The sequence below is a fragment of the Pseudomonas sp. GW821-FHT05D12 genome, from assembly GCF_059419825.1.
This window is the reverse complement of record NZ_JBWKSN010000015.1, coordinates 112,478-170,148: the sequence shown is the minus strand read 5'-3', so window position 1 is coordinate 170,148 and position 57,671 is coordinate 112,478. Positions and strand designations below refer to the sequence as shown.

The 57,671-nt window shown below is 61.6% G+C and carries 36 protein-coding genes, 1 tRNA gene and 1 pseudogene (2 of these 38 running past the window's edge); 22 read left to right on the top strand and 16 right to left on the bottom strand.

What is annotated here, in order from left to right:
* A protein-coding gene (locus tag AC07SI_RS25675; protein WP_065904285.1) for an LTA synthase family protein crosses the window boundary here: on the top strand, positions 1-1,783 show its 3' portion. The gene continues 305 nt to the left of window position 1, outside the view; 1,783 of the gene's 2,088 nt are visible here — the last part of the coding sequence; the start codon falls outside the window, past its left edge; it ends in the stop codon at positions 1,781-1,783.
* Between the two features lie 71 nt (positions 1,784-1,854).
* Here AC07SI_RS25675 and AC07SI_RS25670 read toward each other — a convergent pair whose 3' ends face one another.
* Positions 1,855-2,007, bottom strand: coding sequence for a DUF3309 family protein (locus AC07SI_RS25670; RefSeq protein WP_015885095.1), 153 nt, complete (start codon positions 2,005-2,007; stop codon positions 1,855-1,857).
* 328 nt (positions 2,008-2,335) lie between these two features.
* Between AC07SI_RS25670 and AC07SI_RS25665 the strand changes: the two genes are divergently transcribed.
* A complete protein-coding gene (locus tag AC07SI_RS25665) occupies positions 2,336-3,157 on the top strand; it encodes an SDR family oxidoreductase (protein ID WP_065904286.1) in 822 nt (273 codons plus the stop codon).
* A 164-nt stretch (positions 3,158-3,321) separates the two neighbouring features.
* Positions 3,322-3,525: a carbon storage regulator CsrA gene (gene csrA / locus AC07SI_RS25660; RefSeq protein ID WP_120449285.1), complete on the top strand. Its 204-nt coding sequence runs from the start codon at positions 3,322-3,324 to the stop codon at positions 3,523-3,525.
* A 10-nt stretch (positions 3,526-3,535) separates the two neighbouring features.
* Here csrA and AC07SI_RS25655 read toward each other — a convergent pair whose 3' ends face one another.
* From AC07SI_RS25655 to AC07SI_RS25640, 4 genes are all read right to left on the bottom strand, one after another.
* Positions 3,536-3,763 carry a YheU family protein gene (locus tag AC07SI_RS25655; RefSeq protein ID WP_003192759.1) on the bottom strand — a complete coding sequence of 76 codons (228 nt, stop codon included), beginning with the start codon at positions 3,761-3,763 and terminating at the stop codon, positions 3,536-3,538.
* A 60-nt stretch (positions 3,764-3,823) separates the two neighbouring features.
* Positions 3,824-5,008 (bottom strand): osmoprotectant NAGGN system M42 family peptidase, encoded by a 1,185-nt coding sequence (locus AC07SI_RS25650; protein WP_065904290.1) that lies wholly within the window; start codon positions 5,006-5,008, stop codon positions 3,824-3,826.
* Positions 5,009-5,407: 399 nt separating this feature from the next.
* Entirely contained in the window at positions 5,408-7,156 is a 1,749-nt protein-coding gene (gene ngg / locus AC07SI_RS25645; protein WP_065904291.1) for an N-acetylglutaminylglutamine synthetase, read from the bottom strand.
* A 3-nt stretch (positions 7,157-7,159) separates the two neighbouring features.
* Complete coding sequence (locus AC07SI_RS25640; protein WP_065904293.1) at positions 7,160-8,932, bottom strand: N-acetylglutaminylglutamine amidotransferase; 1,773 nt, start codon at positions 8,930-8,932, stop codon at positions 7,160-7,162.
* 311 nt (positions 8,933-9,243) lie between these two features.
* Here AC07SI_RS25640 and AC07SI_RS25635 point away from each other — a divergent pair, with 311 nt between their 5' ends.
* Positions 9,244-14,079, top strand: coding sequence for an NEL-type E3 ubiquitin ligase domain-containing protein (locus AC07SI_RS25635; RefSeq protein ID WP_495006752.1), 4,836 nt, complete (start codon positions 9,244-9,246; stop codon positions 14,077-14,079).
* An 8-nt stretch (positions 14,080-14,087) separates the two neighbouring features.
* Here the strand turns inward: AC07SI_RS25635 and mnmC are convergent, their stop codons facing one another.
* Entirely contained in the window at positions 14,088-16,085 is a 1,998-nt protein-coding gene (gene mnmC / locus AC07SI_RS25630; RefSeq protein ID WP_495006751.1) for a bifunctional tRNA (5-methylaminomethyl-2-thiouridine)(34)-methyltransferase MnmC2/FAD-dependent 5-carboxymethylaminomethyl-2-thiouridine(34) oxidoreductase MnmC1, read from the bottom strand.
* Positions 16,086-16,241: 156 nt separating this feature from the next.
* Here mnmC and pap point away from each other — a divergent pair, with 156 nt between their 5' ends.
* The 3 genes from pap to AC07SI_RS25615 all read left to right on the top strand — a co-directional run bounded on the left by pap (position 16,242) and on the right by AC07SI_RS25615 (position 21,199).
* Positions 16,242-17,756, top strand: a complete 1,515-nt coding sequence (gene pap / locus AC07SI_RS25625; protein WP_065904299.1) for a polyphosphate:AMP phosphotransferase — start codon at positions 16,242-16,244, stop codon at positions 17,754-17,756.
* 1,183 nt (positions 17,757-18,939) lie between these two features.
* Positions 18,940-20,124, top strand: a complete 1,185-nt coding sequence (locus tag AC07SI_RS25620) for a thiolase family protein (protein WP_106803077.1) — start codon at positions 18,940-18,942, stop codon at positions 20,122-20,124.
* 118 nt (positions 20,125-20,242) lie between these two features.
* A complete protein-coding gene (locus AC07SI_RS25615; RefSeq protein WP_495006750.1) occupies positions 20,243-21,199 on the top strand; it encodes a DMT family transporter in 957 nt (318 codons plus the stop codon).
* Here the strand turns inward: AC07SI_RS25615 and AC07SI_RS25610 are convergent.
* Positions 21,196-22,578, bottom strand: coding sequence for a class II fumarate hydratase (locus AC07SI_RS25610; protein ID WP_065904309.1), 1,383 nt, complete (start codon positions 22,576-22,578; stop codon positions 21,196-21,198). The genes AC07SI_RS25615 and AC07SI_RS25610 overlap by 4 nt on opposite strands.
* Positions 22,579-22,771: 193 nt before the next feature.
* Here AC07SI_RS25610 and AC07SI_RS25605 point away from each other — a divergent pair, with 193 nt between their 5' ends.
* The 3 genes from AC07SI_RS25605 to AC07SI_RS25595 all read left to right on the top strand — a co-directional run bounded on the left by AC07SI_RS25605 (position 22,772) and on the right by AC07SI_RS25595 (position 26,457).
* Positions 22,772-23,290, top strand: a complete 519-nt coding sequence (locus AC07SI_RS25605; RefSeq protein WP_025855033.1) for a DUF2059 domain-containing protein — start codon at positions 22,772-22,774, stop codon at positions 23,288-23,290.
* Between the two features lie 6 nt (positions 23,291-23,296).
* Positions 23,297-23,590, top strand: a complete 294-nt coding sequence (locus tag AC07SI_RS25600) for a BolA family protein (protein WP_065904311.1) — start codon at positions 23,297-23,299, stop codon at positions 23,588-23,590.
* Between the two features lie 158 nt (positions 23,591-23,748).
* The gene (locus AC07SI_RS25595; RefSeq protein ID WP_495006749.1) at positions 23,749-26,457 is read left to right on the top strand and encodes an RHS repeat-associated core domain-containing protein; all 2,709 of its coding nucleotides are present in this window, start codon (positions 23,749-23,751) and stop codon (positions 26,455-26,457) included.
* Between the two features lie 57 nt (positions 26,458-26,514).
* Here the strand turns inward: AC07SI_RS25595 and AC07SI_RS25590 are convergent, their stop codons facing one another.
* Genes AC07SI_RS25590 through AC07SI_RS25575 form a run of 4 tightly spaced genes read right to left on the bottom strand, consistent with a single transcriptional unit; the run spans position 26,515 to position 38,445 of the window.
* A complete protein-coding gene (locus AC07SI_RS25590) occupies positions 26,515-31,044 on the bottom strand; it encodes a SpvB/TcaC N-terminal domain-containing protein (protein WP_495006748.1) in 4,530 nt (1,509 codons plus the stop codon).
* On the bottom strand, positions 31,041-35,918 hold the full coding sequence (locus AC07SI_RS25585; protein ID WP_495006747.1) for a Tc toxin subunit A-related protein: 4,878 nt from the start codon (positions 35,916-35,918) through the stop codon (positions 31,041-31,043). Before AC07SI_RS25585 ends, AC07SI_RS25590 begins: the two co-directional genes overlap by 4 nt.
* Before the next feature lie 35 nt (positions 35,919-35,953).
* A complete protein-coding gene (locus tag AC07SI_RS25580) occupies positions 35,954-37,954 on the bottom strand; it encodes a Tc toxin subunit A (protein ID WP_495006754.1) in 2,001 nt (666 codons plus the stop codon).
* Between the two features lie 29 nt (positions 37,955-37,983).
* Positions 37,984-38,445: a Tc toxin subunit A gene (locus AC07SI_RS25575; protein WP_495006746.1), complete on the bottom strand. Its 462-nt coding sequence runs from the start codon at positions 38,443-38,445 to the stop codon at positions 37,984-37,986.
* Between the two features lie 285 nt (positions 38,446-38,730).
* On the opposite strand from AC07SI_RS25575, the gene trhO reads away from it, so the two are divergent.
* The 5 genes from trhO (at position 38,731) to AC07SI_RS25550 (ending at position 45,497) form a co-directional block, all read left to right on the top strand.
* Positions 38,731-39,672, top strand: a complete 942-nt coding sequence (gene trhO / locus AC07SI_RS25570) for an oxygen-dependent tRNA uridine(34) hydroxylase TrhO (RefSeq protein ID WP_033900937.1) — start codon at positions 38,731-38,733, stop codon at positions 39,670-39,672.
* 36 nt (positions 39,673-39,708) lie between these two features.
* The gene (locus tag AC07SI_RS25565; protein WP_177343946.1) at positions 39,709-40,311 is read left to right on the top strand and encodes a DsbA family protein; all 603 of its coding nucleotides are present in this window, start codon (positions 39,709-39,711) and stop codon (positions 40,309-40,311) included.
* Positions 40,304-42,118, top strand: coding sequence for an ABC transporter ATP-binding protein (locus AC07SI_RS25560; RefSeq protein WP_495006745.1), 1,815 nt, complete (start codon positions 40,304-40,306; stop codon positions 42,116-42,118). Before AC07SI_RS25565 ends, AC07SI_RS25560 begins: the two co-directional genes overlap by 8 nt.
* 71 nt (positions 42,119-42,189) lie before the next feature.
* Complete coding sequence (locus AC07SI_RS25555) at positions 42,190-44,652, top strand: EAL domain-containing protein (RefSeq protein ID WP_106803084.1); 2,463 nt, start codon at positions 42,190-42,192, stop codon at positions 44,650-44,652.
* 77 nt (positions 44,653-44,729) lie between these two features.
* Positions 44,730-45,497: an iron-containing redox enzyme family protein gene (locus tag AC07SI_RS25550; RefSeq protein ID WP_207200669.1), complete on the top strand. Its 768-nt coding sequence runs from the start codon at positions 44,730-44,732 to the stop codon at positions 45,495-45,497.
* Positions 45,498-45,517: 20 nt separating this feature from the next.
* On the opposite strand, the gene AC07SI_RS25545 is transcribed toward AC07SI_RS25550, so the two are convergent.
* From AC07SI_RS25545 to AC07SI_RS25530, 4 genes are all read right to left on the bottom strand, one after another.
* A complete protein-coding gene (locus AC07SI_RS25545) occupies positions 45,518-46,444 on the bottom strand; it encodes a GGDEF domain-containing protein (RefSeq protein WP_065904326.1) in 927 nt (308 codons plus the stop codon).
* A gap of 326 nt (positions 46,445-46,770) precedes the next feature.
* Positions 46,771-48,045, bottom strand: a complete 1,275-nt coding sequence (locus AC07SI_RS25540) for an MFS transporter (protein WP_495006744.1) — start codon at positions 48,043-48,045, stop codon at positions 46,771-46,773.
* Between the two features lie 55 nt (positions 48,046-48,100).
* The gene (locus tag AC07SI_RS25535; protein WP_495006743.1) at positions 48,101-49,255 is read right to left on the bottom strand and encodes an acyl-CoA dehydrogenase family protein; all 1,155 of its coding nucleotides are present in this window, start codon (positions 49,253-49,255) and stop codon (positions 48,101-48,103) included.
* Between the two features lie 69 nt (positions 49,256-49,324).
* Positions 49,325-50,194: an IclR family transcriptional regulator gene (locus tag AC07SI_RS25530; RefSeq protein ID WP_065904331.1), complete on the bottom strand. Its 870-nt coding sequence runs from the start codon at positions 50,192-50,194 to the stop codon at positions 49,325-49,327.
* Positions 50,195-50,444: 250 nt separating this feature from the next.
* Between AC07SI_RS25530 and AC07SI_RS25525 the strand changes: the two genes are divergently transcribed.
* Genes AC07SI_RS25525 through AC07SI_RS25515 form a run of 3 tightly spaced genes read left to right on the top strand, consistent with a single transcriptional unit; the run spans position 50,445 to position 54,021 of the window.
* Positions 50,445-51,230 (top strand): enoyl-CoA hydratase, encoded by a 786-nt coding sequence (locus AC07SI_RS25525; RefSeq protein WP_106803087.1) that lies wholly within the window; start codon positions 50,445-50,447, stop codon positions 51,228-51,230.
* A 2-nt stretch (positions 51,231-51,232) separates the two neighbouring features.
* The gene (locus tag AC07SI_RS25520) at positions 51,233-52,762 is read left to right on the top strand and encodes a 3-hydroxyacyl-CoA dehydrogenase (RefSeq protein ID WP_495006742.1); all 1,530 of its coding nucleotides are present in this window, start codon (positions 51,233-51,235) and stop codon (positions 52,760-52,762) included.
* Positions 52,763-52,788: 26 nt separating this feature from the next.
* Positions 52,789-54,021, top strand: coding sequence for a CaiB/BaiF CoA transferase family protein (locus AC07SI_RS25515; RefSeq protein WP_495006741.1), 1,233 nt, complete (start codon positions 52,789-52,791; stop codon positions 54,019-54,021).
* Here AC07SI_RS25515 and lldD read toward each other — a convergent pair.
* Entirely contained in the window at positions 54,018-55,148 is a 1,131-nt protein-coding gene (lldD, locus tag AC07SI_RS25510; RefSeq protein ID WP_120449275.1) for an FMN-dependent L-lactate dehydrogenase LldD, read from the bottom strand. The genes AC07SI_RS25515 and lldD overlap by 4 nt on opposite strands.
* A 101-nt stretch (positions 55,149-55,249) precedes the next feature.
* Here lldD and AC07SI_RS25505 point away from each other — a divergent pair, with 101 nt between their 5' ends.
* From AC07SI_RS25505 to AC07SI_RS25490, 4 genes and pseudogenes are all read left to right on the top strand, one after another.
* The gene (locus AC07SI_RS25505; RefSeq protein ID WP_201145600.1) at positions 55,250-56,146 is read left to right on the top strand and encodes a LysR family transcriptional regulator; all 897 of its coding nucleotides are present in this window, start codon (positions 55,250-55,252) and stop codon (positions 56,144-56,146) included.
* 60 nt (positions 56,147-56,206) lie between these two features.
* Positions 56,207-56,282, top strand: a tRNA-Asn gene (locus AC07SI_RS25500).
* 121 nt (positions 56,283-56,403) lie between these two features.
* Positions 56,404-56,619, top strand: a pseudogene (locus AC07SI_RS25495) (ParA family protein); the annotation flags it as partial.
* A 459-nt stretch (positions 56,620-57,078) separates the two neighbouring features.
* On the top strand, positions 57,079-57,671 hold the 5' portion of the coding sequence (locus AC07SI_RS25490) for a hypothetical protein (protein WP_495006740.1). Its footprint extends 1,039 nt past the window's final position; 593 of the gene's 1,632 nt are visible here — the first part of the coding sequence; the start codon lies at positions 57,079-57,081; the stop codon falls past the right edge of the window.

The following is a 57,671-nucleotide window of genomic DNA, read 5'->3' as shown; positions in this document are numbered from 1 at the left end:
CTGGCTGACCGTAGCGTCCAGCATCGCGCTGTTCCTGGGCCTGATGGAAATGGACTTCTACCGCGAGTTCCACCAGCGCCTCAACGGCCTGGTCTTCCAGTATGTGAAGGAAGACCCGAAAACCGTGATGAGCATGCTCTGGTACGGTTTCCCGGTGGTGCGCTACCTGCTGGCATGGGCCGTGGGCACGTTGATCCTGAGCATCGCGTTCAAGGGCGCCGACCGCGCCACTCGCCCGCGCGGCCCGTTCAGCGGTGGCAGCATCGGCACCCGCCAGGTCGCACCGTGGTACAGCCGCATCGCGGTGTTCGTGGTCTGCCTGCTGATCGCCGTGGTCGCCGCACGTGGCACCCTGCGCCAGGGCCCGCCGCTGCGTTGGGGTGATGTCTACACTACCGAATCGAACTTCGCCAACCAACTGGGCCTCAACGGCACCTTGTCGCTGATCGCGGCCGCGAAGTCGCGCTTCTCTGAAGACCGCTCGAACATCTGGAAGGCGACCCTGGATCAGCCACTGGCGACCCAGACCGTGCGTGACATGCTGGTGCTGCCGCAGGAAAAGCTGGTGGATGCCGACATCGCCGCCGTGCGCCGTGACTACACGCCACCGGCCGAGAAGACCCTGCCGATCAAGAACGTGGTCGTGATCCTGATGGAAAGCTTCGCCGGTCACTCGGTCGGCGCGCTGGGGCGTCCGGGCAACATCACGCCGTACTTCGACAAACTGTCCAAGGAAGGCCTGCTGTTCGACCGCTTCTTCTCCAACGGCACCCACACCCACCAGGGCATGTTCGCCACCATGGCGTGCTTCCCGAACCTGCCGGGCTTCGAATACCTGATGCAGACCCCGGAAGGCAGCCACAAGCTGTCGGGCCTGCCGCAGTTGCTCAGTGCGCGCAAGTTTGACGACGTGTATGTCTACAACGGCGACTTCGCCTGGGACAACCAGTCGGGTTTCTTCAGCAACCAGGGCATGACCAACTTCATCGGCCGCAATGACTTCGTCAACCCGGTGTTCTCCGACCCGACCTGGGGCGTGTCCGACCAGGACATGTTCAACCGTGGCCTGGAAGAGTTGAAAGCCCGCGAAGGTGGCAAGCCGTTCTACGCGCTGCTGCAAACCCTGTCCAACCACACCCCGTACGCATTGCCGACGCCGTTGCCGGTCGAGAAAGTCACCGACCGTGGCAGCCTCAACGAGCATTTGACGGCCATGCGTTACTCCGACTGGGCCCTGGGCCAGTTCTTTGAAAAGGCCCGCAAGGAGCCGTACTTCAAGGAAACCCTGTTCGTGATCGTCGGCGACCACGGTTTCGGCAACGAACAGCAAATCACCGAGATGGACCTGGGCCGCTTCAACGTGCCGATGCTGATGATTGCACCCGGCATGCAAGAGAAGTTCGGCGAGCGTGACCACACCGTGGGCACCCAGATCGACATCGTGCCGACCATCATGGGCCGTCTCGGTGGTGACACCCTGCACCAGTGCTGGGGTCGTGACCTGCTCAACCTGCCGGAAGGCGACAAGGGCTTCGGCGTGATCAAGCCGTCCGGCAGCGACCAGACGGTAGCCTTGGTCACCGCCGACCGGATCCTGGTATTGCCCAAGGAAATGCCGCCGAAACTGTGGGAATACGAACTCGGCGCCAACCCTACCGGCAAAGTGATTCCTGAATCGCCGGACGAGGCTGCACTCAAGCAGCGACTCGAGTCGTTCCTGCAAACCGCCACCAAGAGCCTGCTGGATAACACCGCCGGCGTGGTGAATGGTAAGCCGGACTAACTAACCGGCAATAAAAAAGAGGCCTTTTTCAAGGCCTCTTTTTTTTGCATCTTTTTAATACCGGGTGGCGGTTATATCCGACCCAGCAGCAACAGCACCAACAGCACCACCAGCACTACACCGAGGATACCCGACGGGCCATAACCCCAGTTACGCGAGTGAGGGAACACTGGCAGACCGCCGACCAGCAACAGGATCAGGATAATGATCAGAATGAGGCTCATAGTTTTTTTCCTTATAGGCCTTCTGCAAAGACCGGTTATTTAACGAGGGGCCCGTCATTTAAATTCGGACGCCTTAACAACTCCGACTGCACCACGACAGAGAAAATTCCGTGTTTTTTTAAAGCATTTCGCACACAGGCTTATTTCTTTTAATGCGTTCGCAACTGCAGCTCATTAGTTGAAAAAGATTGAACTTAGGCTATACGCCGGCATCCGACCCGGCCTGCGGTTTGCCTGGGGCATTCATCAATCTGATGGTGCGTGGGTGCAGGAAAAACCTTCGCTACACTGCCGGTCACTTCTTCTGTGAACCACAAGGCTACTTCCTATGCAAAATCGCATGATGATCACTGGCGCCGGGTCCGGCCTGGGTCGTGAAATCGCTCTGCGCTGGGCCCGTGAGGGTTGGCAGTTGGCCTTGTCGGACGTCAGTGAGCCGGGCTTGCAGGAAACCCTCAGGCTGGTGCGAGAGGCCGGTGGCGAGGGTTTTATCCAGCGCTGCGACGTGCGCGACTACAGCCAGCTCACCGCGTTTGCCCAGGCCTGCGAGGTGAAGCTGGGCGGCATTGATGTGATCGTCAACAATGCGGGCGTGGCCTCGGGTGGGTTCTTCGCCGAGCTGTCGCTGGAGGATTGGGATTGGCAGATCGCGATCAACCTGATGGGTGTGGTCAAGGGCTGCAAGGCGTTTCTGCCGCTGCTGGAAAAGAGCAAGGGCCGCATTATCAACATCGCGTCGATGGCGGCGTTGATGCAGGGCCCGGCCATGAGCAACTACAACGTGGCCAAGGCCGGTGTGGTGGCCTTGTCGGAGAGCCTGCTGGTGGAGCTCAAGCAGCAAGAGGTCGGGGTGCACGTGGTCTGCCCGTCGTTCTTCCAAACCAACCTGTTGGATTCGTTTCGCGGACCGACCCCGGCAATGAAGGCGCAGGTGGGCAAGTTGCTCGAGAGTTCGCCGATCTCGGCGGCGGACATTGCCGACTACATCTACCAGCGGGTGGCGGCGGGCGAGTTCATGATCCTGCCCCATGAGCAGGGGCGGATGGCGTGGGCGTTGAAGCAGAAGAATCCACAGTTGCTGTACGACGAGATGACAGTGATGGCCGACAAGATGCGCGCCAAGGCCCAGGGTCAAAGCGCCAAGGCTTGAACCCAGGCTGGCCGGTGAGGGCGCTACCGAAGGCAATATTTCATCAGGTCTGTCAGGCAAATTACCAACGTTTGTAGGTGCTGGCTGATTTGTTTGCAAGCCATTGATGGCGCCCATCCATGCGCGCATGGTCAAGGTCCTGAGACTCAAAAAGGACAACGACCATGCTGGTATTAAGCCGTACTGTCGACGAAATCATCTCCATCGGCGACACCATCGCCGTGCACATCCTCGAGGTGAACGGTAACCAGGTGAAATTCGGGGTAGAGGCACCGACCGGGGTGCATGTTCATCGTGCCGAGGTCTATCAGAAAATCCTCGAGCGCCAAGGCGCTGCCACCCATCCGGTGCTGGTGCCCAACCCCTGAATAACCTCGGTCAGTCGAACAGATGCTTGGGCACATCGTGCTTGAGCATCAACTGGCACTGCTCGCTTTCCGGGTCGAACACGATCAATGCCTGGCCCTTGGTCAGCGCCTGGCGCACACGCAATACACGGGTTTCCAGGGGCGTGTCGTCGCCATTGTCGGTGCCGTCACGGGTGACGAAATCTTCGATGAGGCGGGTCAGGGTGTCGACTTCAAGCGCGTCGTAGGGAATCAGCATACAAGCCTCACATAGAGAATCCCGGCGATGCTACTGCGCCGGGACTCCAGTTGCCAGTATTCAGGACTTGTTGCCCACCAGGCTGTCCACCGACGGCACGCGGGTATCGCTTTCCATCTGTGTTTCATGCTCGATCTGGTGACTGAACCGATCCAGTGAACCCTGGGCCGGCTGGGCGTCGCTGGCGAACACGGGCGGGCTGAGGATGTAGGCGCTCAACAGCCGGCTCAGGGCAGCGAGGCTGTCGATATGCGTGCGCTCGTAGCCATGGGTTGCATCGCAACCAAACGCCAGCAGCGCGGTGCGGATGTCGTGGCCGGCGGTCACGGCCGAGTGAGCATCACTGAAGTAGTAGCGGAACAGGTCGCGGCGCACCGGCAGTTCGTTATCGGTTGCCAGTCGCAACAGGTGCCGCGACAGGTGATAGTCATACGGCCCGCCGGAATCCTGCATCGCCACGCTCACGGCATGCTCGCTGGAATGCTGGCCGGGGGCGACCGGGGCGATATCGATGCCGACAAACTCGCTCACATCCCAGGGCAGGGCAGCCGCGGCGCCGCTGCCGGTTTCCTCGGTGATGGTGAACAGCGGATGGCAGTCGATCAGCAACGGCTCGCCGCTGTCGACGATGGCCTTGAGCGCCGCGAGCAGGGCGGCGACGCCGGCCTTGTCGTCCAGGTGGCGCGCGCTGATATGCCCGCTCTCGGTAAACTCCGGCAGCGGGTCGAACGCCACATAGTCGCCAATGCTGATGCCCAGGGAATCGCAGTCGGCACGGGTCGCGCAGTAGGCGTCCAGGCGCAATTCAACGTGGTCCCAGCTCACTGGCATTTCATCCACGGCGGTGTTGAACGCATGCCCCGAGGCCATCAACGGCAGCACGCTGCCACGGATCACGCCGTTGTCGGTGAACAGGCTGACGCGGCTGCCTTCGGCAAAGCGGCTCGACCAGCAACCTACCGGCGCCAGGGTCAAGCGACCGTTGTCCTTGATCGCGCGCACGGCGGCGCCGATGGTGTCCAGGTGGGCGGAGACGGCGCGGTCAGGGCTGTTTTTCTGGCCTTTGAGGGTGGCGCGAATGGTGCCGCGCCGGGTCATTTCAAACGGAATGCCGAGCTCTTCCAGGCGCTCGGCGACGTAGCGCACGATGGTGTCGGTAAACCCGGTCGGGCTGGGAATGGCGAGCATTTCCAGCAAGACTTTTTGCAGGTAATTGAGGTCCGGTTCGGGGATGGTTCGAGTCATGAAAACTCCTCGTGAGGTGAGCGCGCTATTGGAGCGAGCGGGCTTACTGTGGCAAGTGGGACCTGTTGTGGTAAGCAGGCGATGGGTGGCACTTAGTGTTTGTGGCGAGCGGGCTTGCCCCGCGTTGGGCTGCGAAGCGGCCCCAAAACCTGCCAATCAGCTCTGGCTGGAAAAACGCGGCGCCTGGATGGGGGCTGCTTCGCAGCCCAACGCGGGGCAAGCCCGCTCGCCACAACAGCCCTGCCTGCCACAACAGTTCTGCCTGCCACGACAGCCCTGCTTGCCAAAACAGTTCTGCCTGCCACGGCAGCCCTGCTTGCCAAAACAGCGCTGCCTGCCAGACACAGCCTGCTTGCCACCACGCACATGCTCTCCACAACAGCCCGGCTCTCCACTGGGTTATTGGGCGGTCGGCTGGCTATGGGGAAACAACAAGTCCACAAACTTCTCCGCCGTCGGCTGCGGCTCATGGTTGGCCAGGCCGGCCCGTTCGTTGGCTTCGATAAATACATAGTCCGGTTGGTCGGCGGCGGGCACCATCAGGTCCAGGCCCACCATGGGGATGTCCAGGGCGCGGGCGGCGCGCACGGCGGCGTCGACCAGCGTGGGGTGCAGGATGGCGGTGACGTCTTCCAGGCAGCCGCCGGTGTGCAGGTTGGCGGTGCGGCGCACGGCCAGGGTCTGGCCCCGGGGCAGGATGCTGCTGTAGTCGTAGCCGGCCGCCTGCAGGGTGCGTTCGGTCTCGGCGTCCACGGGGATTTTGCTTTCGCCGTCGGTGGCCGCCTGGCGCCGCCGACTCTGGGCTTCGATCAATGCCCCGATGGAATGCTGGCCGTCGCCGGTGACTTCGGCAGGGCGGCGGATCGCGGCGGCGACCACCTCGAAGCCGATTACCAGGATGCGCAGGTCGAGGCCCTGGTGGAAACTTTCGAGCAACACGCGGCTGTCGAACTGGCGCGCCGCTTCGATGGCCTGCTGCACCTCTTCAATGGTCTGCAGATCCACTGCCACGCCTTGGCCTTGCTCACCATCCAGCGGCTTGACCACGATGCGCTGGTGTTCGTCGAGGAACTCCAAGTTGTCATCGGCGCTGCCCGCAAGTTGCTGCGATGGCAGTTTCAATCCGGCAGCTTTCAACACCTTGTGGGTCAGGCTTTTGTCCTGGCACAGGGTCATGCTGATCGCGCTGGTCAAATCGCTCAGCGACTCGCGGCAGCGCACGCGGCGCCCGCCATGGCTCAGGGTGAACAGGCCGGCATCGGCGTCATCCACCTGCACATCGATGCCGCGTCGGTGCGCCTCTTCGACGATGATCCGCGCGTAGGGGTTGAACCCCGCCTGCGGACCCGGGCCGAGGAACAACGGCTGGTTGATGCCGTTCTTGCGCTTGATCGCAAAGGTCGTCAGCGCGCGAAAGCCGAGCTTGGCGTAGAGGTTCTTGGCCTGGCGGTTATCGTGCAGCACCGACAGGTCGAGGTAACTCAAGCCACGGCTCATGAAGTGCTCCACCAGGTGGCGCACCAATACTTCGCCGACGCCAGGACGCGTACAGTGCGGGTCCACCGCCAGGCACCAGAGGCTGCAGCCATTTTCCGGGTCGTGGAAGGCTTTCTGGTGATTGAGGCCCATCACGCTGCCGATCACCGCGCCGCTGTCTTCATCCTCGGCCAACCAATACACCGGGCCACCTTGATGGCGCGGGGTCAGGCGTTCAGCGTCGACCGGCAACATGCCCCGCCCTTGATAGAGCTGGTTGACTGCCGCCCAGTCTGCCTCGGTCTGCACCCGGCGAATGCGGAAACCGCGAAACACCCGGGTGGCCGGACGATAGTCGCTGAACCACAGGCGCAGGGTGTCGGAGGGGTCGAGAAACAACTGTTGCGGATCGATCCCGAGGATCTGCTGCGGCGCCGCCACGTACAGGGCGATGTCGCGCTCACCAGGCTGCTCGTTGAGCAGTTCCTCGGCCAGGCTCGCGGGGTCGGGAAAGGTATGGCCGATCAACAACCGGCCCCAGCCGCAGTGCACGGCAATCGGCTCGGCGGCCAGCGGGCTGCCATCTTCGGCCAGTCGGGCTTGCAGGCGCTCGTAGGTTGGCGCCTGGCCCTTGAGCAAGCGTTGGCTGTAAGCCGCTGCATGGGGTTTCATCAATCAGATTCCTTGTTCGCTGAGCCACAGGTTCAGCGCCGCCAGTTGCCACAGCTTGGAGCCGCGCAGCGGGGTCAGTTGGCCTTGCGGATCGGTCAGCAGGCGGTCGAGCATGGCCGGATTGAACAGGCCACGGTCCTGGCTCGGGTCGAGCAGCAACTCGCGCACCCAGTTGAGGGTGTCGCCTTGCAAATGCTTGAGGCCGGGGACCGGGAAGTAACCTTTCTTGCGGTCGATGACTTCGCTCGGGATCACCCGGCGCGCGGCTTCCTTCAACACTTGCTTGCCGCCGTCGGGCAGCTTGAATTTGCCGGGCACGCGGGCCGACAGTTCCACCAGGCGGTAGTCCAGGAACGGCGTACGCGCTTCCAGGCCCCAGGCCATGGTCATGTTGTCGACGCGTTTGACCGGGTCGTCCACCAGCATCACGGTGCTGTCCAGGCGCAACGCCTTGTCCACGGCCGCATCGGCACCGGGCATGGCGAAATGTTCGCGCACGAAGTCACCGGCGGCGTCGTTGGCGGTCAGCCATTTCGGCGCGACGGTGGCGGCGTAGTCGTCATAGCTGCGGTCAAAGAATGCTTCGCGGTAGGCGGCATACGGATCGCTGGCGCCGTCGACCTGCGGGTACCAGTGGTAACCCGCGAACAGCTCGTCGGCACCCTGGCCGCTCTGCACCACCTTGCAATGCTTGGCCACTTCCCGCGACAGCAGGTAGAAGGCGATGCAGTCGTGGCTGACCATCGGCTCGCTCATGGCGCGGAAGGCCGCCGGCAATTGCTCGATGATCTCGCTTTCGGCGATGCGCAACTGATGGTGGCGCGTGCCGTAGTGCTTGGCGATCAGGTCCGAGTACTGGAATTCGTCGCCACGCTCGCCGCCGGCGTCTTCAAACCCGATGGAGAAGGTCGACAGGTCCTGCACGCCTACTTCACGCAGCAGCCCGACGAGCATGCTCGAGTCGACGCCGCCGGACAGCAGCACACCGACATCCACGGCGGCGCGTTGACGAATTGCCACGGCTTCGCGGGTGCTGTCGAGCACGCGGTCGGTCCAGTCTTCGAGGGTGAGGTTGCGCTCATCCTCGTGCGGGCCGTAGGGCAGGGTCCACCAGGTTTTCTGCTCGGTGGTGCCGTCGGCGTCGATGCGCATCCAGCTGGCCGGCGGCAGTTTTTCGATACCTGCCAGCAAGGTGCGCGGTGCAGGCACCACGGCGTGGAAGTTCAGGTAATGGTTGAGCGCCACCGGATCGAGGATCGGGTTGATATCGCCGCCCTTGAGCAGCGCCGGCAAGGCCGAGGCGAAGCGCAAACGCTGGCCGGTACGCGACAGGTACAACGGCTTGACGCCGAGGCGGTCGCGGGCGATGAACAGGCGCTGGGCATCGCGCTCCCAGATGGCGAATGCAAACATGCCATTGAGCTTGGGCAGCAGGGCCTCGCCCCAGGCGTGATAGCCCTTGAGCAGCACTTCGGTGTCGCCACCGGAGTAGAAGGCGTAGCCGAGGGCTTCAAGCTCCTGGCGCAATTCCGGGAAGTTATAGATCGCGCCGTTGAACGCCAGGGACAGGCCCAGTTGGGCGTCGACCATCGGTTGGGCGGAGCCGTCCGACAGGTCCATGATTTTCAGGCGTCGATGGCCCAGGGCAATCGGCCCTTGGGCATGGAAGCCCCACGCGTCAGGTCCGCGTGGCGCCAAGTGATGGGTGATTCGTTCCACCGCTGCCAGGTCGGCAGGTTGGTGATCGAAACGTAATTCTCCAGCTAATCCGCACATAGAGTCCTTACCGGTTTTTCCGTTGGGGAGGGATAGAAATGCACGCGCCAATACAGCGGGTACCTAGGGACTGACCCCACGCCCATGTGCGGAGTTTTAGATCAATAAGTTATATGGCAAACGGCCGCCCCTGCCTGCGAAGTGCCCCCCGGCCCGCGTGGCGTGGGCTAACGTGGCGGTAACCAGATCACGTTCAGGTACAAAAACCAGGGCGCTCCAGTGCTTGAACGCGCAACTATTTGAACCCTTTGGCGAGGAGGGTGGGCTTATCGTGCTGCGTCATTGTTCAACGCAATGAAGGAACGTTGTTAATGACGCAAACAGTTGATTTGAGCCAGGCCGTCGCGCCTGTGACTCAGGATGAAACGATGGCCGCGCTGCTCGGAGTCACCGGCGACCTGGACAAGGCGCAAGTGCTGTATGAGCAACTGCCGGCCTGGTTGGTCAAGGCTGATGCCGATGTGCTGCACGGCATCGAGCGGGCGCATGCGCTGAGTGAACGGCCGCGGGAAAAACTGCAGCGGCTGCTGCGCCGCCTCAAGCCCCTGGATCAGTTTTGCCGCGAACGGCTCGGCGCCTTCCTGGCGAGCAAAGGCCTGGCTGGACTGGACATCGATAATGACACCCTGGATCTGCCCCGGCGTTCATTCAGCGGTGTGAGTGCAGACCTTGGCGGCATGCTGATCGAGACCATCAACCTGGAGCGGCACAGCCTGTTGCAGGCCGCCATGCAGAACTTTTCCGACACCTCGGCCGCGGTGGGCGGGCTACCGATCAACGCGGTCGTGCGTGTCGGGCCAAAGCGCGCGATTGCGCAACACCCCACCGCGCATATCTTTGTCGGTTACTGTCGCGAGTTGAACCTGGGCGCGGCTTATCAGGCGCATATCCGTGAAGTGTTCAACCTGTCTGCTCCCGGTGAGGGCCAACTGGACACTGGCCGGGGCTATAACCCGGCGGTCAGCGAGGTTGGCCAGCCTCGCCGCCTGGACATGCAGATCGACCTGCATGTGGCCTATGGCAAGGGCGATATCGACGCCCCCACCCGTGCGTTGTTGCTCGACGTGGTCAGGCTCGACCTGCCAGCCGCCGAGGTACCAAACGTGTGGTTCAACCGCCAACCGTTGACTTGGCAGGGCTTGAACATAGACGGGGCTTGCCTGTGGGGCGTGCTGGTGTTTTCCAGCACGGCGGCCGAGGGGCTTTCCCGCGGCCCGATCGTGGTGTACATGCCCAATGAGCCGGTGCGCCCGTGGTACCGCTATGAGTCCCTGGAGCAGTTCAAGGTCTACCTGACGCTCAAACTCCAGGTCGGCTCCTATCGAACGTTTTTCACCGGCTATCTGGATGAGTCCGAGCGCTTCGATTTTTTTCAGCGCTTTGACCAGAACAAAACGTTGATACGGGTGGAGCCGCTGGCGGTAACCAGCAATGTGTCGACGTTTTTTTTCAATGCCTGTGTCGGCAAGATCCGCCTCGATGCCCTGGTACTGGCGGTGCCCAACGCCCAGGCCGATGACGATGCGCGCAAGGAGCGCGTCCAGAATTACCTGGATATCGGCCTGACCCTGCTGAATGTCGCGGGGTTGATGGTGCCGGTCATCGGGCAACTGATGATGGGCGTGGCGGTCGGGCAGATTCTTGGGGAGGTCTTCGATGGGGTGGACGATTGGGTCCACCAAGACAAGCACGAAGCGCTCAGGCACCTGACCAACGTCGCTGAAAACCTGGCCGCCATGGCCTTGTTCGCGGCGGGGACGAGCGTGGTGGGGCGGCTGTGGCGATCTACCCCTGCCACGTCGCGGCTGTACGAGAAAGTCGAAGGTGTGCGCATGCCGGACCAATCCACGCGGTTATGGCGTACCCGTCCCGAGCCCTATCAGCAGTCCCTGTCGCTGCACGGCCGGGTTGCCGGTCCGCGAGGGGTGTATCAGGTCGACGGCCAGTCCTACGTGAATATCGACGGTGCGGTGTATTCGATCACCTTCGATGCCCGTACCGGCCGGTGGAGAGCCGTGCACCCGCGACGTGCGTCGGCGTATCAGCCGCCGGTGAGCCACAACTTCCAGGGCGGCTGGCAGTTCTCGTTCGAGCGTCCCTATGAGTGGGAAAGTGTCGAATACATCCTGGGGCGGCTCGACCCGAGCCTGAAGTCCTTTACCCCGGAACAATTGCGCCAAATCGCCGCCATCACCGATATGAACTTGTCCCGCCTGCAGCAACTGGCCAGGGACAACCTGCCATTGCCGGAACGGTTGCGCGATTGTGCGCAGCGCATGCGGCAGAACCAGAGTATTCGCGACCTGATCTGGCAAATGGACCATCAAGCCCCCCTCGACGCGACGACCTCCCACGTGCAGATGCAGGCGCTGCCGTTGATGGACGGCTGGCCCAAAGGGCGGTTTTTCGAACTGCTGGACGATGAAGGCTATGTGCTTGAGCGCCACCCTGACACTGCGCCTTTCGACTACGAAGACCTGAGCATCCACCTGACCACGCAGCAACTGAAAAGCGGGCAGATCCTGCCGACATTGCTGGCCGCCCTGGACGATGAAGAAAAGGTGACACTGCTGGGCGGCGCCTTTCAGCCAGGCGAGGAGCAAGCGATCCTGGCGCGGCGCCTCGCGGCATCGCTCAAGCAGCATCATCGAGCGGTGTATGAACGGCTGCGAGCGCATGTCGACTTCACCGAGCAGGCGGATCATGGGCTGCTCAAGGACCGTCATCCGCAGTTGCCTATTCGGCTCGCCTGGGAAGTCATGAGTGAAGCCTCCACCGCCGAGCGCCTGCGCTTGCGGCATACCCGGCGCGTGCCGCTGCGCCTGCGCCAATGGGCGCGCGCGACCGAGGAGGCGCTGGACGAAGACGAGGCCCTGATGGGCCTGTACGTACCGGAGGTGGCCACCGATGCCACCCGCCGCATCGCTACCGGCCTGCTGCGCGTGGTGCCGGGCTGGCCCGAGGACCTGGTGCTGCAGGTGCGCCGTGAGCGCTTGCGAGGCGACGTTCTCGCCCAGGTGGGCGATACAGAGGCCGCCGCCACGCGTGTGCTGGTTCAGTCGGCGAAGGGCTTTCGCGCCCACGATGGGCAGGGGGTGTCGCTGGGTGCGCTGGCCGGTGGTCCGGAAGGGTTCTACACGGCACTGCTCGACTGCCTGTCCGCCGAGCACATCGAGGCAATGGGACTCGACGGAAACGAAATGGCCAGTCGCCTGCGCCACACCCTTATCGGTAAGGCCGAGGATGAGCGCAGCCGGATAGCTCGTTACCTGTGGCCGGAACGGGCGCTGGCTGAGGAACCGGCCCTGTCGTGCGTGCAGGCCACGCCGATGGGGTGGCAGCAATATCCCCATGGCCTGATGCGCAAGGTCAGAAAGCTCTACCCTTTGTTTGATGACTCGCGCATCGCGACTTTCCTGCAAGCCCTGGGCTCCGATCACCTGTCCCGCGCCAAAGCCGTGCGTGCCCTTGAAGAACAATATGAGGCGTTGCATCGGGCCCTGAAGCTGTGGACCAAGGACAAGGTCGCGCAATCCAACCAGGCCCTGCTTGACCTGCGCCTGGCGCGCCATCAGGCCGCAGAAGCGATCAAGCGCAGTTGGCAATACGCGACACTGAGCCGGGATGTGGCGGCTCGCCAGGTCCCGATCCTGAATCTTGACGGCATGGCCGTTGGCGCCTTGCCGACCCTGCCGCCGGGTGTCCATTTCGGGCATGTCCGGCAGTTGTCGTTGAAGCGGATGGGGCTCAACGACGACGTCGGGTATTTCCTCAAGCACTTCAAGGGCCTGAATTTCCTCGAACTGACGGGTAACCGCATCACGCGGCTGCCGGAAGTGCTCCAGCAAATGAAGCAGCTCAGTCACTTGTACCTGGACCACAACCAACTGCAACTGACCGAGTACACCCGCACCAAACTCGCCGACCTCAAGGCGCTGCAAGTGCTGAACCTGAACGACAACCCGCTGCTGGACTCACCGGTGGTCTACAAGATGCTCGATCTGCAGACCCTGGCCTTGCGCAATTGCCGGCTGACAAGCCTGCCGACCGGCATTATGCGCATTCCCCACCTGAACCGACTCGACCTGCGCGCCAACGATATCGTCAGCTTGCCGCCGTGGTTGTTCGACACCGAGCAGCGCAAGCCCGAGAACATCCACCTGGAGCAAAACCCGCTGGATGCCGGCACCCGCCAGCTACTGAACCATTACCGCGACGAGACGGGGGTGGGCATGGGTTTTTTTGAAGATGACATTGGCCGGTTACACGAACAGCGGGCCAAGGCCCTGTGGCTGGGGGATGAACGGCTGGCGGGGCACGCGCAGCAAGCCGAGATCTGGCTGGGGCTTCGCGATGAGCCGGCTTGCGACGGACTGTTCAAGCTGCTGGCAGGGCTGAGTGATACCGCAGACAGCGTGCACGTGCGAGAGGACCTGCACCGGCGTGTCTGGAACGTGTTGGAAGCGACGGCAGAGGATGTCGAGTTGCGCGGCCAAGTGTTCGAACTCGCCGCCACGCCGTTGAACTGTGATGACAGCGCCGCCGACAGTTTCAGTAATGTGGAGGTACTGGTTCTGGTCCGCAAAGCGGTGCGACAGGTCGAAACGGGCGAAGCGCAGACCCGGCCGCTGCTGCGCTTGGGCAGGGGCTTGTTTCGTCTCGATCGGCTGGCGTCCATCGCCCGTCGCCATAGTGTCGCGCATCCGACGGTCGACCCGCTGGAGGTCAGCCTGGCCTATCGGACTGGCCTGGTCGAGCGCCTGCACTTGCCGGGGCAGCCTCGCCACATGCGCTATGCCAGCCTCGGCGGGGTCACCCAGAACATGCTCAGAATGGCCGAAGCGCAGGTCAAGGAGGCTGAGCTTTCGCCGCTGCTTCTGAAGTACCTGGCGAGTCTGCCGTGGTGGCAAAACTACTTGAAAAAGACCCAGAGCGGTTCGTTTGAAACCTTGAACGAACCATTCATCAGCCGCTCGGACACGCTGTTCGAGCAGCGTGAAGCCCTGGATGACGCCACCTACAAAAACCGTATCGATCAGATCAGTGACGACCGGCAACGGGCGGAGTCCGCCGAGCTTGAACGCCTGACCCAGGAGGCGTTGAGGCTGGATGACCTGGGTGGCTGTGCATTGCCAACGGTGCACTGAGCCTGCGCTCAGCGCGGATTTTTCACGGCGTTGCTGCGAATCAAGGCCCGCACCGCGAAGCGGTTCGGGTGGCAGGCCTCGGCCACACTGCGCGGTAGGGGCAGCGGCTCGTTGTCCAGCCAGGCTGCCAGTAGCTCGCCGGACAGCGGCGCGGTGATCAGGCCCCGCGAGCCGTGTCCGCTGTTGACGTACAGACCGTCCAGCCACGGGCAGGCGGCTTGCGGGGCGTGGCGGGCGTCCTTGCGCAGCGCATCGTAGGCCTGGTCGAAGGCCTCGGGGTCGGCGAGCGGGCCGACAATCGGCAGGTAATCCGGACTGGTGCAGCGAAATGCAGCGCGGCCTTCCAGGGCATCCGGGGCGAGGCTGCCCGCCTGCAGGCGCCGGGCCAGGTCCGGGGAGATTTCCTCCAGCAGCTCGAGGTTGCCGGCATGCTCGGCAGCAGTGGGGGCGAGGTCATCGCTGTGGAAATTGAAGCTGGCCCCCAGTGTGTGTTCACCCAGGCGTGGCGGCGCCACATAACCTTCGGCGCACACCACCGTGGCCAAGGCCTGGCTGTCGGCGGTCTGGGGCAACCGGGTGATTTGCCCGCGAATACGCTTGAGGGGCAACGCGGCGCTGGCAGCAAAACGCTTGACCTCGGCGGCACCGGCCAGCACTACCACCGGGGCACTGGCCAGCAACTGCTCACCGTCCCAGGCCTGCCAATGGTCGTCGACTTTGCGCAGCTCCAGCACCTCGTGATGGGCCAGCACGTTGATCCCGGAGTGGCTTGCCTGCCACTGGCAGAGGGCGGGCGGGTGCGCCCAGCCACCTTCGGGGAAAAACAGCCCGCCATGCTCCAGGCCAACCCCGGCGCGCACCTGGGCCTGATCCCGGTCCAGCAGGTGCAGCAAGTCCGGAGCGAACGCCCCGGCCAGTTGCGCCTGGCGTTCGGCCTCCTTGGCATTGAAGGCCAGTTGCAGCACGCCGCAGCCATCCCAATCCACCCCCCGGTGCAGGTGTTCCAGCAGGCGCCGGGTATGCCCGAAGCCGCTGACAATCATCTGCGACAAGGCGGTGCCGTGGGCGGACAGCTTGAGGTACAGCACCCCCTGCGGATTGCCGGAGGCCTCCTGGGCCAGGGCCTCATGCCGCTCCAGCAGGCTGACCCGCCAACCGCGTGCGGCCAGGCTGGCGGCGCTGGCGCAACCGGCCAGGCCACCGCCGATCACCAGGGCGTGGCGCTCGCCATGGAGCGCGGGAGGGCGCGCGAACCAGGGTTTGACCGCAGCCGGCGCGGGCGTCTCGGCGGGCCAGCCGAGAAACTCACCGCGCAGGATTTCCCATTTATGACCGATGCCCGGCGTGCGCTTCATCTTGAAACCGGCGGCGTTGATCAGGCGCCGAACCCAGCCGGTGCTGGTGAAGGTGCTGATGGTCGAGCCGGGGGCTGCCAGGCGTGCCAGTTCGGCGAACAGCTCGGCGGTCCACATCTCGGGGTTTTTCGCCGGGGCGAAGCCGTCGAGAAACCACGCGTCGACCTGGGCGTCCAGTTGCGGCAATTGCTCCATGACATCGCCGACCAGCAGGGTCAGGGTCACCCGGCCGTTATCCAGCACCAGTTGCTGGAAGCCTGGATGAATGGCGATGTACTGGGCCAGCAGTTGCTCGGCGAAGGGCTGCAGTGGCGGCCAGAGGGCGAGGGCGCGCTGCAGGTCGGCGTGGCTCAGCGGGTACTTTTCCACGCTGACAAAATGCAGGCGCGCACCGGCCACGGCGTGCTGTTCGAACAACTGCCAGGCGCAGAGAAAATTCAAGCCGGTGCCGAAGCCGGTCTCGCCAATCACCAGCCGCCCGCCCACCGGCAGGGCCGCAAAGCGTTCCTGCAGGCGGTTCTGCTCGAGGAACACGTAGCGGGTTTCTTCAAGGCCGGACTTATCGGAGAAGTACACGTCGTCAAACACCCGCGAGTGCGGGCGACCTTGGTCATCCCAGTCGAGCTGGGCGTTGGGCAATACGGGGGTCATGGGCGGCTCATCATCAACGAAGCAGGCAACGGCAAGGCGGCCATTCTAGCCGATCAACTACCAACGCATTGATCCAAGGCAAGCGGCAGTGGAATTTCCTCCCGCGTGTCGTTGCCCAATCCGCTAGTCTTGCTGAATTCTGGAACGGAGCCGCCCATGTTCGAATCTGCCGAAATTGGTCACGCCATCGACAAAGACACCTACGACGCCGAAGTCCCGGCCCTTCGCGAAGCGTTGCTGGAGGTGCAGTACGAGCTGCAGCAGCAAAAGCGTTTCCCGGTGATCATCCTGATCAACGGCATTGAAGGGGCCGGCAAGGGCGAGACGGTCAAACTACTGAATGAATGGATGGACCCGCGCCTGATCGAGGTGCGCACCTTCGACCAGCAGACCGACGAAGAACTGGCCCGCCCACCGGCCTGGCGCTATTGGCGCCAATTGCCTGCCAAGGGCCGCATGGGCATCTTTTTCGGCAACTGGTACAGCCAGATGCTGCAGGGCCGGGTGCATGGCGAGATCAAGGACGCGCGGCTCGACCAGGCCATCGCCGGGGCCGAGCGCCTGGAGAAAATGCTCTGCGATGAAGGCGCGCTGATCTTCAAGTTCTGGTTCCACCTGTCCAAGAAGCAAATGAAAGCGCGCCTCAAGGCCCTGGCCGACGACCCGTTGCACAGCTGGCGCATCAGCCCGCTGGACTGGCAGCAGTCCGCGACTTACGACAAGTTCGTGCATTTTGGCGAGCGCATCCTGCGCCGCACCAGCCGCGACTACGCGCCGTGGCACGTGATCGAAGGCGTCGATGCGCACTACCGCAGTCTTACCGTGGGCAAGATCCTGCTCGAAAGCCTGCAAAATGCCCTGAAGCAGGCCAAGGGCAAGGCCAGCGGCATGAACCCGGCGCCGCTGCTGGCCTCGGTGGACCAGAAGAGTCTGCTCGACAGCCTCGACATGACGCTGAGCCTGGACAAGGACGATTACGAAGAACAGCTGATTACCGAGCAGGCCCGCTTCTCCGGCCTGATGCGCGACAAGCGCATGCGCAAGCACGCCCTGGTGACCGTATTTGAAGGCAATGACGCGGCGGGCAAGGGCGGCGCGATCCGGCGTGTCGCGGCGGCACTGGACCCGCGTCAGTACCACATCGTGCCGATTGCCGCGCCGAGCGAGGATGAACGCGCCCAGCCTTACCTGTGGCGGTTCTGGCAGAAGATCCCGGCGCGCGGCATGTTCACTGTGTTCGATCGCTCGTGGTACGGCCGCGTGCTGGTGGAGCGCATCGAAGGCTTCTGCACCCCGGCCGACTGGATGCGTGCCTACGGCGAGATCAATGACTTTGAGGAGCAACTGCGCGATGCGGGCGTGATCGTGGTCAAGTTCTGGCTGGCGATCGACAAGCAAACCCAATTGGAACGCTTCCAGGCCCGCGAAGAAATCCCGTTCAAACGCTTCAAGATCACCGAAGACGACTGGCGCAACCGCGAAAAGTGGGACGACTACCGCGCCGCCGTCGGCGACATGGTCGACCGCACCAGCACCGAGGTCTCGCCCTGGACATTGGTGGAAGCCAATGACAAGCGCTGGGCGCGGGTAAAAGTGCTGCGCACCATCAACCGCGCGCTGGAAGAAGCATTCGAGAAAAGCGACAAGCACGACAAGAAGAAAAAGAAATAAGCGCGAGGCAGTCGGCTTGGGGTGGAGAGCTGGCTTGTGGTGGACAGCTATGGTGGACAAAGCTGGTATTTAGTGGAGAGCCCGCTTTTTTTGTGGCGAGCGGGCTTGCCCCGCGTTGGGCTGCGCAGCAGCCCCAAAACCTGCCCACCCCTTCTAACTGAAGCCCTGCAGTGCCTGGGGTCAGGGCCGCTTCGCGCCCCAACGCAGGGCAAGCCTGCTCACCACAAGGGCCTGGCCGCCCAAACCCTCTGCACTCCAAACCCGCGTGGTGGACAGCCAGCGTTTAATGGAGAACCCGCTTTTTTGTGGCGAGCGGGCTTGCCCCGCGTTGGGCTGCGCAGCAGCCCCAAAACCTGCCCACCTCTTCTGACTGAAGCACCGCACTGCCTGGGTGAGGGCCGCTCCGCGCCCCAACGCAGGACAAGCCTGCTCACCACAAGGGCCTGGCAGCCCAAACTCTCTGCACTACAAACCCGCGTGGTGGACAGCCAGCTTTTAGTGGACAGTGGAGAGCCAGCTTTTTTGTGGCGAGCGGGCTTGCCCCGCGTTGGGCTGCGCAGCAGCCCCAAAACCTGCCCACCCCTTCTAACTGAAGCACTTCAGTGCCTGGGGCCGGGGCCGCTCCGCGCCCCAACGCAGGGCAAGCCTGCTCACCACAAGGGTCTTGCCACCCAAACCCTCTGCATTACAAACCCGCGTGGTGGACAGCCAGCACGTAGTGGAGAGCCAGCTTTTTTGTGGCGAGCGGGCTTGCCCGCGTTGGGCTGCGCAGCAGCCCCAAAACCTGCCCACCCCTTCTGACTGAAGCACTGCAGTGCCTGGGGCCGGGGCCGCTTCGCGCCCCAACGCAGGACAAGCCTGCTCACCACAAGGGCCCGGCCACCCAAACCCTGGCCACCCCTTCTAACTGAAGCACTGCAGTGCCTGGGTCAGGGCCGCTTCGCGCCCCAACGCAGGACAAGCCTGCTCACCACAAGGGCCCGGCCACCTAAACCCTCTGCCCTACAAACCCGCTGCACAACAACCTTCTGCACAACTAGACTTCTGCACAACACCCCTCTGCACTCCAAACCCGCGCACCACCCCATGCTTTTGTATATGCCAGGTGAATGATCATCGCGGCCGGGCGGGCGCGGATCTATCCTCGATTGATCTCCCAACAACGACAAGATCGAGGTAGCCCATGCGTGAAGTAGTGATCGTCGACAGTGTGCGAACCGGCCTGGCCAAGTCCTTTCGCGGCAAGTTCAACCAGACCCGCCCGGATGATATGGCGGCCCATTGCGTCAACGCACTGCTGACCCGTAACGGCATCGACCCGGCCAGTGTCGAGGATTGCATCGTCGGCGCCGGCTCCAACGAAGGCGCCCAGGGCTACAACATCGGTCGCAATGTGGCAGTGCTCTCGCAGCTGGGCACCGGCACGGCGGGCATGACCCTCAACCGATTCTGCTCGTCGGGCCTGCAGGCGATTGCGATTGCGGCCAACCAGATTGCTTCGGGTTGCAGCGACATCATCGTCGCCGGCGGCGTCGAGTCCATCAGCCTGACCATGAAAAGCGTCAACACCGACAACCTGATCAACCCGCTGCTCAAGGAGCAGGTGCCGGGGATCTATTTCCCCATGGGCCAGACCGCCGAAATCGTCGCGCGCCGCTACCACGTCAGCCGCGAAGACCAGGACCTCTATGCGCTGCAAAGCCAGCAGCGCACGGCCCAGGCGCAGGCCGACGGGTTGTTCGACGATGAAATCGTGTCGATGGCGGTCAAGTACAAGGTCGAGGACAAGAACACCGGCGCGGTGCAGGTCCTTGATGGCGTGGTCGATCGCGATGATTGCAACCGCCCGGACACCACCCTGGCCAGCCTCGCCGGGTTGAAGCCGGTGTTTGCCGAAGACGGCTCGGTGACGGCGGGCAACTCCTCGCAGTTGTCCGACGGGGCCTCGATGACCCTGGTGATGAGCCTGGAAAAAGCCCTGGCGCTGGGGCTCAAGCCCAAGGCGTTTTTCCGCGGCTTCACCGTGGCCGGTTGCGAGCCGGACGAAATGGGCATCGGCCCGGTGTTCTCGGTGCCCAAGCTGCTCAAGGCGCGTGGCTTGCAGGTGGCGGACATCGACCTGTGGGAACTCAACGAAGCGTTCGCCTCCCAGTGCCTGTATGCGCGCAATCGCCTGGAAATCGATAACGCCAAGTACAACGTCAACGGCGGCTCGATTTCCATCGGCCATCCGTTCGGCATGACCGGTTCGCGGCAAGTCGGGCACCTGGTGCGGGAACTGCAGCGGCGCAACCTGCGCTACGGCATCGTCACCATGTGCGTGGGCGGCGGCATGGGCGCCACCGGTCTGTTCGAGGCCGTCCGCTAGATCACCCGCCAATGTAGGCGCCGGCTTGCCGGCTCCTACAATTGAATTGCGCCGTAGCCCAATCCTTCTGCTTGCCCCTAGAATGCCCGTTCCACTTCCTCTGGCATCTGGGGCACTCATGCACATCTCTTCCGGCCGCTGGGTCTACGGTTTCTGCCTGACCCTGTTGACCGCGCTGCTCTGGGGCATCCTCCCGGTCAAACTCAAACAGGTCTTGCAAGTGATGGACCCGGTCACGGTCACGTGGTTTCGCCTGACGGTCGCCGGCAGTTGCCTGTTCCTGTACCTGGCGGCCACCAAGCGTCTGCCCAGCCGCAAAGTGCTCGGCCCCAAGGGCGGCTGGCTGGTGGCGATGGCCGTGTGCGGGCTGGTCGGCAACTACGTGTTGTACCTGGTGGGCCTGAACATGCTCAGCCCCGGCACCGCCCAGTTGGTGGTGCAGATGGGGCCGATCTTTCTGATGATCGCCAGCGTGTTTGTGTTCAAGGAGCGTTTCAGCCGGGGGCAGGTGCTTGGGTTGGTGGTGTTGATCGTGGGGTTTGGGCTGTTTTTCAACCAGCGCCTGGAGGAGTTGCTCACGTCTGTCGGCACTTACACCGCCGGCGTGCTGACCATCCTGCTCGCCACCTCGATCTGGGTGTTCTACGCCCTCGGCCAGAAGCAGTTGCTGACGGTGTGGAATTCGCTGCAGGTGATGATGGTGATCTACCTGTCCTGCGCGGTGCTGCTCACTCCCTGGGCGCATCCGCTGGAAGCGCTGGACCTGAGCCCATTGCAAGGCTGGCTGTTACTGGCGTGCTGCATGAATACCTTGGTGGCCTACGGCGCATTTGCCGAAGCCCTGGCCCACTGGGAGGCCTCGCGGGTCAGTGCGACGCTGGCGTTGACGCCGCTGGTGACGTTTGTCGCGGTGGCGCTGGCAGCCTGGCTGTGGCCGAACTACGTGCAGGCAGAAGAAATCAACGCGCTGGGATATTTCGGCGCGCTGGTGGTGATGCTCGGTTCGGCGGCCGTGGCGCTGGCCCCCTCGCTGCTCGCCGGGCTCAAGGCCCGGCGGCTGCGCATGGCGTCTTAGGCGCCCAGCATGTTTTCCGGGCGAACCCACTGGTCGAACTCTGCATCGGTGAGGTAGCCCAGTTCAAGGGCGGCCTCACGCAGCGTCAGCCCTTCGGCGTAGGCCTTCTTGGCAATCTCTGCCGACTTGTCGTAGCCGATGTGTGGGTTGAGCGCGGTGACCAGCATCAATCCGCGCTCCAGGTGCTCGGCCATTTGCGTGGCGTCGGGCTCGAGGCCGGCAATGCAGTGCTCCTGGAAGTTGTTGCAGCCGTCGGCCAGCAGGCGGATCGACTCCAGCAGGTTGTGGATGATCACCGGCTTGTACACGTTCAACTGCAAGTGCCCTTGGCTGGCGGCAATGCCGATGGTCACGTCGTTGCCCAACACCTGGCAGGCCAGCATCGACAGCGCCTCGCACTGGGTCGGGTTGACCTTGCCGGGCATGATCGAACTGCCGGGCTCGTTGGCCGGCAGCTTGACCTCGGCCAGCCCGGCGCGTGGGCCCGAGCCCAGCAGGCGCAGGTCGTTGGCGATTTTCATCAGGGCCACGGCCAGGGTTTTCAGCGCGCCGTGCAGGGTCACCAGTGGCTCGTGTCCGGAAAGCGCGGCGAATTTGTTGGGCGCCGTGACAAACGGCAGGCCGGACAGCGCGGCCAGCTCGGAGGCAATCGCCTCGCCGAAACCATGCGGCGCATTCAGCCCGGTGCCGACGGCAGTGCCGCCCTGGGCCAGCTCGCACACGGCGGGCAGGGCGCTGCGGATGGCGCGTTCGGCGTAGTCAAGCTGGGCGATAAAGGCTGACAGTTCCTGGCCAAAGGTGATCGGCGTGGCGTCCATCATATGGGTGCGGCCGGTCTTCACCAGTTTCATGTGCCGCGCGGCGAGTTCCGCGAGGCCGCCGGACAGATTGGCGATGCCCGGCAGCAACTGGGTGTGCACCGCCTGCACGGCCGCAATGCTCATGGCCGTGGGGAAGCAGTCGTTGGAGCTTTGCGAGCGATTGACGTGATCGTTGGGGTGCACCGGGCTCTTGCCGCCGCGGGTCTTGCCCGACAGCTCGTTGGCACGGCCGGCGATCACCTCGTTGGCATTCATGTTGCTCTGGGTGCCGCTGCCGGTCTGCCAGACGACCAGCGGGAATTGGTCATCATGCTGGCCGGCGAGCACTTCGTCGGCGGCCTGTTCTATCAGGCGGGCGATGTCGGCGGGCAAATCGCCATTACGGTCGTTGACCCGCGCGGCGGCCTTCTTCACCAGGGCCAGGGCGTGCAGCACCGCCAGTGGCATGCGCTGCTCGCCGATGGCGAAATTCACCAGCGAACGTTGGGTCTGGGCGCCCCAGTAAGCGTCATCCGGGACGGCGACTTCTCCCAGGCTGTCGGTTTCGATACGGCTCATCGGGCACACTCCTTCAGGTTCGTTTGCGCAGTTTAGGCCTTGATGGGCCTATGGGGTTCCCTAAAAGACTTTTCATCAGATTCATCCCGTGCCAATCCAGGCCGTACAAGGCCCGGGGTTGAGCCGCAGCGTTTTTTAGGCGCAGAATGGGCGCCCTTGGGGTCTTACCTCGCCTGCTAGAAAAGGAAACTCGATGACTCGTCTTCGTGCCATCTGTACCGCGGTTGCTCTGGTTTGCGCCAGCGGCCAGGTTTTTGCCGATACCGCCAGCCACAACGCCAGTGCCGAAGCCTTCCTTACCCTGGCCCACGCCGACAAGCTGGGTACCCCGGTGTACATGCAAGTGCAGCAAATGTTCGCCCAGCGTTTCGAACAGACCAAGGCGCCTGCCGCCAAGCAGTCCGTACTGGACAGCTACCAGGCCAAGGCCAACGCCGCCCTCGACCAGGCCATCGGCTGGCCGAAGCTGAAACCCGACATGGTCAAGCTCTACACCAGCAACTTCAGCGAATCCGAGCTCAAGGACCTGGTCGCGTTCTACCAGTCGCCACTGGGCAAGAAAGTCCTCGAGAAAATGCCGCAGCTGACCCAGCAATCGGCCCAGATGACCCAGGAAAAACTGGAAAGCGCCGTACCGGTGGTGAACAAGCTGTTGGAAGACATGACCAACGAGCTGACGCCAAAAGCCGCCGCACCGGCCAAGAAGAAGTAAGCAGGAATGAGCATGCAACAGCGTATCGAAACGGCACTTGCCGCCCTGGGCCCGGACCACTTGAGCGTGCTGGATGAAAGCCACATGCACAGCCGTGGGCTGCAAACGCACTTCAAGGCCGTACTGGTCAGCCCGCAGTTCGAGGGGCTCAACCGCGTCAAGCGCCACCAGAAGGTCTACGCCACCCTGGGTGACCTGATGAGCGAATTTCATGCGCTGGCGCTGCACACCTACACGCCTGAAGAATGGGCGAAAATCGACGCAGCCCCGGCCTCGCCGACCTGCGCCGGCGGGCACTGAGCCCGCAGCCCAAGGCCTGCGGGCGCGGCGCGTTCGCGCTCGCAGGTTGCCGTATCCTGTGCCTGTAATTAGACACATAAAACATCCTCGCAGTACCCCCCACGCCCTAAAGGGGTTCCCTAGACTTTTTTGACCTTAGCTGATCAGGTCATGAGTTTATGTCCACTTCTTTGCATCGAAATACACCGACCTTGAAGGCCATGGATCCCCGCGGGCTGGCTGTGCGTGCTGTTCACTATCATCGTGAGAGTGTGACGCAGGCTCCGCAGGCACGGGTCACCCGCCAGGTTTTTGGGGCCAATGGTCTTTTGCTCAGCCAGTGGGACCCGCGGCAATTTGCGCGCGGCGCTGCGGGTGTGGCGTCACAATCGACCATTTACAGCCTGTCGGGCGAGCCTGTGCGCACCGAGAGCGCCGATGCCGGCTGGCGCCTGCTGATACATGGTGAAGCAGGGCAGCTGTTGCATCGCTGGGATTCGCGTCTAGCTCATCACGAGCGGCGCTACGACCGCCTGTTACGCCCAGTGGCCGTGTTTGAACAGGCAGCGAATGAGCCACGGCCGCGTTGTGTCGAGCGCCTGACCTATGCGGCCGCCGAACCCGCCGAGGCGGCCGTCAACCGTTGTGGTCGGCTGATTCGCCACGCGGACCCGGCCGGTGTCTTGGTGATGGATGAGTACGGGATCGATGGAAGCGTCACCCAGCAGACTCGACGGTTTCGCTTGGATGCGTCGGCAGTTGACTGGCCATCCAGTCATGACGAACAAGCCGAACAGCTGGAGCCCAAGGCCCACACTACGACCTGGCGCTACGATGCCACGGGGGCGCAGCTGGAGCAGGTCGACGCCCAGGGCAATCGCCGACACTGGCTCTATGGGCAGCAAGGCTGGCTGAAGGAGGTTGCGCTGACCCTCCGTGGCGGCTCACGCCGGGTTTTGACGCACCAGCGCGTGTACAACCCCAGCGGTCTGGTGATCTCCGAACGCATGGGCAATGGCGTTACCCAGCTGGCGAAATACGCCGCTGAGGATAATCGTCTGTTGCAACTGACGGTGCATCGCAAGGGCGAGGCCGCCAAGCCTTTACAGGACCTTGTGTACGAGTACGACCCGGTAGGCAACATCCTCAGCCTCAGCGACCAGGCGCAGCCGACGCAATGGCACACTAATGCGCGTATTGATGCGGTCAACCGTTACCAGTACGACAGTCTGTACCAGCTGACCCAGGCCACCGGTCGGGAAAATGCCGGCAACAGCGGTGGCCAGGCGGCGCCGGGACGGGTGACGTTCGGTGCAACTGACACCGGGCTCTGGCGCAATTACACCCAACATTACCGTTACGATGAACATGGCAACTTGACGAGCCTTCGCCATGTGCCGAGTAGCGGAGCCGGTCATACCCGGGACATGCGTGTCGCTGCGGGCAGCAATCGCGCGTTGCCGGTGACTGACGGTGCACCGCGGCAATGGGCAATGATGTTTGATGCCAATGGCAACCAACACGTGCTCGGCAGCGGCCAACAGTTAGGCTGGGACGTGCGGAATCAGCTTACCCATGTGACTCAGGTGTGGCGTGAGCAGGGTGATCCGGATGTGGAAAGTTACCTCTACGACGGCCAGGGCCAACGGGCAGCCAAAATCAGAAGCCAGCAGGTCGCGGGGAAACCCCATACACAACTGACATGCTACTTGCCGGGTTTGCGCCTGCATGTACAAGCAGGCAAGCGCTTGAACGTGCTGGAGATCAATATCGGCGGCGGTCATGTCACGGTGTTGCAGTGGGAGCAGGGTCGCCCCAGCGATATGAAAGACGAGCACGTGCAATTCAGCCTCCTCGATCACCTCAATAGCAGCTTGCTGGAACTGGACGAGCAGGCCCAGTTGCTGAGCCAGGAGCATTATTATCCTTATGGCGCGACGGCGTGGTGGGCTACCAACGATACGCAGCGAGCTCGCTATAAGGTTCGCCGCTACGCAGGTAAGGAGCGCGATGCGACAGGGTTGTATTACTACGGATCGCGGTATTACGCGCCGTGGCTGCAACGCTGGATCAGCCCGGACCCGTTGGGCGATGTGGACGGCCTGAACCTGTATGCGATGACCCTGGGCAACCCCTTGCTGTTCAGGGATGTTGATGGCGAGCAAGTGTCTTTTGGCGAGCAATTCCAACCCAGTCGAGGCGATATCCTTTTCGGCTTGGCCAACACCGTGCGGATCTATCGCAGCTTCTGGTCAAAGCTGACGGCACGCGGGGACATCATGGCTGCCTATTTCGGCGTCGAGGAGATGGGGGCGGCAACTGCGGCGCTGGCCGCAAGTGTCGACGCGTACATTCGGCGCGGGCTCGGCAGGATCGGCGAGTCCGAGTATGAGCAAACGATCGCAGAGCAAGGCGGGCAGGTCGCACGGCAATTCTATGGCGCTATTGTGTCCAAGTATTCGGGCTGCACATCGACCACCGCCAACCGGGAGTTCGCAAAGAAATTCGTCAGTGATTTTTCTTCCAGTGACTATTCCTTCGAACGCACCCTTGAAGGCTACATAGATGTGAACTTGAGTGCGTTCCAGCACAAGCTGGTCAACCGCGCCAGCAAGTCGGCGTTGAAGACGCTGACGGATCCTCAGAGCCTGCGCCAGGCGCACTTTGCTCTGGATGATCTGGACATGGACGTTGTGATCAATAAGTCCGCGGTTTCTGCCACGGGTTCTGAGCTGCGCTGGCTGTATCGGCATCGACAGCAACTGGCAGGCCGCGTGACGTTCTATCGGCATCAACAACGGGTCGACGCCCCTTGGGAGTCCGACTCCTCCGCGTGGCGTCGCTATAAACCCGCCAGTTCAAGGGCTTCACGGACGGCGGCACGTTGAGTGAACAACGCAGTTTGGCCGTCTCTCAAAGGTGAGACGGCCACGCTTCCCCAGGCTTCAGTGTTCAGCCGAGGGGTCTACCTGCGCTCCAGACGTATCATTTTCATCCTCGCTGACGGTGTACCAGGCCCAGTAGGTGATTTGCCGTAGTGTTTTCCTGGCGGTGAGGGTGCGGGTGGGGCGGCCGAGGGAGTCATGGAACTGCCTGTCGCCAGGCAGGAACTGCTGCAGGGACTGACCGTCGATGTACCGGTGGCGGTCGGCGTAATAGGTGCGATACACCCGCATGATCCGCCCCGTGGGGCTGTACTCGGTGTGTTCGCTGACACACCAGCGCGGATCAGCCTGAACCGTCTGGAGGGCGCCGTCCTTGACCGTCAGGTCCGCGTTGGCGCCCACCGCACAGGCCGGCCCCGGCTCGGCTTGTTGTTTGCTTTGCAAGATGCGCCCGAAGCCGTCATGGGAGACCAGGCTCATGTGGATGAGCTGTTCCTGATCGTGGGTATAGCGATCAGCTGCCAACATCAGGCTTCGGGCGGGTTCGCGCTGGGCCTTCTGGATCAAGTCGGACAAGGCTTTCTCGCTCGCACTCAAGGCGCTGGCCTTTTTTTTCAGGCGCAACCGGGCGGTGGCGCGTATGTGCCCGTCTGGTGAGACATAGCGCTGGGTGACCCAGTGCGCCTGCCTGTCCGTCGGTGCGATCGAACCCATCCAACTGAATGGATCGTAGAGCCAGGCACGGGCTGCCTCGCCGAGGATCGTTGCGGGTGCTTGAATGGCGGATTCGATGGATGCGTCTACCGGCCGTCGATACGCCGACAATGGCCCGAAGCCGACGGACGTTGCCGATGCTTGCCCGTGGATACTGGTCGCGAGCAAGCGACCGAACGCATCGTAGAGCGCTTGCTCGGTCGTGCCGTTTGGATCGGTGATGCTGATCGGCTGGAGCAGGCGGTAGTCATGCTGGACGCGGGTGATGCAGCCGTCGGGTTGTTTGACCTGGATGACCTGAAGCCCGTAAGGGTCATAGGTCAGCGTGGTTTCGCCCTCGGCCTGAGTCAGGCGCCAAGTGTGTAGACGAAAGAAGTGTTTGGCGTTGAAGTAGCGCGGAAACTGACGGCGAATTGACCAGAGGGGGGACGATTGGCGTTCCTGGTCATTGGCATGAAAAAACAGCGCCATGGGCCGGTAACCGATTCGGCCCAGGCGGCTCGGCAGGTCTTCGGCGGGTAGGCCCGGCATGTCGGGAATTTTCTCCAGTGCCTGGAGCGCATTGGGGGCCAGTTCAGCGCTTTCTTGATAATCCGCCAGCCCCTGGAAGTTTGCTGTTCCAGGGGGCAAGGTTTGCCCTTTGCCACCCGGTTCGCGGTAGTGCTGGATCGTCAAGCCGCTCAGCTCGCGCGGTGCTTGTGGCCCCAGTGGACCAGAAAGCCGGTCGATCAATATCTCGTAGCGGATAGCCGACGCGTTCAACCCCGCAGGTGGCTGCCCGTCAGGCAGGGTCCAGGCGTTGTTGCGTTGACGATAGGGCAATCCCAATCGCCATTGGTCGTCGTTGGGTTGATGAATCCACTGCGCCAAGGTTTCGCGCAGATAAAACACCTGCTGAGCCGGGTCGTGGGTGTCACGCCACCATTGTCGCTGATGCTCATCCTCGAGCAGTGCCGGGGGTGTATCACTGACCGTCTTGCGCCGCGCGCCATGCACCGTGACGCTGTGGACCAGGCTGGCGTAGGCATCCCAGCGCAAGTTGACCTGGTGTTCGCAGACCGGATCATCGGGCACCTGTTCGTATTGATAATGCACGGACTCCAGCGTCAGCGGCAGCATTCGCGGCCAGGGTTGCGAGCCGGATGCCGGGGGCAAGCGACGGACCAGATAGCGGTACTGCTGCACCGAATAGGGTGTGCTGTTGGCCGGGTCAAGGGCGAACACTTCCACCCGCAGCGGCAAGCCCCTGAGCGCGTAGGTTGCCGCCTGTGTCTCCGGTGGCGTGGGCGACGCGATCAAGCGGTCGTGATGGTCGGTCGGTTGCGGCTGTTGGGGGGCATCATGTGTCGCCAGCAACGTGCGGCCGAGTGTGATGGCGTCAGGGTCGTGCTGGCTGTAGTCGTCCTTGGGCATATCCAGCGCCTGGCCGGTGTGAAACCAGCGTTTGGTGTGCGTCCCTGCTCCGGGCGCGTCATGGGTGCCGGTCTCGATGTCGGTTTGAAGCAGCAAGCCAAAACCCTGGAAGGCGCGTTCATGGGGGTCGTAAAACCCTTGGCGATAGCTGAAATGCTGGGTCAGTGTGTGATGACTGATCTCATCGCGCTGCCTCTGGCGTTTAACCAGGGTCAGTGCGAAGGGCAATCGGCAGACGGCCTGCCTGCCTTCGGCCTGGTGCTGCCTTTTCTCGTCCAGCCATTCCTGGGCACTGCTGCGGTAGCTCACCTCTACTTGGGCGCCCAGATTGTTGTTGGTAATGCTGAGTAGACAAGGCCTGCTATCAAAAAAATCGTAGCGCCAATGGCGAGGGTGTGGGTGCGTGACGCTGATGATCAGGCTGGCGTAACCGTTGCCTTGCAGGTCCGCCACGCTCACCTGGCATAAGGCGTCATGCTGAACGCCTGATGGCCAGGGTAGGACCAACGGGGTTTTGGCAAAGCCATTGCCGCCCTTGTTGGTGAAAATGCGTACCTCATGGGGCGTCAGGTACAGCAAGTCGCTGGCACCGCAGCCATCCAGATCCGCCAGCAACACGTTGGAAGCATTGAACGTCGTTTCCCTGAAAGGCAAGGTGGCCAATACTCTCCCTTTGCCGAATCGCCCATGGCCCAGGTTGGGCCAGCATTTGATTTCGTTGTGTCGTATACGCACCAGGTGCTGCTGGCCGCTGCCAAGTATGTCGCTGAAGCCAACCCAGTCGGCGGAAGAACCGAGGAAGGACGGTAAGTCGTCGCCGTCGATCGTGTGCGCCTGCTCGATGCCCTGCTGGAAACCGCTATGCCGGTTGGCATACAGGCGCACGCTACGCGGGCCCACCAGTGCGATATCAGCCAAGCCGCTGCTCATCAGGTCGGCAAATATCGCATGGGTGTGTAGGAACTCCACCGGGAACGCATCGAACCGTACGAACCCCGCGTCTTTACGTTGTGGGGCCAGGCTGAAGAAACCGCTCATGCCCGGTCGGGCCAGGACCCATTCCAGCCGACCGTCACCATCGATATCGAGCAAGGCCTGATAGACCGGGCGTGAACCGTCCGCCACGGGAATTGCGGGCAGTTCTTGAGCGGGAGCGTACGTCACCCCATCGCCTGTAGACGCCTCATCTCGCTGGGGTGCCCGGTAGTACCAGGCTTGATCACCGCGGTACAAGATTCCCGGTAAGCCCTCGCCGAATAGATCCACCAGTTGATAGCGCTGGCCGTCATTGAGACCGGGCACGTCCACAAAACGCTGGTAGCGGCGGGCATCCAGTTTCAGGCCTGAGTATTGATACAGATATTCTTGCGGCGGCAGGCTGGTGAGCGTTCCCTGGGCGTCAACCGCCTGCTCGTGAACCGCTAGCAAGGTGTTGAGCCCGTTGGGAAAGGTTTTGTGTTCGAACCGCAGGCGTTTGACCAAGACGGGGGAGGGGCCCATGTCGGGGGCATCTGCGAAGGCGTGAAACATCAGGATTTGCCGACACAGTCGCAGCGTTCGTAGTTCAAAACCGTAGATGAAACTGGAAAACGGATCTTCGCGTGGAAGCCACGGGTTGAGCGCGTCGTAGGAAGGCAACTTGTCGTTGGCGGTGGTGCGTTGACCGTAGTCGAACAGCAGGTAAAAGTGCCACGCCTGACGGGACAAATCGTCATTCTTGAGCAAATACAGCGTCTCTTTTTCCCTCGCCATGACGTTGCCGTAACACACTTTATGCAGATAACGCTGGGCCCGGCTGTCATGGGGTTCCGTGCGAGTATCGGTCTCGGCCAGGTATTGGTAACCGATATGCTCGCCATGGGCGTTCAGGCTTTCCTCAAGCAGCCATTGCGCCACATGGCTCAGGTTATCGGGATCAGCGATACGCGCCGCAGGCGTTTTGCCGTACACGTGCCGGCTGCCGTCAGCCGCCTGGATCAGCCAGAACCCGGCCGCATCGCCCTCTGAACGCCAATGCTCGACGCGCTCGAAGCGCTGTTCGACCCTCGGAAAGTAGCGCGTGACGACGTAGTGGCGGCCTAGCGGCACGTGGTCAAAACTATCGCGTTGTGTCTCTACAAGCGTGCCCGCGGCGGTGCGTTCGGGCATCCATTGCTGTGCATCCGGACCCTGGAATGTATCGGCTGCGGTGTAATCGGGGACGCCCTGCTGGGTACGCCGTGTGACGGCACCCGGATTGACGTCCCAGCCGAAACCGAACGCACTGTTACCCGCCGTGCTGCGATAGATCAGTGACAACGTAGGTGCATAACCACGGCCAGTGGAAATCGGCAACCCAACCTCAAAAGTCGCCGTGCCATCAGCGCCCACGTTGCCCCAGCCTTTGGCGACGCCCTCGATGGCGGAGCTGGCTTTAGGCAGCGATGGCACCTTGAGGGGCGATTCATTCGCCTGAGTGCTCATGTTTCACTCCTGCCAGGCCTGGCCGTGTAGCGCACATGAATGATGATGTCGGTGATGGATTCAAGCAGGTTTTTTTGTTGCAGCGGATTGGGAAAGTTCAAGCGCCAGCACGAAACCGCCCCCGTGTATTCAAACGGCAGGTAGCGTGGGTCGTTGTCGAAGTTGAGCGTAAACAGCCCGTTGTCGTCCAGGCCGCGTGACAAGGCGATTTGCTGGTGTGCCCTGAAGTCGGTCCTGAGGGTGCCATCGGGCATCTGGAGTTCGTTTCGGGTCTGGGTCAGTGTTGCCTTGATGTCTTCATAAGGTCCCAGCAAGGCGGGTAGTGTGACGCTGACATGCTTGATCCTGCGCAGGGTCTGCCCAGGGTAGTCCTCATCCAGGAGCGCTTGAGTCAGGGCGAAGCTGATGGTGCCGCTGCTGACCAATTGCGCTTTATGTTCAGTCCAGGTTTTGGCAGGCGCGGTGATTTTGAAGGTCTGTTGGCCGGTCGCGACCTGACACTCGATCAGGCGATGGCGCAGTGACATGGTTTTGCTGATTTCCAGCTCGCGAGGTGTGTGTTGCAGGTACGCGGTGTTCATCTTCACCAGGTTCAGTTTCAAGCTTTCCGCGCTCAGCAGTCCTCGGCAGGTGTGATGCCAGGCCCCACCTTGGAAGAACTGCCGGCTGTCGGTGGTTTCGTACTGCCAGCAGGCTTCAGCGGCCAGGCACAGGGAGTGGACGTTGTCATACAGCGCGTAATAGAACGTGCTCAGTTGGGCCGTGAGCCATTGATAGAGCTGTGTCCCGGTAAAGCGCATGCCGAGTAATTGGTAGGCTGACTTGGCCTGGGCCAATGCGGTGTGGGCACTGCGTAGTTGCAGGCGAGTGGCTTTTTCCTGCTCGGCATGCACCAGCAGCAGGGTGTCGATCTGGGCCAGTTCCAGGCGAGCCTGTTGTTCGGCGTGGGCCCATTCTTGAGCGCGACGATTTAACTGTTCAGTGCGCTCCAATTCGTTACCGTTGGCGCGGGCGATGTTGGCTTCGCCCTGGGCGAAGGCCTGATAGGCATGAAACGCCCCCTCCCAACGCATCCCGCCGGACGACGTGCCGAAGATATTCGGCAACAGCATGGCGGCGCCGGCGCCTATACCGGCAATCGCGACTTTTCTCTCCCAGGCGGCGCTCTCGAGATAGTGTTGGCCGGCCGAAATTTCACCGGTGCTGATGCCTTCGCTGAGCTGGCGTGTCAGGAAGTCCAGTCGCCCCTCGACGATTGCTCGGCTGCGACGCAGGGCATCTTTGTTTTTTTCATCGATGGCAACGGCCTGGGTCTGTTGGGTCAGCACCAATTCGGCCAACTGCCAGGCGTTTTGCTGTTGCACCTCAAGGTAGTGCGCCTGTTCCTTGCGCTCGATCAAGGTGAGCAGGGTGGTGCCGAACTGCGCCAGGCTGTCGACCGCGCTCAAGGCGTGCCCCAGCATGACCTGGAACCGGTAGTGACCCACTTCAGGGCGGACCAGTGGCAATGTACTGGCGTCACCCGCAGCGCCCTGTGCATTTCGCGTCAGCAGCGCGGCAGGGGACAAGGGGGGCGCAAAGAGTGTCTGGCGCAATGGCTTGCCGGAAATATCCAGATGATGGCGAAGCCCGTGCAGGCGACTTTCCAATATGTCCCAGCGTGCGACCAGTTGCGTGTTCAGCGGGCGGAACAAATAGGGGCTGTCCATGAGCCAAGTGTGTTGCCCTGTGGTCTTGCAGTGCCGGGACAGTACGGTGGTGTATTCGGGTTGATGTTCCAACTGGCGGATGGCCTGGGAGGACACCGTCGCCAGTGCGTCCAAGGTGCGGGAGGTCCAGGTATCGGCACGTGTGACCGTCGGGCGCATGCCGAGCAGGTTCTGCGCCTGGATGTACCAGAGTTTGGCTTCGGCCAGGCTGTCGGGGCTCACTTGGCGATAAGCCGCGTCGCCCCGGTTGATCAGGATATCCACATTGAGGTGGTACAGCGCCTTACGCAGGTATGTCGGAAAGCTGAGAGCCAGGTAATGCGGGCTCTCGGGGTGTTGGCAGGCGAAGCTCAGTTCTACCGGGTTGCCTGGCAGGGCACTGAGGGCCCCGGTGTCTGGGTGGAGTGGGTCGAACAGGGCGTGCAACCAGGTCTGGGCGTGAGCGTATTGCTGCTGCTGGTTGAAGTAATGGGCGATGGTCCAGGGTAAGTAGATAAACAGTTCGCGCAAATTTTTACCGTGCGCGCCCTGGAAATCCGGGGGCTCGGGGGTGGCGTCCGCAGTCAGTGCCGGTTCCCTCCAGTCATCGGGGGAGCGTAAAAATACTGGGTCGAAGCTGACCGTGGAATGTTGGGTCAGTTGACTCGCCACCGTGGTGTTGAGTCGGATGGCCGGGACACTCGGGGCGAAGCTTGTGGAAAAATCAATCCACTCGTGGGTCGCTCCGGTGTTTTGCTGTTGGCGCGTAATTCGTGGGGAATGCGCGGGCTTGTCGACGGCAACGGAGGTGGCAAGGGCGCATTTGATGGCCTTGAGTGCATAGCCGAGGACAGTCACCTGGTTCTCTCTGCTCTCAAGCGTGATGACCCCATGGATCAGCGTGATGGCTGATGCGGGTTGCTCATTGGGTAACTTTACCCGCGTACTTGCCAGGTGCCCGGCTGCGAGTTCGGGGGAGGCGCCTACCAGACTCTCGTGATCGAGGTCCGAGTCGTTGAGGATTTGGGCAGTGTTGTTATTAATGGCTTGCGGAGTGGGCACGTCCTTTAGTTTGGATTGCATGATGACGTGCTTGTAGAAGCGCAACGTCGGCGTGGAAGTGTTACCCAGCTCCAGCCTCACGTCATTCACGAAGTGCAGTTTCGGGTTGGCGACTTCATCACCTGGCAGGTGGTAGCCGCTGTAACGGTCGAGTATCACCAGGAAGGGATCCTGATGATGGGTATACAAGTGGAGGAATGCATTTTTGTTGAGAAACTTCCCTGCCAGGGAGTATTCGAAGATGGGAAGGTATTGGTCGGTATGCCCGGGTCTCGGGTCCGGCCTTGATTTCATCTCTTTCTCAAGCCTGAACAATATGGAGTCTTTGTCATAAATGGCATTGGAATAGCTTTTTCCGGTCTTGGGGTTTTTAAAGAACATCGAGTGATACGTGGCGTCTGCACTGGGATGTATCGCGCAGTCGATCCTGATGACCGAACCGCTGATGAGTTCAACTTCGGACAAGGTCGAGTCATGCAACGCCGACTGGGTGCTCAGGGTAATGCTCATCTCGGAGTACCGGGATGCAAGGGTGATGCTGTACGTCTGCAGAAAGGGCTTGACGATTCTTGAGGTGAAGACGAATTCGTTGGTGGCGGGATCAAAGGCGGTGGTGGCTGTATCGGCGGCGACTATGGCTGTGCTTTTGGATTCAAAGTCCCACGTTCGCTGATCTTCGATCTGGGGTGTTTGAGCGTCCAGGACTACCGTTCTTTCGTCTTGTTCCTGCGCCAGGCGTGTCTTGAACTGTAAGTTGTCTTTGTTTATATCGAAAAACAGACGGAAGTATTGGTGAGCGAACGGCGGAAGTAACGCGCTGGAAAACAGGTTGTCCTTGTCGACGCCGCCCAACAACGCTTTCTGTAGTGGCGTGTTTTGTGTGGATTCATAGGCTTCCAGCAATCGGAGGGCTTCCTGGGCTACGGCTGAACCTGGCACGATTTTGTAGCGGCCGGGGCTGCCTGCGCTGGCGACGATTTTTATGCTCAATGACTGATCGATACTGATGGCTTGGAAGAATTCGCCCATTTGATCGCTGCCATGATTCAGCGTGTTGGCGCGTATACCCAGGAACAGGGTGTGATGAGAGCGGCTATCGACTACGGCAATGGTCTGCGTGATGCCGATAAGTTGCGCTGGCGTGAGTGCGTTGATACCCCGCGTGACGCAGTGCTCTTCCAGTCCCGTGTGCGCAAAGCTCCAGGTGCCATCCAGTTTTTTATAGGAAAAGCACAGGCGAAACTTCACGAACTGGCTGTTCAGCCATTCAGCCTGGCGTTGTTTTTCATCCCCGTCCTCTTCGTTGTCGCCATTGCCATTGCCATTGCCCTGTGCCTTGAAGGAGTGGTGCGGGGCAGGCTTGATGATCTCGGCCCAAACCATAAATAGCCGCTGATTGAACAGGACGGGACGGATACTGTGGGCCGGTGTATCGGCGCCAAACGTCAGGTTGATGGGTTTCCAGTCTGTCCAGGCCAGAGGTGCAGGCGCGTCGGGGTTGGCGGTCGAGCGTTTGGACAGGTCCAGCGAACGCCAATAATAGATGCTGTCGGTGGCGGACTTGCCGACGAAATAATAAGTGCTGGTCTCCAACTGTCCGACATTGCCATCAATGTAGCCATTGAGCGTTTGAATGCTGGCGACCTCTTCGAACCGTGACAGGAAGCCTTGCACGGCCTTCAGTGCGGTGTCGGGTTGGAGTCGATGCTGTTGGAGTTCGTTTTCCAGTTGCGCAAAGCTGTCGCTCTTGTCCTCGCGCAGCGTGGGGTCGAGGAAATTTTGCGGGTGATAGCGCAGTTGCTGGCTGGCGCTCCAGAGGGGGTAAGTGTGCAGGGAGTTCTGCCAGGCCAGGGTCTCGTGTGGCGACATGCCCGGGGTCTCATAACCCGGTTCGAGGCCTGAGTGGATGCGGTTTATGTAGTGTTGCAGGCTGGTGATCGCACTGGCGACCGGGCTGGTCGGCACTGCCTCGCTGACTTGTACGTCCAGTAGCCAGTAGTCGTACAGGTCGTTGGGTGTCTGCAACGCGTCTTTAAGGTCGGCGCTGATGCAGTGAGCCAGATAGTAGCTCAGCATGGCATCACGCCTGGCTTCATTAAGCCGTTGGTCGAGGTTCTCAGACATAGTCATTCCTTGAGTCTGCTGATTGAGATGCAGCGTTATTGACGTGCGGCGACGACGGCTTCACCCACGGACTGCCAACTGCTGAAGTCGCTTTGGATATCCAGTTCGCTGGTGTCGAGCAGGGTCTGGCTGGAGAGTCGGGTGAGGGTGCAGGCTTGCCGGCAGCGCATGATCCAATCCAGTTGGTCCATGGACCTGACCATGCCTGAGGGCAAGGTCGCCGTAAGCACGCGCAGCTCGCGTTCGTCCCAGCCCAACCATTGACTCAGCTGGGCGTTGGGGTTTTGCCGCCCGTTGTTGTTGGCACCCTGGAAAAACGCCAGGAGGCTGTCCTGTGCCAGGCCATACGTATCGCAGCAGTCTCTGAAACGCTGTAATAGATAAAGCGTGCCCAGGTTCAGCCCGACCAGCGCCCCTTTCGTCATCTCGCTGTCCAGCCAATGAGGGTTGAGCAGCAATTGACGTAGCGACGTGCCGTTAACTGGTAAGGACAACAATGTGGTGATGTCTGGAACCAGCAGGATCAGGTGTATCGGTGCCGGCTCAGGCTCAGGCAAGGGCACAAAATGTTGGCCGTAGTAGAGTTTCAGCTCATTGCTGTAGACGGCCGGCTCCGGGCTTTCCAGGAACTGTTGGATGCATGAGTGCGGCCCCTGTCTCAGCAGGTCGACCCCGCGTTGCAGTGCCGGGCTGTCAGTAATGGGTTCCAGCAGCAATTGCTGGCGCAGCTGCGTCACGCTGGTACCGCAGGCCTTGAGCCACGTGACGGCCCAGTCCATTTGCATCAGCACATCGAGAAAATCCATCGGAGCGGCTTTCTTGATGCGTAATGTGGGGGTGACCAGCGACGCCCAGGTCGACGGGCCGAGCACGTCGGCCAGTTGTTTGCAGTGCAGGACAGAAAGGCCGAAGACTTGAGCGATCCGCGCTTGCCGATAGATCGCGGAGTACGTGGCAAGGTTTCGGGCGACAGGGGCCGGCGTGGCCTCGATGAGCAATTGCAGTGAATCCGGCGTGTCCCTCAACGTCAGCGCGGCGCAGAGTTGCTGACGGGTGTGTGAATCGAAGGCCTGGTCGTCCAGCGGCAGTGGTTGCGAGGACACCGCTGTGCGGTTGAACACTTGATCGAACAGCGGCTGCTCATTGGCGCTGGCCTGAACGGGCAAGCGATGCAGCCACGCGGAAAACTCCAACGGCTTAAGGGCGTAGTGCCGACTCAGGTAGCGGTAGACGCCTTGTGCGCGCAGGGTATTGGGGCTGATGCGCAGGCTCGAGTTGGCTGTGCCCTCACACTCCATGGCGCTGACGATCAAAGTGTCCAGCTCGGCGAAAGGCAGATTGACCCACTGCTGCAGGCGGATCATCCGTTGCATGCGATCAAACCGGTCGTGCGAGGTATTCAGCAGTTGCGCGGTTTGCCTGCTGGTGGAGATGCCCTCCACAGTCATGGGCGGGTCACCAGTACCGTTGACGTAGCGCGCACCAAAGGTCGGCAGTGTCTGGCCCTTGGTCGAGAGAGAGGCGTGGGGAGCGAAACTGTTTTGCGCCAACAGTGCCTGCAATTGGAGGCTGTTCAACGCCGTACTTTTCAAGAAGACGTCGAGGTTTTCCAGTGGGGTTGCCATCTGGGTCGACGGTTTCCGAGGCCGGCCGTAGTAGATTTCATGCAAAGTGTCTTCCGGGACGAGCGATTGCGCCAAGAGCTTTTGCTGCTCCGGACTCAGTTCACATAGTAGCCGCTGGGTATTGGCATTGGGCTTTGTGACCGTGGCATAGCGTGCGCTGCTGGCGTCGTCAAACGGCAAGCGTTTGCTGATTCGATAATTCAACTCACCCAGGGAGTACCGGGTTCCCGAGAGTGCCAGCTGGCACTGGCGATGATGATGGTGGTAAGGCAACGCCATGGGGTAGCGCGCCCTGCTGAGTTGTTGATGCAGGTCCTTATCCGGATGGTGGAGCTGGATCTGCACGTGCAACATCTCATCAATGAGTGTCAGCAGGGGGCGTTGAGAATAGGTTGTGTCGTGGTCGATCAATAAGCGTCCCAGGTCCGGACGCCGTTGGCTCAACAGGATTTTTTTTTACTGGTTGCCGCGGTTTTTTTTTCCAGTTGAGTTGCAAAAAGAAACAGCGTGCGCAGGTAGGCAACCGGTGAGTCGATAGCGGCGATGGCCTCCGGGTGGCAGACATTCCCCCAGTCCTCGTTGAGCGGGTTGGGCGCCTTTGAACCCAGGTCGCGCTTGCTGTGGGAGGGGGCAGGGCGCGGGCTCAATGATTGTTGGTCGTGCAGCCATTGCAACTGGGTGGCGTAGGACAGCGCATTTTCATAGGCCTGGGCGCCATCGTCATCACTGTATTGAGCCAATTGACGGATGAATTCGGCCTTGGGCTGGTCGACAATGTCGAAGACGCTGGCGAGGTTGAGTCTATTCAAGGCGGTACTCAAATCGACCCTCCCTGCGCCAGGAGTGACGGGGTGTTCCACCAGTTGCGCCAGTAGCGGACTGCTTGGAGTTGAGGTGTCCATATCAATCGATCTTCCAATAAAACTGTCCAAAGGCGGGTCCCATGGGCGACGCAAGACGCTATCACGCAGGTGGTCTGGGCCGAGGTCAGCCAATGCCGTGAGGGCGTCAAGGAAATATCGGTGATTGAGTGTCGATGCAGTCGCATCGGGGTTTTGCTAGAATCCGCAACGCGCCGCCCAGTCGGCGCGTTTTTTTTGCGTTTACTGGCAGCTTGCGGTTAAAAGCCCGCAGCTGCCGACATCCGGTTCACCCCTTACGAGGGTAGCCACCTGGAGAGAACACCCATGACTCAACCGATTGTCGTGGCGGCACTGTATAAGTTCGTCACCCTGGAAGATTACGTCGCCCTGCGCGAGCCATTGCTGCAAGCAATGGTCGACAATGGCATCAAAGGCACCTTGCTGATCGCCGAAGAAGGCATCAACGGCACCGTTTCCGGCAGCCGCGAAGGCATTGACGGCCTGATGGCGTGGCTGAAGAACGATCCACGCATGGTCGACATCGACCACAAGGAATCGTACTGCGACGACCAGCCGTTCTACCGCACCAAGGTCAAGCTCAAGAAAGAGATCGTGACCCTGGGTGTCGAAGGCGTCGACCCGAACAAAAAAGTCGGTACCTACGTTGATCCACAAGACTGGAACGCGCTGATCAGCGATCCGGAAGTGCTGTTGATCGACACGCGTAACGACTACGAAGTATCGATTGGCACCTTTGAAGGCGCAATCGACCCGAAAACCACCAGTTTTCGCGAATTTCCCGACTATATCAAAGCCAACTTTGACCCTGCCAAGCACAAGAAAGTCGCGATGTTCTGCACCGGCGGCATTCGTTGCGAGAAGGCCTCGAGCTATATGCTCAGCGAAGGGTTCGATGAGGTCTACCATCTCAAGGGCGGCATCCTGAAGTACCTCGAAGAGGTGCCCCAGGCAGAAACCAAATGGCAGGGCGACTGCTTTGTGTTCGACAATCGCGTGACCGTGCGCCACGACTTGAGCGAAGGCGACTACGATCAATGTCATGCCTGCCGCACACCGGTGAGCGTAGAAGACCGCGCGTCCGAGCACTATGTGGCGGGCATCAGTTGTCCACATTGCTGGGATAAGCTGCCGGAGAAGACCCGTCGCAGCGCGATCGACCGGCAAAAGCAGATCGAGCTGGCCAAGGCCCGCAACATGCCGCATCCGATTGGCTTCAACTATAAGCAAACCCCTTCCGAGGCCTGACCCATGTCCGCGCGCCTGCTCTATGTAATGGACCCGATGTGTTCCTGGTGCTGGGGCTTTGCGCCGGTGGCGCAGGCGTTGGTAGAGCAGGCCCAGGCGGCCGGGGTGGAACTGCACCTGGTGGTGGGTGGCTTGCGCACCGGCAGCGGCGCGGCGCTGGAACCGACCACCCGGCGCTACATCCTGGAGCACTGGCAGGCCGTCACCGACGCCACCGGCCAGCCGTTCAAGCGCGAAGGTGCGTTGCCCGACGGGTTTGTCTATGACACCGAGCCGGCCTGTCGCGCCATCGTCACCGCGCGCAGCCTGGCGCCGGATTGCGCGTGGACACTGCTGGGGCTGATCCAGCGCGCGTTTTATGTCGAGGGTCGCGATGTGACCCTCGCCAGCGTGCTGGTGGAGCTGGCCGAGCAGGCCGGCATCCCGCGCATCGAGTTTGCCGGTGCGTTCGACCGTGCCGAGCAGCACGCCGCGACCGCCGCCGACTTCACCTGGGTCCAGGATTTGGGCATCGCCGGTTTCCCGACGCTGCTGGCCGAACGCAATGGCCAGCTCGCGTTGCTGACCAACGGCTACCAGCCGCTGTCGGAACTGTCGCCCTTGCTCGCCCGTTGGCTGGAGCGAGCTGCCTGTGTATGACCGGCCCGATGAGCAACCCAAACGCGTCGACCGACTGACCTGGGCGGAAATTCGCCGCTTGGCCTTGCGGCACCGTAAATCCCTGTGGATCGCCAATGGCGTTGCCGTGCTGGCGACCCTGTGCAGCGTGCCCATTCCCTTGCTGTTGCCGTTGCTGGTGGACGAAGTGTTGCTGGGCCACGGCGATGCCGCGCTCAAGGTGATGAACCATGCGCTGCCCCTGGGCTGGCAGAAAGCAGCCGGTTATATCGGCCTGATGCTGCTGGTGACGCTGACGCTGCGGTGCGGCGCCCTGGTGTTCAACGTGGTGCAGGCGCGCTTGTTTGCGCGGCTGGCCAAGGACATCGTGTACCGCATCCGCGTGCGCCTGATCGAACGCCTCAAGCGCATCTCCCTGGGCGAGTACGAAAGCCTGGGCAGCGGCACGGTGACCACGCACCTGGTCACCGACCTGGACACCCTGGACAAATTCGTCGGCGAAACCCTCAGCCGCTTCCTGGTGGCCATGCTCACGCTGGTCGGCACCTCGGCCATCCTGGTGTGGATGCATTGGCAACTGGCCTTGCTGATCCTGCTGTTCAACCCGCTGGTGATCTACGCCACGGTGCAATTGGGCAAGCGCGTCAAACACCTGAAGAAGCTCGAAAACGACAGCACCTCGCGCTTCACCCAGGCGCTGACCGAAACCCTGGACGCGATCCAGGAAGTACGCGCCGGCAATCGCCAGGGCTTCTTCCTCGGACGCCTTGGCCAGCGCGCCCAGGAAGTGCGTGACTACGCGATCAATTCGCAATGGAAAAGCGACGCGTCCAGCCGCGCCAGTGGCCTGCTGTTCCAGTTCGGTATCGACATCTTCCGGGCGGCGGCGATGCTGACGGTGCTGTTTTCCGACCTCTCCATCGGCCAGATGCTCGCGGTATTCAGCTACTTGTGGTTCATGATCGGCCCGGTGGAGCAACTGCTCAACCTGCAATACGCCTACTACGCTGCGGGTGGCGCGCTGACGCGGATCAACGAGCTGCTGGCGCGTGCCGACGAGCCGCAATATGCGGGCGGCGAAGACCCGTTCAGCGGCCGCGAAACCGTCGGCATCGAAGTCCGCGGCCTGGACTTCGGCTATGGCGATGATCTGGTGCTCAACCAGTTGAACCTTGCCATCGCTCCCGGTGAAAAGGTCGCGATTGTCGGCGCCAGCGGCGGCGGCAAAAGTACCCTGGTGCAGTTGCTGCTCGGGCTGTACACGCCGCAGGACGGCAGTATCCGTTTCGGCGGAGCGACCCAGCAGGCCATCGGCCTGGAGACCATTCGCGAGAACGTCGCGGTGGTGCTGCAACACCCGGCGCTGTTCAACGACACCGTTCGCGCCAACCTGACCATGGGGCGCGAACGCACTGACCAGGCCTGCTGGCAGGCGCTGGAAATTGCCCAGTTGGACGCCACCGTCAAAGCCCTGCCGCAGGGTCTGGACAGTGTGGTGGGGCGCTCTGGCGTGCGCTTTTCCGGCGGACAGCGCCAGCGCCTGGCGATCGCGCGCATGGTCCTCGCCGAGCCGAAAGTGGTGATCCTCGACGAGGCGACCTCCGCCCTCGATGCCGCCACCGAATACAACCTGCACCAGGCGCTGGCGCGGTTTCTCAGCGGCCGTACTACACTGATCATTGCTCACCGTTTGTCGGCGGTTAAGCAAGCGGATCGAGTATTAGTGTTCGACGGCGGTCATATTGCTGAGGACGGCGATCATCAGCAGTTGATTGCCGATGGCGGCCTGTACGCCAAGCTATATGGACACTTGCAGCAAGTGCGTTGATTTAGCCTAGGCTTAGCTATCGGAAGCGGATTTTCGCGTGCGTATTGGGCAGTGCATGTGTAAGGGACTTCATGAAGCAAAAGCGGACTCTCGGAACGCCTCGGCTGTTGGGCATTGTGTGGCCCTTCATCGCCGTCGTGCTGTTTCAGGCATTGTTGGGCTGCGTCAGTCTCTACGTGCTTTCGGCGGTACGCGGCTACGTGGCCGGTGAAAGCCTGTGGTCGAAGGGCCAGAAGGACGCGATCTACTACCTGACGCTCTACGCCGACAACCGTGACGAATCCACCTATCTCAAGTACCAGCAGGCGATTGCCGTGCCCCAGGGCGGGCATGAGCTGCGCATCGCCCTGGATCGGCCCACGCCCGATCTTGCTGCCGCCCGCCTGGGCATCCTCAAGGGCGGCAACCATCCCGATGACGTCTCCAGCCTGATCTGGCTGTACCTCAATTTCCGGCATTTCAGCTACCTGGAAAAAGCCATCGAGCTGTGGACGGTGGGCGATGGCTACCTGATGCAGCTCGATGACCTGGCCCGGGAGATGCACCAGGCGATCCGCCGTGACCAGGTCAACGCCAATGATGTGCGCCAATGGAAGGCGCACATCATTGCCATCAACGAAGGCGTGACACCCGCCGCCAAGGCGTTCAGCGACGCGTTGGGCGAAGGCTCGCGGATGATCCTGCGGCTGCTGCTGATCACCAACCTGACCACGGCCCTGGGCTTGATCGTGCTGGCGCTGTTGCGTACCCACAAGCTCCTGGCCCAGCGCCATGCCTTTGCCGATGCGCTGCAGGAAGAGAAGGAGCGGGCGCAGATCACCCTGGAGTCGATTGGCGATGGCGTGATCACCACCGACGTCGAAGGCAGCATCACCTACCTGAACCCGGCGGCCGAGGCGCTGACCCATTGGAACACGGCGCAGGCCCAGGGCCTGCCGCTGGCGGCGTTGTTCAACCTGCTGGATGACAATGCCCAGCCCGACGGTTTCACCTTGATCGAGCACATCGTCAAGGGCCAGCTCAGCAGCGGCAGCGAGCATTCGAAAACAATCCAGCGCCTCGACGGCAGCACTGTTTCGGTCAACCTGGTGGGCGCGCCGATCCGCAGCGCGAGTAAGGTCACGGGCGCGGTGCTGGTGCTGCACGACATGACCCAGGAGCGCCAGTACATCGCCAACCTGTCGTGGCAGGCAACCCATGACGCCCTGACCGGCCTGGCCAACCGCCGCGAGTTCGAGTTCCGCCTGGAGCAGGTGCTGCACCCGGCCGGGGGCGCGCAGAGCGGGCGGCATGCGTTGATGTTTCTCGACCTGGACCAGTTCAAGCTGGTCAACGACACCTGCGGCCATGCGGCGGGTGACGAGCTGTTGCGGCATATCTGCGCACTGTTGCAGTCGGACCTGCGCGAAGGCGACACCCTGGCCCGCCTGGGCGGCGATGAGTTCGGCATCCTGCTGGAGAACTGCCCGGCACCGGTGGCGGAAAAAATCGCCGAGAGCCTGCGTCATACCGTGCAAAGCCTGCATTTCGTCTGGAAGGGCCGGCCGTTCATGACCACCGTCAGCATCGGCCTGGTGCACATTGGGCACACGCCGACCACCCTTGAAACGTCACTGCGGGCGGCTGACATGGCGTGCTACATGGCCAAGGAAAAAGGCCGCAACCGCGTGCAGGTGTACCACGCCGATGACTCGGAACTGTCGGTGCGCTTTGGCGAAATGGCCTGGGTGCAGCGGCTGCACATGGCGTTGGAAGAAAACCGCTTCTGCCTGTACGCCCAGGAAATCATGCCGCTGGGGCACACTGACGGCGGCAACGGGCATATAGAAATCCTGCTGCGCCTGCACGATGAGGGAGGACGCATCATCCTGCCGGACAGCTTTATCCCGGCGGCCGAGCGCTACGGTCTGATGACCTCCCTGGACCGCTGGGTGGTCGAGAATGTCTTCAAGCTGATTGCCGCCTGCATGCATGAACGGCCGGGGCGTCCGATGGCCATGTGTGCGATCAATCTGTCAGGCATTACTATCGGTGATGATGACTTCCTCGGATTCTTGCGTGAGAAATTTCATACTTACAGTATTCCGCCCAGCATGATCTGTTTTGAAATTACTGAAACCAGTGCAATTGCAAACTTGGGCAGTGCGATCCGCTTTATTAATGAACTCAAGGCCTTAGGCTGTCATTTCTCGCTGGATGACTTCTGCGCCGGAATGTCCTCATTCGCTTATCTCAAACATTTACCTGTAGACTTCCTGAAGATCGATGGAAGTTTCGTAAAGGATATGCTGGACGACCCGATTAACCGCGCGATGGTTGAAGTGATCAATCACATTGGCCACGTCATGGGTAAGCGCACAATTGCAGAGTTTGTTGAAACACCGCACATCGAACAGGCGTTGCTCGAGATCGGGGTGGATTACGCTCAGGGTTACCTGATCGAACGACCGCAGTTGTTTACCTTTGATAGTCTGCAGTGTCGACCTTCGCGGCCGCAGCCCCTGTTATTCAAGGCGCCCGGCACATTCCGCTGAAACCTTTGCTGGTCTGTACATCACACTTAAAAAGGAGCCCGACAGTGATCGACACATTCAACAGAACCGGCCCGCTTATGGAAGCCTCGAGTTACCCCGCCTGGGCGCAACAACTGATCCAGGACTGTAGCGAGAGCAAGCGGCGCGTTGTCGAACACGAACTGTACCAGCGCATGCGCGATAACACGCTCAGCGCCAAGACCCTGCGTCACTACCTGATCGGTGGCTGGCCCGTGGTGGAACAGTTTGCCTTGTACATGGCACAGAACCTCACCAAGACCAAGTTTGCCCGCCATCCTGGGGAGGATATGGCGCGACGCTGGCTTATGCGCAACATTCGCGTGGAACTGAACCACGCCGATTATTGGGTGCATTGGGCCCGTGCGCATGGCGTCAGCCTCGAAGAACTGCAGGCGCAGAACGTGCCGCCGGAGCTGCACGCGCTCAGCCATTGGTGCTGGCACACCAGCTCGGCCGATTCTCTGATCGTGGCCATCGCTGCGACCAACTACGCGATCGAGGGGGCGACCGGGGAGTGGTCGGCGGTGGTGTGTTCCACCGGTGTCTACGCGGCGGCTTTCCCCGAGGAAGACCGCAAGCGCGCGATGAAGTGGCTGAAGATGCATGCCCAGTACGATGACGCCCACCCGTGGGAGGCGCTGGAAATTATCTGCACCCTGGCCGGCATGAACCCGAGCAAAGCCTTGCAGGTTGAGCTGCGCCAGGCCGTGTGCAAGAGCTACGACTACATGTACCTGTTCCTGGAAAGCTGCATGCGCCTGGAGAAGGAAAAGCCGGCGGTGCTGGTGCGTGAGCGCCCGGCGCGGGTGGCCAGCGAAGCCTGATGTAACGGCGGTGGTGGGGGTTACCCTGCCATCGCCAGGCGGTTGCGGCCTTCGCGCTTGGCCACGTACAAGGCGTTATCGGCCCGGCGCAGCAGGCTTTCGGCAGACTCGGCGGCCAGCAAGGTCGAGCAGCCGAGGCTCACCGTCAATTCGATCCGTTTACCCTCCGCCGAATAATCCTGGGCCTGTGCCGCCTGGCGCAGGCGTTCGCCGACCATTGCGGCTGCATCCCGGCCGGTGTTCGACAGCAGGATCAGAAACTCTTCCCCACCAAACCTGAAGACCATGTCGACATTGCGCAACTGGGCCTTGATCGCTCCGGCGACGGCGCGCAGGACGTTATCGCCGGCGGCGTGGCCGTAGGTGTCGTTGATGTTCTTGAAGTGGTCGATGTCCAGCATCAACAGCGACAGCGGGTTCAGGTGACGACGTGCCATGTCGATTTCCCGTTGCAGGGTCTGGTCCATGGCAATCCGGTTGCCGGTCTCGGTCAACGGGTCACGCAGCGCGCTGCGGGTGGCGGCGCGGTAGAGCAGGGCGTTGCGCATCGGGTAGAGCAAGGTTGCCAGCAGCGACTCCAGCTGGCCGAGTTCCTCTTCCAGCAGGCGCTGGTTGCGCCGGAAAATCAGCTCGCCCAGGTGCTCGCCTTCGTGGCTCAGGCTATAGCTCATCGAATGGTGGCCGCGATGACCGAACTCCAGGCGCAGATCGCTGGCAGCGTGGCGATATTGCAGGGCGTCCAGCGGCACCAGGCGCTGGATCTCGCGGAAAAACGTCGCGAGGATGCGCTCCGGTTCCAGGCTGGTCTGCAGTTGCATGCCCAGTTGCTGGCGAAGTTGCAGAAGGGTGATGGGACGGCGCGGCAGGAGGGACGGCTGACCAAAGCCCAGGCGTTGCAATTTGGCACTGTCGAAGTCAATTGCGTTGGTCTGGGTGGGTGTTTTCATAAACGATCGGCCTCTAAGCACTTGGCTGTCTTACAGGCTCGATGAGAGTGGCGAGTGCCAAGCGTCTTACTGTTCCTTCAGTTCCGTAAAACATGGGAATAGTTTAAACCGCTTTACAGTGGGTTATAACCCCTGGGCACTGCCGCACGTCTTGTCATCGCGTAACCTGCTTGAAGGAGGTTAGAGCCAGATCCATGCCAATTGGTTTTAACTAAATTAAAACCCTTATAAATCAATCGCCTTCTTTTGAGGTTAAACCGGCAAGCAAAGACTGACGCCAGTTATTTGGCAAACCAGGGCCGGCGCTGCCACCGGCCCGCTCGGCTTTACTGTTTTTGTGGATCGAACTGTTTATCGCGGATAAACAGCGCCGGGATCACCCCGCAGATAAAGTACGCGCCGCCCATCACCAGAAAGCCCACGCCGATGGAGCCGTGGGATGCCAGGAAACCAATGGCGGCTGGCGCCACGGCGGCACCGATGCGGCCGATGTTGTAGGCCCCACCCACTGCCGAACCGCGAAACTTGGCTTCGAAGCTTTCAGTCATGTAGGTGGCGTTGACGCCATAGGGAATCCCGTACAGGAAACCGAACACCACCAGCATCCACAAGATGTTCTCGGGGCTTTGGAACAGTACGATCACCGGCAGGAAGATCGCGGTGCCCAACGCACCCACGGCAAACACCGTACGCCGACCCAGGCGGTCCGCCGCCAGGCCGGCGAGGATCTTGCCGAAGATCATCGCCGCGTAGGTGCCGACCATGTAGCTGGTCATCGACTTGAAGTTCATCCCCAGCTCGCTTTCCAGGTACGACGGCATCCAGTTGTTCACGCCGTAGTAGCCGAACTGCAGGAAGCCTGCGGTGAGGGCCCAGAGCAGGAACATGCGGCTGGCTTTTGGATCGCTGAAAATCAGTTTGAACATACCGTCGGGCTTGCTCTTCTGCGCGTGCCGGGTGCCATCGGCTTTCTGCCGCGCGCGCTCGGCGCGGGCCGTCAGCCAGGCCTGGGGTTCCGGAACCAGGCGTTGCATCAGGACCGCGAGGATCACCGGGATAATCGCCACGTAGAACAGCCAGCGCCAGCCGTGTTCAGGCAGGATCCAGCCGGCCAGCAAGGTGGCGACGATATACCCCACCGACCAGCCCGCCTGCAGCGTGCCGAGGACGGTGGTGCGATAGCGCGTCGGCACGTATTCGGCCATCAGGGTGTTGCACGCCACGTACAGCGCGCCCAGGCCGAGGGAGGCGAAAAACCGCGTGCTCGCAAACTGCCAATAGCTGTGGGTCATGCCCAGGATGGCGGTGCCGACAGAGAACAGCACGATGCTCCACACCACGGTTTTCACCCGGCCAAAACGGTCACAGGCCCAGCCGCCGTAGATCCCGCCGATGGCCATGCCGGCCAGGGTGAAACTGCCCAGGCTGCCGGCTTCGACGCTGCTCAGGCCGAACTCGGCTTTGAGGCTGCTGAGGCTGTAGGACAGCAGCATCAGGTCGGCACCATCGATCAGCAGGCCGAGGAAGCAAAACACGAATACGATGATCCACAGGTGGTTTTTGGCAGGCGACAACGCGCCCGTCGATGCGGCGACTTCCATAGCGATACCTTGTTTGTAGTTGTTAGGGCATTGGGTATGGGTATTGCGGTGAGTCCTAGCGCTGCGCCGCGCGAATCATGTTGCGGGCGATCACCAGTTGCTGGATTTGCGTGGTGCCTTCATACAGGCGGAACAGGCGCACATCCCGGTAAAACCGTTCGATGGCGTACTCGCTGATATAGCCGGCACCCCCATGGATCTGCACACAACGGTCGGCTACCCGCCCGCACATTTCCGTGGCGAACATCTTCGAGCACGAGGCTTCGGTACCGATGTCCTGGCCTTCGTCGCGTCTGCGCGCGGCGTCGAGCACCATGCAACGGGCGGCGTAGATCTCGGCCTTGCTGTCGGCGAGCATGGCCTGAATCAGTTGGAATTCGGCAATCGGCTGGCCGAATTGCTTGCGTTCGATGGCGTAGTTCAGCGCGTCGTTGAGCATGCGCTCCGCCGCTCCCACGCTGACGGCCGCGATATGCAGGCGCCCCTTGTCGAGGACCTTCATCGCGGTCTTGAAGCCCACGCCTTCGACGCCGCCGATCAATTGGCTGGCCGGAACGCGCACGTTGTCGAAGATCACATCGCTGGTGTGCGCACCTTGCTGGCCCATCTTGTGGTCGCGGTTGCCCAGCGACAGCCCCGGTGTTTCGCGTTCGACGATAAATGCGCTGATACCGCCCGAGCCGCGAATCGGCGTGTCAGTGCGGGCCATCACCGTGAAAATCCCGGCGTGGGGCGCGTTGGTGATAAAGCGCTTGGTGCCGTTGATTACATAGTGATCGCCGTCGCGCACCGCGGTGGTTTTCAGCGAGGCGGCATCCGAGCCCGAGTCCGGTTCGGTGAGACAGAACGAACTGAGCAGCTCGCCGCTGGCCAGCAACGGCAGGTAATGCGCCTTCTGCGCTTCGGTGCCATCGAGCAGGATGCCGATGGAGCCGATACCGTTGTTGGTGCCGAAGTAGGAGCGGAAGGCGGGGGAGGTGCGCCCCAGCTCAAAGGCGATGGTCACCTCTTCTTCCATGGTCAGCCCCAGGCCGCCGTAGGCTTCGGGAATGGTCAGGCCGAACAGGCCCATTTCCTGGAATTGGCTGACGATATCCGCCGGGATTTCATCGGTCTCGGCGACTTCGTTTTCCCGTGGGATCAGCGCTTCGTTGACGAACTGCGCAATGGCATCCACCAGGATATGAAGTGTTTGCGGGTCTCGGATCATGTGCATTCCTCAGCGGCCCGTTCAGCGGGCCTGTTATCGTCAATCTGCCGAGGCCGCACACCGATCCAGCTAGCGGGTGGCGGCCACGATATTGTTCACCATGTGCTTGAGGCGCGGCCCGATGTCGTCTTCGAGTTTCTCCCGGGAAAGGTGAAAACTCGGTCCGCCACAGTTGAACGCCAGCAAGCCATGTTGTGGGTGCAGCAGCGGTACGGCGATGGCGTTTACATCGCGGTGCCACTCTCCGATCGACATGCAATAGCCGAAGTCGGTGTAGTCCCTGAACGCGCGCTCCAGCCCCTTGCGCAGTGTCGGCCAGTCCTCCAGATGACGCTGGCGGATATGGTCGAGCATGAACTCGCGCTCGTTTTCCGGCATCGCCGCCAGGCAGGCGCGGCCTGCCGAACTCAAGTGCAACGGCAGGCGCGTACCGACCTGGCGGCGCATCGTCATGTTCGCTTCGCCCTGGACCACGTCCAGGTAGACCATGTCCAGGCGGTCCCGGGTGGCCATGGCAACGGCCGCCTGGGCGTACTTGGCCATCGTCTCCATCAACGGGTGGGCCACGGCCCGGATCGACAGGTTCGACAGCATCGCGTAACCGAAGGCCATCACGCCCACATCCAACTGGTACCGGCCTGACTGCGGCAGGTGCTTGAGGTAACCCAAGCGGGTCAACGTGTGGGTCATGCGGGTGATCGTCGGTTTCGGCAGCCCGGTCTTGCGCGCCAGTTCCTGGTTGCCCAGCACACTTTCGCTGGGCGTGAAGCAGCGCAGCAGTTCCAGGCCACGGGCCAGCGCAGTGACGAACTGGCGGTCCTTGTCTTCCTCCTCATCGTTGTTCATCGGGTCAATCAACACATGCTCGAAAGCGTGGTTGCCAGCCGGGACTTCTGAGCTATCCGGGTCCGCGTTTTGACGGCGCATGTTAAGCCTCATTTTTTTATAAAATCAACAAAACAAAATTCTATTCCGCACAGCGAAACAAAGCAAGATATTGAGGTTTTCCGACGCTTGCTGATAAAACCTGTTTAAACAGCGGGTTAGCGGCTATTTTGAAATGGATTTGGGTTTTTGCGTTTACACCTGCAGGGTCGATACTTATGATCATGGCTAAATACGGAATGTTATTTCGCACAGCGAAACAAGTGACAGGCCGACTAACAAGAACGTTGCAGCAGGAGTGAATGTGACCAGCGCAGACCAACCCGTGGTAACCCTCGACGTCCACGACAACGGCGTGGCCGTGGTCCGTATTCATCGCCCCGAGGTCAAGAACGCCCTGAATGCCCAGGTGCGTGAAGCCCTTGCCGAGCATTTTCGGGCACTCGCCAAGCGCCGCGAGGTGCGTGCGATTGTGCTGACCGGTGGCGCGCAGTTTTTTGTCGCCGGAGCCGATATCAAAGAGTTCGCCAGCGCAGGCGCAATCGATATGTATCGACGCCACACCGAGTACCTGTGGGAAGCCATCAGCCGTTGCCCCAAGCCGGTGATTGCCGCGGTCAACGGGTTTGCCCTGGGCGGCGGTTGCGAGTTGGCGATGCATTGCGACCTGATCGTCGCCGGCGAATCGGCGCGGTTTGCCCAGCCGGAGGTCAAGCTGGGCTTGATGCCGGGGGCGGGCGGTACCCAGCGGTTGATCCGCGCGGTGGGTAAGTTCCAGGCGATGCGCATCGCGCTCACCGGGTGCATGGTCGGCGCACGAGAAGCCTTGGCGATGGGCATGCTCAGCGAAGTCGTCAGCGACGACCAGACCCTGCCTCGGGCGCTGGAGCTGGCGGCGCAGATTGCCGCACTGCCGCCCCTGGCAGTCGAGCAGATCAAGGAAGTGATGCTGGCCGGTGCCGACCTGCCGCTGGAAAGTGCGCTGGTACTGGAGCGCAAGGCCTTCCAGTTGTTGTTCGATTCAAAGGACCAGAAGGAGGGCGCTGCGGCGTTCTTCGAGAAACGCACGCCTGAATACCGGGGGGAATAAGCATGACCGACACCCTTAATACGTTGGGCCTGGTGGGCACCGGTGTGATGGGCGCGGGCATTGCGCAGATCGCCGCTCAAGCCGGTGTGGCGGTGCGCCTGTTCGATGCCCGCGACGGCGCTGCGCAAGCGGCCCGCGACAACCTCGGCGCCACGTTTGCCAAGTTGGTGGGCAAGGGCAAGATCAGCCAGGCGGCGATGGATGCGGCGTGGGCCAACGTGCAGGTGGTTGAGATTATCGATGACCTGCAGCATTGCGATCTGGTGGTCGAAGCCATCGTCGAAAATCTCGACGCCAAGCGCGGCCTGCTGCAACAGCTGGAAGGCATTGTCAGCCCGCATTGCATCCTCGCCACCAACACGTCCTCGCTGTCCGTGACCGCCATCGCCACCGGCTGCCGCTACCCGGAACGCGTGGCGGGCCTGCACTTTTTCAACCCGGTGCCGTTGATGCGCGTCGTGGAAGTCATCGACGGGCTGGCCACGGCGCCGCACGTCGCCACCGCGCTGCTCGCATTGGTTGCACGCATGGGCCATCGCGGCGTGCGCGCCAAGGACACCCCGGGCTTCATCGTCAACCACGCCGGGCGCGCCTATGGCACTGAAGCGCTGAAGATGCTCGACGAAGGCATCGCCGCGCGGGGCGATATCGACCGCATCCTGCGTGACGGCGCCGGCTTCCGCATGGGGCCGCTGGAACTGCTCGACCTCACCGGCCTGGACGTGTCACACCCGGTGATGGAATCGATCTACACCCAGTTCTACCAGGAGCCGCGCTACCGGCCGTCACCGCTGACCCGGCAGATGCTGGTGGGCGGGCGCCTCGGGCGCAAGACCGGACAGGGTTTCTACCGCTATGAAAACGGTCAGGTGGTGGACGCCCCGCAGCCTCAACCCGTACCGACGGTGCGGCAACAGCCACCGGTGTGGATCGCCACCGAAAACAGCGAAGACCATGTGCGCCTCAGTGCCTTGCTGATCGACCTCGGTGCCCAGCTGGAAAGCACGCCACAGCCGTCGCCGGAAGCGCTGTGCCTGCTGGCACCTTATGGGCGGGACGCGACCAGCGCGTCGGTGCACTTCGGCACCGACCCGGCGCGCACCGTGTGCATCGATGTGCTGACGGACCTGTCGCGCCAGCGCACCCTGATGCAAAACCCCCTGACCTCTGCCGCCATGCGTGATGCCGCGCATGCCTTGCTCGCGGCGGATGGAGTCGGGGTGACCGTGATCGGTGACAGTGTCGGTTTTGTCGCCCAGCGCACCCTGGCGATGGTGGTCAACCTCGGCTGCGACATCGCGCAGCAACGGATCGCCACCCCCGCCGATATCGACCAGGCGGTGCAATTGGGCCTGGGCTATCCCAACGGCCCGCTGGCCTGGGGCGATGCGCTTGGCCCGCAGAGAATACTGACAATTTTGCAGCGCATGAGCGAGCTCACCCATGACCCGCGCTACCGCCCCAGTCCCTGGTTGCGGCGGCGGGCGTTGCTGGGGATTTCCCTGCGCCATGAAGAGCCGGCAGTCGGCTGATTTCCCAACCTCACAGGATAAGAACAATGGGTGCATTGACAGGTTTGCGGGTACTGGATTTAAGCCGTGTGTTGGCCGGTCCGTGGTGTGGGCAAGTGCTGGCGGACCTCGGCGCGGAAGTGATCAAGATCGAACGGCCGCAAAGCGGTGACGACACACGTGGCTGGGGCCCGCCGTGGATGAAGACCGACACCGGCGAGTCGTCCGGGCAGGCGTCTTATTACCAGTCCACCAATCGCGGCAAATTGTCGGTGGCTATCGATCTGGCCAGCCCGGAGGGGCAAGAGTTGGTACGGGCACTGGCGGCGAGTTCCGATGTGTTGATCGAGAACTACAAGGCCGGTTCCCTGGCCCGCTACGGCCTGGATTACGCGACCCTGGCCGAGATCAATCCACGCCTGGTGTACTGCTCCATCACCGGTTTTGGCCAGACCGGCCCGCGTGCCGAGGAACCAGGCTACGACTTCATCATCCAGGGCATCGGTGGCCTGATGAGCATCACCGGAGAGCGCGACGATCTGCCGGGCGGCGGTCCGCAAAAAGTCGGCGTGGCCTTTTCCGACCTGATGACCGGCCTGTATTCCACGGTAGCGATCCAGGCTGCGCTGCTCAGCCGCGAGCGCACAGGCGTCGGCCAGCATATCGACATGGCCTTGCTCGACGTGCAGGTCGCGACCTTGGCCAACCAGAGCATGAACTACCTGGCCTCGGGCAAGGTGCCGCAGCGCTATGGCAACGCCCACGCCAATATCGTGCCTTACCAGGTGTTCCGGGCGGCCGACCGCGACTTCATCATTGCCTGTGGCAACGACAGTCAGTTCGTCGCGTTGTGCCAGAGCATCGGCTTGCCGCACCTGCCGGATGACCCGCGCTTTCGCCGCAATGCCGACCGCGTGGCCCATCGCGCCGAGATCGTCGAATTGCTCTCGGCGCACTTTCTCGGGCGTACGGCCGATGAGTGGGTGGCGTGCATTCATGCCTCGAAGGTGCCGGTGGGGGCGATCAACTCCATCGCGCAATCGCTGGAAGAGCCGCAAGTGATCGCGCGCAACCTGATGGTGAAAATCCCCCACCCGCAGAATCCCGATTTCGCCATGGTCGGCAGCCCGATCAAGATGTCCGGGACGCCGGTGGAATATGTGCGGCCGGCGCCGATGCTGGGGCAGCACACCGACGATATCCTCGAGCAGCGGCTGGGCCTGTCGGCTGAGCAACTGGCGCACCTCAAGGCGCGCGGTATCGTCGAGCAGCAGGGCTAGACCAGGGTGGTGCGGTCGATCTGGTCGATCGAGGTGACGCCGGTCAGGGTCATGGCCACGCGCATTTCCTTGGCGAAGATATCCAGCAAGTTCTCCACCCCGTGCTGGCCATCGGCGGCCAGTGCATAGGCAGTCGCGCGGCCCAGCAGGCACGCCTTGGCGCCCAGTGCGAGCATGCGCACCACGTCCAATCCGGAACGGATGCCGGAGTCGACCAGCACCGTGAGGTCATCGCCAACCGCATCGGCAATCGGTGGCAGCGCCTTGGCGGTGGACAGCACGCCGTCGAGCTGGCGGCCACCATGGTTGGAGACCACGATGCCATCGGCGCCAAAACTCACGGCGTCCTTGGCGTCCTGCGGGTCGAGGATGCCCTTGATGATCATCGGTCCCTTCCAGAACTCGCGGATCCACTCCAGGTCTTTCCAGCTGATCGACGGATCGAAGTTGTTGGCCAGCCAGCCAATGTAGTCTTCCAGGTGCGTCGGTTTGCCGAGGTATCTGGAGATATTGCCGAGGTCGTGCGGACGCCCCATCAGGCCCACATCGAAGGCCCATTGTGGCTTGGTGACGGCCTGCAGCATGCGCCGCTGTGCCGCGAAAGGACCCGACATGCCCGAATGCGCATCGCGATAGCGCGCGCCAGGTGTGGGCATGTCGACCGTGAACACCAGCGTGGTGACCCCGGCCGCCTGGGCGCGCTCCAGCGCATTGCGCATGAAGCCACGGTCCTTGAGCACATACAGCTGGAACCAGATCGCCTGCGGGCTCTGCGACGCCACTTCTTCAATCGAACACACCGACACCGTCGACAGGCAGAAGGGAATGCCCTGCTTGGCCGCCGCCTTAGCCGCCTGCACTTCACCGCGTCGCGCGTACATGCCGGTCAGGCCGACGGGGCTGAGGATCACCGGCATCGCCAGTTCCTGGCCGAACACGCTGGTTTTCAGGCTCAGGTTGTCGACATTGCGCAGGACGCGCTGGCGCAGGCTGATCTCGGCCAGGTCCGAACTGTTCGCGCGCATCGTGTGCTCGGCGTAGGCGCCGCCGTCGATGTAGTCGAACAGAAAGCGCGGCAGCTTGCGTTTGGCAGCGGCGCGGTAATCGGAAGCGGACGAGATGATCATCAACAGTGTCTCCACAAGGCAAGGTGGCTTGAGGATAAGGAAATTTATGGCATGATAAAAACAACTTTTATCACTGGCATCCAGTCGCAAAGGGAATACCGATGAACCTCAGAACACTGCGCGCCTTTGTCGAAGTGGTGCGCCAGGGCGGTTTCTCCCAGGCGGCCGAGGTGGTCTCCCTGACCCAGTCCACCGTGAGCAAGGCGGTCAAGACCCTGGAGGACGAACTGGGCACGCCGCTGCTCAACCGCCTGGGTCACCGCAACGAACTCACCGCCGCCGGCGAAATCGCCTATCGCCGGGCCCTGGTGCTGCTCGCCGAACGCAACGACCTGGTGGCCGAGATCAACGATTTGCGCGGCCTCAAGCGCGGTGTATTGCGCATTGGCCTGCCACCGGTGGGCTGCGGCGTGCTGTTCGCGACCATGTTCGCCACCTACCGCAGCCGCTACCCGGACATCGACATCGAACTCACCGAATACGGCAGCAAACGCCTGCGCGAATGCCTGGAAGCGGGGGAGGTCGACCTCGCCGCCTTGCTGCTGCCGGTGGATGAAGCGTTCGACTACCAGCCCGTGCGCAATGAACCGCTGATGGCGGTGTTGCCCATCAGTCACCCACTGGCGCGGCGCTCACGCATCGACTTTACCGGCCTCGCCGATTCACCGTTCATCCTCTTCGAAGCCGGCTTCGCCCTCAACGCCAAGATCCTCGCCGCCTGCGAGCGCAAAGGCGTCACGCCGCGTGTCACCGCACGCAGCGGACAGATCGACTTCATCGTCGACCTGGTCGCCGCCGGCCTCGGCGTCGCCTTCCTGCCGCGCATGCTGGCGCACAAACACCAACACCCCGGCATCGCCCTGATCCCCTTGGACGAACCCCACACCGACTGGCACATCGCCCTGGCCTGGCGCACCAACGCCCACCTGCCACCGGCAGCCCTGGCCTGGCTGGAACTGGCAAAGGAGCACCGGCTCGCAACCGGTCATCCGGTTTAATCACTTGAAATACCAGAGAAAGCTTGACTTCTCCTTTTCAATCAGTAACATACGGCGCATTCCGCGATAGCTCAGTTGGTAGAGCAAATGACTGTTAATCATTGGGTCCCTGGTTCGAGTCCAGGTCGTGGAGCCAGATAGAGAAAGCCTGCAGAGATGCAGGCTTTTTTTTGCCTTGGATTTCTCCAGGGTGATCAAAGCGCACAGCGTGACCAGCATGAAGCCGTCTCAAATCTTACGATTCAGAGGGAAGCTCCATGAAAGTCGCTGCAGTCGTTTCAACCAAAGGCGGGCCGGGTAAAACCACGGTAGGCGCCAATCTAGGCGCGTTCTGCGCCGATGCAGGTCTTCGAACCCTACTCATTGATCTTGATAACCAGCCATCGCTGTCGTCGTTCTACGCGCTATCGCATGAAGCGCTAGGCGGCACCTATCAACTAATCGCGAATAATGAGACCCGGGGCGATTCAATTTTCCAGAAATTGATTCATCTCTGATTCAGTGTGCCGCGCTTTATGGGTGTGACGACTATGCCGCTCAGACAGACCTAATTGTTCAACTGCTAGCGCTGAAAAAAAATGTACGGGGGGCGCCTTGACGTTCTGTAAGTTCCCAAACGTATAAAAAGGACGTCGCCAGTTTCGACGTGGAGTGATGAGGGGGCACTGAGTAATCTGCAGGCGTCACCCAAGGAGCGCGCTCAATCACGCTGCGCCTCCATTACTCAGGAGTAACACCATGTCGAACAAACCGTCGAATCAGCAACCATCCAACCACCAGCGCGTTCAGAACAATCACCGTTCTGACTCGTTAAACACGAACCGAGGTACCAATGGTTCGAACACCACCAACTCCCTTGTGCACGCAAACCGAGGTAAGCAAATGAACCCTAATCAGCAGTAAGCCACACGGGCACTTCGGGGAAACACATCATGGAAAGAGTGTACACATCACCCACTCTAGGCGACGTGGTTAAGTATGCGGTTGCGGCGTCTGGCGTGATGCCCCGAAAGGCCCATGATCGTCTCGACGAAACCGAGTTCGATCAGAGCATGGCGAAGACTTACCAAAAGCGAATGCAGCGCCTGGCGAAGGAGGACTGCCATTTGCAGAGCACATTTGAGGATATCGCGAAGCTCCTTACAAGCACGCTAGGGCGGTATGTCCGATGTGGGTTCCGAGCGGAGCAAATCCGCGAATTACTCAATGACCTGCACGAGTCGTACGTGTCCCTGATTAAACAGATGGGTACGTACATGGCCAAGGCCGACACCACACGCTATTTTCTAACGAGCTATGCCATTGAAATAGCGGTGCGCTCTGCGGCTCGTACCTGGATCGTGATGCAAGGGTATATCTATGCCGTTCCTCAGCCTCTGGAGCCGTGTTGGTACCTGCCCTCAAACGTTGATGGGGATATGACAACACCCCTTGCTAAGGTAATGGCTTGGGCCTATGCGGCATGTGGCTGTCGCCTTTCCAGGTTCCATGATCCCGCAGGGACGCAGGACGAAATAGGTCGATA

Bases quoted from the DNA above. Each gene is read 5' to 3' on its own strand.
- AC07SI_RS25670 (WP_015885095.1), bottom strand. From the start codon at position 2,007: ATGAGCCTCATTCTGATCATTATCCTGATCCTGTTGCTGGTCGGCGGT.
- AC07SI_RS25665 (WP_065904286.1), top strand. From the start codon at position 2,336: ATGCAAAATCGCATGATGATCACTGGCGCCGGGTCCGGCCTGGGTCGT.
- csrA (WP_120449285.1), top strand. From the start codon at position 3,322: ATGCTGGTATTAAGCCGTACTGTCGACGAAATCATCTCCATCGGCGAC.
- AC07SI_RS25655 (WP_003192759.1), bottom strand. From the start codon at position 3,763: ATGCTGATTCCCTACGACGCGCTTGAAGTCGACACCCTGACCCGCCTC.
- AC07SI_RS25650 (WP_065904290.1), bottom strand. From the start codon at position 5,008: ATGACTCGAACCATCCCCGAACCGGACCTCAATTACCTGCAAAAAGTC.
- ngg (WP_065904291.1), bottom strand. From the start codon at position 7,156: ATGAAACCCCATGCAGCGGCTTACAGCCAACGCTTGCTCAAGGGCCAG.
- AC07SI_RS25640 (WP_065904293.1), bottom strand. From the start codon at position 8,932: ATGTGCGGATTAGCTGGAGAATTACGTTTCGATCACCAACCTGCCGAC.
- AC07SI_RS25635 (WP_495006752.1), top strand. From the start codon at position 9,244: ATGACGCAAACAGTTGATTTGAGCCAGGCCGTCGCGCCTGTGACTCAG.
- mnmC (WP_495006751.1), bottom strand. From the start codon at position 16,085: ATGACCCCCGTATTGCCCAACGCCCAGCTCGACTGGGATGACCAAGGT.
- pap (WP_065904299.1), top strand. From the start codon at position 16,242: ATGTTCGAATCTGCCGAAATTGGTCACGCCATCGACAAAGACACCTAC.
- AC07SI_RS25620 (WP_106803077.1), top strand. From the start codon at position 18,940: ATGCGTGAAGTAGTGATCGTCGACAGTGTGCGAACCGGCCTGGCCAAG.
- AC07SI_RS25615 (WP_495006750.1), top strand. From the start codon at position 20,243: ATGCACATCTCTTCCGGCCGCTGGGTCTACGGTTTCTGCCTGACCCTG.
- AC07SI_RS25610 (WP_065904309.1), bottom strand. From the start codon at position 22,578: ATGAGCCGTATCGAAACCGACAGCCTGGGAGAAGTCGCCGTCCCGGAT.
- AC07SI_RS25605 (WP_025855033.1), top strand. From the start codon at position 22,772: ATGACTCGTCTTCGTGCCATCTGTACCGCGGTTGCTCTGGTTTGCGCC.
- AC07SI_RS25600 (WP_065904311.1), top strand. From the start codon at position 23,297: ATGAGCATGCAACAGCGTATCGAAACGGCACTTGCCGCCCTGGGCCCG.
- AC07SI_RS25595 (WP_495006749.1), top strand. From the start codon at position 23,749: ATGTCCACTTCTTTGCATCGAAATACACCGACCTTGAAGGCCATGGAT.
- AC07SI_RS25590 (WP_495006748.1), bottom strand. From the start codon at position 31,044: ATGAGCACTCAGGCGAATGAATCGCCCCTCAAGGTGCCATCGCTGCCT.
- AC07SI_RS25585 (WP_495006747.1), bottom strand. From the start codon at position 35,918: ATGTCTGAGAACCTCGACCAACGGCTTAATGAAGCCAGGCGTGATGCC.
- AC07SI_RS25575 (WP_495006746.1), bottom strand. From the start codon at position 38,445: ATGGACACCTCAACTCCAAGCAGTCCGCTACTGGCGCAACTGGTGGAA.
- trhO (WP_033900937.1), top strand. From the start codon at position 38,731: ATGACTCAACCGATTGTCGTGGCGGCACTGTATAAGTTCGTCACCCTG.
- AC07SI_RS25565 (WP_177343946.1), top strand. From the start codon at position 39,709: ATGTGTTCCTGGTGCTGGGGCTTTGCGCCGGTGGCGCAGGCGTTGGTA.
- AC07SI_RS25555 (WP_106803084.1), top strand. From the start codon at position 42,190: ATGAAGCAAAAGCGGACTCTCGGAACGCCTCGGCTGTTGGGCATTGTG.
- AC07SI_RS25550 (WP_207200669.1), top strand. From the start codon at position 44,730: ATGGAAGCCTCGAGTTACCCCGCCTGGGCGCAACAACTGATCCAGGAC.
- AC07SI_RS25545 (WP_065904326.1), bottom strand. From the start codon at position 46,444: ATGAAAACACCCACCCAGACCAACGCAATTGACTTCGACAGTGCCAAA.
- AC07SI_RS25540 (WP_495006744.1), bottom strand. From the start codon at position 48,045: ATGGAAGTCGCCGCATCGACGGGCGCGTTGTCGCCTGCCAAAAACCAC.
- AC07SI_RS25535 (WP_495006743.1), bottom strand. From the start codon at position 49,255: ATGATCCGAGACCCGCAAACACTTCATATCCTGGTGGATGCCATTGCG.
- AC07SI_RS25530 (WP_065904331.1), bottom strand. From the start codon at position 50,194: ATGAGGCTTAACATGCGCCGTCAAAACGCGGACCCGGATAGCTCAGAA.
- AC07SI_RS25520 (WP_495006742.1), top strand. From the start codon at position 51,233: ATGACCGACACCCTTAATACGTTGGGCCTGGTGGGCACCGGTGTGATG.
- AC07SI_RS25515 (WP_495006741.1), top strand. From the start codon at position 52,789: ATGGGTGCATTGACAGGTTTGCGGGTACTGGATTTAAGCCGTGTGTTG.
- lldD (WP_120449275.1), bottom strand. From the start codon at position 55,148: ATGATCATCTCGTCCGCTTCCGATTACCGCGCCGCTGCCAAACGCAAG.
- AC07SI_RS25505 (WP_201145600.1), top strand. From the start codon at position 55,250: ATGAACCTCAGAACACTGCGCGCCTTTGTCGAAGTGGTGCGCCAGGGC.